General features: G+C 71.8%; 49 protein-coding genes (1 of these 49 running past the window's edge). 22 read left to right on the top strand and 27 right to left on the bottom strand.

Translation table 11 applies throughout. The features are described from left to right. Positions 1-1,033, bottom strand: the 5' portion of a protein-coding gene (locus AB0F72_RS21635; RefSeq protein WP_360434081.1) for an SPFH domain-containing protein. Its footprint begins 23 nt before the window's first position; 1,033 of the gene's 1,056 nt are visible here — the first part of the coding sequence; its start codon is at positions 1,031-1,033; its stop codon lies beyond the left edge, outside the window. A 62-nt stretch (positions 1,034-1,095) separates the two neighbouring features. On the opposite strand from AB0F72_RS21635, the gene AB0F72_RS21630 reads away from it, so the two are divergent. Continuing rightward, positions 1,096-1,770, top strand: a complete 675-nt coding sequence (locus AB0F72_RS21630) for an NUDIX domain-containing protein (RefSeq protein ID WP_360434078.1) — start codon at positions 1,096-1,098, stop codon at positions 1,768-1,770. 237 nt (positions 1,771-2,007) lie between these two features. Here AB0F72_RS21630 and AB0F72_RS21625 read toward each other — a convergent pair whose 3' ends face one another. Then, complete coding sequence (locus tag AB0F72_RS21625; protein WP_360434075.1) at positions 2,008-3,621, bottom strand: ATP-binding protein; 1,614 nt, start codon at positions 3,619-3,621, stop codon at positions 2,008-2,010. A gap of 13 nt (positions 3,622-3,634) precedes the next feature. Then, a complete protein-coding gene (locus AB0F72_RS21620) occupies positions 3,635-4,819 on the bottom strand; it encodes a GAF domain-containing protein (RefSeq protein ID WP_360434072.1) in 1,185 nt (394 codons plus the stop codon). A 194-nt stretch (positions 4,820-5,013) separates the two neighbouring features. Between AB0F72_RS21620 and AB0F72_RS21615 the strand changes: the two genes are divergently transcribed. Next, positions 5,014-6,366: a hypothetical protein gene (locus tag AB0F72_RS21615; RefSeq protein ID WP_360434069.1), complete on the top strand. Its 1,353-nt coding sequence runs from the start codon at positions 5,014-5,016 to the stop codon at positions 6,364-6,366. On the opposite strand, the gene AB0F72_RS21610 is transcribed toward AB0F72_RS21615, so the two are convergent. Continuing rightward, the gene (locus AB0F72_RS21610; RefSeq protein WP_360434066.1) at positions 6,345-6,638 is read right to left on the bottom strand and encodes a hypothetical protein; all 294 of its coding nucleotides are present in this window, start codon (positions 6,636-6,638) and stop codon (positions 6,345-6,347) included. The genes AB0F72_RS21615 and AB0F72_RS21610 overlap by 22 nt on opposite strands. Positions 6,639-6,725: 87 nt before the next feature. Here AB0F72_RS21610 and AB0F72_RS21605 point away from each other — a divergent pair, with 87 nt between their 5' ends. Beyond that, positions 6,726-7,217, top strand: a complete 492-nt coding sequence (locus tag AB0F72_RS21605; protein ID WP_360434063.1) for a GNAT family N-acetyltransferase — start codon at positions 6,726-6,728, stop codon at positions 7,215-7,217. On the opposite strand, the gene AB0F72_RS21600 is transcribed toward AB0F72_RS21605, so the two are convergent. Together AB0F72_RS21600 and AB0F72_RS21595 are read right to left on the bottom strand one after the other, a co-directional pair. Continuing rightward, a complete protein-coding gene (locus AB0F72_RS21600) occupies positions 7,195-9,141 on the bottom strand; it encodes a hypothetical protein (RefSeq protein ID WP_360434060.1) in 1,947 nt (648 codons plus the stop codon). The genes AB0F72_RS21605 and AB0F72_RS21600 overlap by 23 nt on opposite strands. Positions 9,142-9,226: 85 nt before the next feature. Further along, positions 9,227-9,886, bottom strand: a complete 660-nt coding sequence (locus tag AB0F72_RS21595; RefSeq protein WP_360434056.1) for an excalibur calcium-binding domain-containing protein — start codon at positions 9,884-9,886, stop codon at positions 9,227-9,229. Positions 9,887-10,046: 160 nt separating this feature from the next. Between AB0F72_RS21595 and AB0F72_RS21590 the strand changes: the two genes are divergently transcribed. Then, positions 10,047-10,193 carry a hypothetical protein gene (locus tag AB0F72_RS21590; RefSeq protein ID WP_360434053.1) on the top strand — a complete coding sequence of 49 codons (147 nt, stop codon included), beginning with the start codon at positions 10,047-10,049 and terminating at the stop codon, positions 10,191-10,193. Between the two features lie 702 nt (positions 10,194-10,895). Here AB0F72_RS21590 and AB0F72_RS21585 read toward each other — a convergent pair. Then, positions 10,896-11,270, bottom strand: coding sequence for a hypothetical protein (locus AB0F72_RS21585; protein WP_360434050.1), 375 nt, complete (start codon positions 11,268-11,270; stop codon positions 10,896-10,898). A gap of 138 nt (positions 11,271-11,408) precedes the next feature. Between AB0F72_RS21585 and AB0F72_RS21580 the strand changes: the two genes are divergently transcribed. Genes AB0F72_RS21580 through AB0F72_RS21570 form a run of 3 tightly spaced genes read left to right on the top strand, consistent with a single transcriptional unit; the run spans position 11,409 to position 14,597 of the window. Next, positions 11,409-11,888, top strand: coding sequence for a hypothetical protein (locus tag AB0F72_RS21580; RefSeq protein WP_360434047.1), 480 nt, complete (start codon positions 11,409-11,411; stop codon positions 11,886-11,888). Between the two features lie 8 nt (positions 11,889-11,896). After that, entirely contained in the window at positions 11,897-14,260 is a 2,364-nt protein-coding gene (gene fxsT / locus AB0F72_RS21575) for an FxSxx-COOH system tetratricopeptide repeat protein (RefSeq protein ID WP_360434044.1), read from the top strand. Beyond that, a complete protein-coding gene (locus tag AB0F72_RS21570) occupies positions 14,253-14,597 on the top strand; it encodes a hypothetical protein (RefSeq protein ID WP_360434041.1) in 345 nt (114 codons plus the stop codon). The genes fxsT (AB0F72_RS21575) and AB0F72_RS21570 overlap by 8 nt, the downstream gene beginning before the upstream one ends. A 16-nt stretch (positions 14,598-14,613) precedes the next feature. Here the strand turns inward: AB0F72_RS21570 and AB0F72_RS21565 are convergent, their stop codons facing one another. Continuing rightward, positions 14,614-16,689 carry a hypothetical protein gene (locus AB0F72_RS21565; protein WP_360434038.1) on the bottom strand — a complete coding sequence of 692 codons (2,076 nt, stop codon included), beginning with the start codon at positions 16,687-16,689 and terminating at the stop codon, positions 14,614-14,616. Beyond that, a complete protein-coding gene (locus AB0F72_RS21560) occupies positions 16,686-17,027 on the bottom strand; it encodes a hypothetical protein (RefSeq protein WP_360434035.1) in 342 nt (113 codons plus the stop codon). The genes AB0F72_RS21565 and AB0F72_RS21560 overlap by 4 nt, the downstream gene beginning before the upstream one ends. A 200-nt stretch (positions 17,028-17,227) precedes the next feature. Between AB0F72_RS21560 and AB0F72_RS21555 the strand changes: the two genes are divergently transcribed. Then, complete coding sequence (locus tag AB0F72_RS21555; protein WP_360434032.1) at positions 17,228-17,569, top strand: DoxX family protein; 342 nt, start codon at positions 17,228-17,230, stop codon at positions 17,567-17,569. Here AB0F72_RS21555 and AB0F72_RS21550 read toward each other — a convergent pair. Then, positions 17,537-17,956 (bottom strand): VOC family protein, encoded by a 420-nt coding sequence (locus tag AB0F72_RS21550; RefSeq protein WP_360434029.1) that lies wholly within the window; start codon positions 17,954-17,956, stop codon positions 17,537-17,539. The two genes, AB0F72_RS21555 and AB0F72_RS21550, sit on opposite strands and share 33 nt — an antisense overlap. 63 nt (positions 17,957-18,019) lie before the next feature. Here AB0F72_RS21550 and AB0F72_RS21545 point away from each other — a divergent pair, with 63 nt between their 5' ends. Beyond that, on the top strand, positions 18,020-18,967 hold the full coding sequence (locus AB0F72_RS21545) for a WYL domain-containing protein (protein WP_360434026.1): 948 nt from the start codon (positions 18,020-18,022) through the stop codon (positions 18,965-18,967). On the opposite strand, the gene AB0F72_RS21540 is transcribed toward AB0F72_RS21545, so the two are convergent. Next, positions 18,945-20,015 (bottom strand): pyridoxal phosphate-dependent aminotransferase, encoded by a 1,071-nt coding sequence (locus AB0F72_RS21540; protein ID WP_360434023.1) that lies wholly within the window; start codon positions 20,013-20,015, stop codon positions 18,945-18,947. The two genes, AB0F72_RS21545 and AB0F72_RS21540, sit on opposite strands and share 23 nt — an antisense overlap. Positions 20,016-20,078: 63 nt before the next feature. Here AB0F72_RS21540 and AB0F72_RS21535 point away from each other — a divergent pair, with 63 nt between their 5' ends. Beyond that, on the top strand, positions 20,079-21,467 hold the full coding sequence (locus tag AB0F72_RS21535; protein WP_360434020.1) for a PLP-dependent aminotransferase family protein: 1,389 nt from the start codon (positions 20,079-20,081) through the stop codon (positions 21,465-21,467). 433 nt (positions 21,468-21,900) lie between these two features. Here the strand turns inward: AB0F72_RS21535 and AB0F72_RS21530 are convergent, their stop codons facing one another. Continuing rightward, positions 21,901-22,335, bottom strand: coding sequence for an Lrp/AsnC family transcriptional regulator (locus AB0F72_RS21530; protein ID WP_360434017.1), 435 nt, complete (start codon positions 22,333-22,335; stop codon positions 21,901-21,903). A 139-nt stretch (positions 22,336-22,474) separates the two neighbouring features. Between AB0F72_RS21530 and AB0F72_RS21525 the strand changes: the two genes are divergently transcribed. The 4 genes from AB0F72_RS21525 (at position 22,475) to AB0F72_RS21510 (ending at position 27,451) form a co-directional block, all read left to right on the top strand. Then, the gene (locus AB0F72_RS21525; protein WP_360434014.1) at positions 22,475-23,566 is read left to right on the top strand and encodes a thiamine pyrophosphate-dependent enzyme; all 1,092 of its coding nucleotides are present in this window, start codon (positions 22,475-22,477) and stop codon (positions 23,564-23,566) included. After that, positions 23,563-24,549, top strand: a complete 987-nt coding sequence (locus AB0F72_RS21520) for an alpha-ketoacid dehydrogenase subunit beta (RefSeq protein WP_360434011.1) — start codon at positions 23,563-23,565, stop codon at positions 24,547-24,549. Before AB0F72_RS21525 ends, AB0F72_RS21520 begins: the two co-directional genes overlap by 4 nt. Beyond that, the gene (locus AB0F72_RS21515) at positions 24,546-25,727 is read left to right on the top strand and encodes a dihydrolipoamide acetyltransferase family protein (RefSeq protein ID WP_360434008.1); all 1,182 of its coding nucleotides are present in this window, start codon (positions 24,546-24,548) and stop codon (positions 25,725-25,727) included. Before AB0F72_RS21520 ends, AB0F72_RS21515 begins: the two co-directional genes overlap by 4 nt. Positions 25,728-25,858: 131 nt before the next feature. After that, complete coding sequence (locus AB0F72_RS21510) at positions 25,859-27,451, top strand: methyl-accepting chemotaxis protein (protein ID WP_360434005.1); 1,593 nt, start codon at positions 25,859-25,861, stop codon at positions 27,449-27,451. A gap of 55 nt (positions 27,452-27,506) precedes the next feature. Here AB0F72_RS21510 and AB0F72_RS21505 read toward each other — a convergent pair whose 3' ends face one another. Further along, a complete protein-coding gene (locus AB0F72_RS21505) occupies positions 27,507-28,493 on the bottom strand; it encodes a malate dehydrogenase (RefSeq protein ID WP_360434002.1) in 987 nt (328 codons plus the stop codon). 297 nt (positions 28,494-28,790) lie between these two features. Here AB0F72_RS21505 and AB0F72_RS21500 point away from each other — a divergent pair, with 297 nt between their 5' ends. Next, positions 28,791-29,840: an LD-carboxypeptidase gene (locus AB0F72_RS21500; protein WP_360433999.1), complete on the top strand. Its 1,050-nt coding sequence runs from the start codon at positions 28,791-28,793 to the stop codon at positions 29,838-29,840. On the opposite strand, the gene AB0F72_RS21495 is transcribed toward AB0F72_RS21500, so the two are convergent. The 5 genes from AB0F72_RS21495 to AB0F72_RS21475 all read right to left on the bottom strand — a co-directional run bounded on the left by AB0F72_RS21495 (position 29,755) and on the right by AB0F72_RS21475 (position 36,168). Next, positions 29,755-30,777 (bottom strand): lipase, encoded by a 1,023-nt coding sequence (locus AB0F72_RS21495; protein WP_360433996.1) that lies wholly within the window; start codon positions 30,775-30,777, stop codon positions 29,755-29,757. The two genes, AB0F72_RS21500 and AB0F72_RS21495, sit on opposite strands and share 86 nt — an antisense overlap. A 151-nt stretch (positions 30,778-30,928) precedes the next feature. Then, positions 30,929-33,400, bottom strand: a complete 2,472-nt coding sequence (locus AB0F72_RS21490; protein ID WP_360433993.1) for an FtsX-like permease family protein — start codon at positions 33,398-33,400, stop codon at positions 30,929-30,931. Next, complete coding sequence (locus AB0F72_RS21485; protein ID WP_360433990.1) at positions 33,397-34,200, bottom strand: ABC transporter ATP-binding protein; 804 nt, start codon at positions 34,198-34,200, stop codon at positions 33,397-33,399. The genes AB0F72_RS21490 and AB0F72_RS21485 overlap by 4 nt, the downstream gene beginning before the upstream one ends. A 97-nt stretch (positions 34,201-34,297) precedes the next feature. After that, positions 34,298-34,951, bottom strand: coding sequence for a response regulator transcription factor (locus AB0F72_RS21480; RefSeq protein ID WP_360433988.1), 654 nt, complete (start codon positions 34,949-34,951; stop codon positions 34,298-34,300). Continuing rightward, a complete protein-coding gene (locus AB0F72_RS21475; protein WP_360433986.1) occupies positions 34,939-36,168 on the bottom strand; it encodes a sensor domain-containing protein in 1,230 nt (409 codons plus the stop codon). Before AB0F72_RS21475 ends, AB0F72_RS21480 begins: the two co-directional genes overlap by 13 nt. A gap of 91 nt (positions 36,169-36,259) precedes the next feature. Between AB0F72_RS21475 and AB0F72_RS21470 the strand changes: the two genes are divergently transcribed. Continuing rightward, positions 36,260-36,472, top strand: a complete 213-nt coding sequence (locus tag AB0F72_RS21470; RefSeq protein ID WP_360433983.1) for a hypothetical protein — start codon at positions 36,260-36,262, stop codon at positions 36,470-36,472. Here the strand turns inward: AB0F72_RS21470 and AB0F72_RS21465 are convergent. The 3 genes from AB0F72_RS21465 to AB0F72_RS21455 form a co-directional block, all read right to left on the bottom strand. Further along, complete coding sequence (locus AB0F72_RS21465; RefSeq protein ID WP_360433980.1) at positions 36,457-37,287, bottom strand: hypothetical protein; 831 nt, start codon at positions 37,285-37,287, stop codon at positions 36,457-36,459. The two genes, AB0F72_RS21470 and AB0F72_RS21465, sit on opposite strands and share 16 nt — an antisense overlap. A 377-nt stretch (positions 37,288-37,664) precedes the next feature. Continuing rightward, on the bottom strand, positions 37,665-38,351 hold the full coding sequence (locus AB0F72_RS21460; protein ID WP_360433977.1) for a hypothetical protein: 687 nt from the start codon (positions 38,349-38,351) through the stop codon (positions 37,665-37,667). Between the two features lie 28 nt (positions 38,352-38,379). Beyond that, positions 38,380-38,853 carry a DinB family protein gene (locus tag AB0F72_RS21455; RefSeq protein WP_360433974.1) on the bottom strand — a complete coding sequence of 158 codons (474 nt, stop codon included), beginning with the start codon at positions 38,851-38,853 and terminating at the stop codon, positions 38,380-38,382. A 95-nt stretch (positions 38,854-38,948) separates the two neighbouring features. Here AB0F72_RS21455 and AB0F72_RS21450 point away from each other — a divergent pair, with 95 nt between their 5' ends. Beyond that, entirely contained in the window at positions 38,949-39,665 is a 717-nt protein-coding gene (locus tag AB0F72_RS21450) for an alpha/beta hydrolase-fold protein (RefSeq protein WP_360434404.1), read from the top strand. A gap of 120 nt (positions 39,666-39,785) precedes the next feature. On the opposite strand, the gene AB0F72_RS21445 is transcribed toward AB0F72_RS21450, so the two are convergent. After that, a complete protein-coding gene (locus AB0F72_RS21445) occupies positions 39,786-41,171 on the bottom strand; it encodes a PLP-dependent aminotransferase family protein (RefSeq protein WP_360433971.1) in 1,386 nt (461 codons plus the stop codon). Between AB0F72_RS21445 and AB0F72_RS21440 the strand changes: the two genes are divergently transcribed. After that, positions 41,170-42,264 (top strand): DMT family transporter, encoded by a 1,095-nt coding sequence (locus AB0F72_RS21440; protein ID WP_360433968.1) that lies wholly within the window; start codon positions 41,170-41,172, stop codon positions 42,262-42,264. The two genes, AB0F72_RS21445 and AB0F72_RS21440, sit on opposite strands and share 2 nt — an antisense overlap. On the opposite strand, the gene AB0F72_RS21435 is transcribed toward AB0F72_RS21440, so the two are convergent. Beyond that, a complete protein-coding gene (locus tag AB0F72_RS21435; protein ID WP_360433965.1) occupies positions 42,230-42,607 on the bottom strand; it encodes a DUF2750 domain-containing protein in 378 nt (125 codons plus the stop codon). The genes AB0F72_RS21440 and AB0F72_RS21435 overlap by 35 nt on opposite strands. A 132-nt stretch (positions 42,608-42,739) precedes the next feature. Continuing rightward, the gene (locus AB0F72_RS21430) at positions 42,740-43,354 is read right to left on the bottom strand and encodes a cysteine hydrolase family protein (protein WP_360433962.1); all 615 of its coding nucleotides are present in this window, start codon (positions 43,352-43,354) and stop codon (positions 42,740-42,742) included. 58 nt (positions 43,355-43,412) lie between these two features. Between AB0F72_RS21430 and AB0F72_RS21425 the strand changes: the two genes are divergently transcribed. Next, positions 43,413-44,498: a helix-turn-helix domain-containing protein gene (locus AB0F72_RS21425; RefSeq protein WP_360433959.1), complete on the top strand. Its 1,086-nt coding sequence runs from the start codon at positions 43,413-43,415 to the stop codon at positions 44,496-44,498. 99 nt (positions 44,499-44,597) lie between these two features. Beyond that, positions 44,598-45,374, top strand: a complete 777-nt coding sequence (locus AB0F72_RS21420; RefSeq protein ID WP_360433956.1) for an NPP1 family protein — start codon at positions 44,598-44,600, stop codon at positions 45,372-45,374. 12 nt (positions 45,375-45,386) lie between these two features. Here AB0F72_RS21420 and AB0F72_RS21415 read toward each other — a convergent pair whose 3' ends face one another. Beyond that, positions 45,387-48,029 (bottom strand): tetratricopeptide repeat protein, encoded by a 2,643-nt coding sequence (locus tag AB0F72_RS21415; protein ID WP_360433953.1) that lies wholly within the window; start codon positions 48,027-48,029, stop codon positions 45,387-45,389. Between the two features lie 458 nt (positions 48,030-48,487). Next, positions 48,488-49,510 (bottom strand): glycoside hydrolase family 11 protein, encoded by a 1,023-nt coding sequence (locus tag AB0F72_RS21410; RefSeq protein ID WP_360433950.1) that lies wholly within the window; start codon positions 49,508-49,510, stop codon positions 48,488-48,490. Between the two features lie 319 nt (positions 49,511-49,829). Here AB0F72_RS21410 and AB0F72_RS21405 point away from each other — a divergent pair, with 319 nt between their 5' ends. Then, positions 49,830-52,298, top strand: coding sequence for an Ig-like domain-containing protein (locus tag AB0F72_RS21405; protein ID WP_360433948.1), 2,469 nt, complete (start codon positions 49,830-49,832; stop codon positions 52,296-52,298). Between the two features lie 22 nt (positions 52,299-52,320). Next, positions 52,321-54,030 carry a sigma-70 family RNA polymerase sigma factor gene (locus AB0F72_RS21400; protein ID WP_360433945.1) on the top strand — a complete coding sequence of 570 codons (1,710 nt, stop codon included), beginning with the start codon at positions 52,321-52,323 and terminating at the stop codon, positions 54,028-54,030. A 309-nt stretch (positions 54,031-54,339) separates the two neighbouring features. Here the strand turns inward: AB0F72_RS21400 and fxsT (AB0F72_RS21395) are convergent, their stop codons facing one another. Continuing rightward, the gene (fxsT, locus tag AB0F72_RS21395; protein WP_360433942.1) at positions 54,340-55,914 is read right to left on the bottom strand and encodes an FxSxx-COOH system tetratricopeptide repeat protein; all 1,575 of its coding nucleotides are present in this window, start codon (positions 55,912-55,914) and stop codon (positions 54,340-54,342) included. Positions 55,915-56,168: the final 254 nt, after the last annotated feature.

Raw genomic sequence — 56,168 nt, 5'->3', positions numbered from 1 at the left:
TGCTGAGCAGGTCCGGGGTGACAGTGAGCTCGCCGATCGCGGGCACGTGGGCGGCCAGCTCCTTGAGGGCGAGCGCCTGCAGGACGGCCGGCGGCAGATCACGGTACGCGGCCAGGCGCGCGGTTTCGGCCTCCGCCTCGGCCAGTCCGACGGCTCGGGCTCCGGCGGCGCGGGCCTCGTCCCGTACCCTCGCTGCCTCGGCCTCGGAGGCCGACTCGCGCCGCATCCGCTCCGCCGCCGCGATGCTCGCGACCTCCTCCCGGTCCGCCGCGGACCGGGCCGCGACCAGCTTCGTCTCGGCGTCCAGCTCGGCCTCGCGCCGGGTGTTCGCGCCGTGCTGCTCGACCAGCTCCTGCTCACGCCGGGCCAGCTCGATCTTGCTCTGCAGCTCGTTCTCGGCGATCGACTGCTCCTGCTGCACGGCGTGCGCCCGGCGCGCGTAGGTGGCCCGGTCGGCGTCCTGCTGCACCTGCTCGCGGGTCGGCGTCTGCAGGGCCCGTTCCAGATCGGGCTCCGGGCGGATCGCCACCACCCGGGCACTGACCACCGACACGCCGGTCTCGGTGAGCCGCGGGTCGGCCGCGAGGGCGTCCGCGACCGACTGCCGGATCCGGGCGACGCCGGTGGTCAGAGCCTCGGCCAGCGGCAGCCGGGCCAGCAGGTCGAGGGCCGGTTGCTGGGCCAGCTCGGCGAGCAGCCCCGCCACCTGGTCCAGGGGCTGACCCCGCCAGATTCCCTTGTACGGGTCGATGGAGAAGTCCAGCCGTGCCGCGGCGGCGGCCGGGTCGCTCACCCGGTAGGTCACCGTCGCCTGGACTGTCACGTCGGCGAAGTCCTCGGTCCGCGCGTGGAACAGCAGCGGCAGCTCCCGGTCGTCCACCGGAACCTCGGAGAGCGCGGCGGTCAGCGGCCGGTACCAGAACGACAGCCCGGTGCCGGCCCGTTTCGCGGTGCCCCGGACGGTGTGACTGACCCAGGTGGTCGGCGCCGCCCGGAGGTGCCGCAGGTGCAGTCGGCGTGTCACGTCAGCCATGTCTGTTGCCTTTCCTCGTTCTCGTCAATCTGACGATAATCATGCACGCTATTATCGTCAACATGACGCTTAATATGGCGGCCATCACAGTTGATCTCGTACTGCTGACCATCCGGCAGGGCGCGCTGCAGGTGTTGCTGATCCGCCGGGGCATACCGCCGTACCAGGGAAGATGGGCTCTTCCCGGCGGGTTCGTGCTGGACGGCGAGGACCTGGACGCGGCCGCCGTGCGGGAGCTGCGGGAGGAGACCGGGCTCGACCCGCAGGCCGGTCATCTGGAGCAACTCGCCACATACGGGACGCCGGGGCGGGATCCGCGCGGCCGGGTCGTGACCGTCGCGTACCTCGCGCTGCTGCCCGACCTGCCCGCGCCGACCGCCGGCAGCGACGCGTCCGGGGCGGAGTGGCGGCCGTGCGACGTTCGGGACCTAGCCTTCGACCACGACCGGATCCTCGCGGACGGGCTGGAACGGGCCCGGGCGAAGCTGGAGTACACGCCGCTGGCGACAGCGTTCTGCCCGCCGGAGTTCACGGTGGCTCAGTTGCGGGCGGTCTACGAGACCGTGTGGCAGACGACGCTCGATCCCCGCAACTTCCATCGCAAGGTCACGTCGGCGGAGGGTTTCGTGGAGCCGACCGGGAACACCGTGATCCGGGATCGGGGGCGGCCGGCTCAGCTGTATCGGCGGGGGCCGGCGGCGTTGCTGCACCCCCCGCTGCTGCGCCCGTCCCGCTGACCGCCGGCCGAGCCGTAGCTCAGGCAGGCAAACGGGCCCGGAGCCTGCGCCAGCTACGGCTCACACACGCCAGCCGTAGCCCAGACAGGCAAAACGGCTCCGGAACCTGCGCCGGCTACGGCTCGCGAACCCGAGCCGTAGCCCAGACAGGCAACACGGGCCGGGAACCTGCGCCAGCTACGGCTCCCACACGCCCCACCCACGCCAGCCGTAGCACAAGCAGGCAAAACGGTACCTTCAATCGGGGAGTGAGAAGATCACGCAGGTCCCGCCGCCGGGGTTTTCCTCGACCCGGATGGTGCCGCCGTGGCGGTCGACGATGCGCAGGCAGCTCGACAGGCCGATGCCGTGGCCGCCGGCGGGGGTGTCGTCGAGGCGGGTGAACATGTCGAAGACGCGGCGGCGCTGGTCAGGTGGGATGCCTATGCCGTTGTCGGCGACCGTTATCGACCAGGCTTCGGGTGTGCGGGCGGCGGTCACCGTGACGCGGCAGGGGCGGGCCGGATCGCGGTATTTGATCGCGTTGGCGATCAAGTTCTGCAGGAGCTGGCGGGCCAGCACCGGGTCGCAGGAGACCTCGGGCAGCGGGGCCGGGACGGTGACCTCGGCCGATGCCTCCTCGACGGCTGACTGGAGGTCGGCCAGGACGTCCTCGGTGATCCGGCCCAGATCGGCCGGGACGCGGTGGATCGGGGCGCTGCCGGCTTGGGCGTATTGAAGCAGGGAACCGATCAGGTCGCGCATCCGGTTCACCGCCCGGCAGCAGGCGTCCACCCAGGCACGGTGGTCGCCGGTCACCTCGTCCCCGAGGAGTTCCAGGTAACCGCGGACCGCGGAGAGCGGCGCCACCAGGTCGTGGCTGACCGCGCCGGCGAAGTTCGTCAGCTCGGCGTTGGAGCGGCGCAGCTCCTCGTTCGCGGCGGCGAGCTCGCGCCGGGCCGCCTCGATCGCGCGCTGCTGGGCGCGGTCGCTCGTCACGTCGGTCATCGCGACGACCGCGCCCATCGGGGTGCCGTCCGGGGAGACCAGCGCGCGGCCGCTCACCGTGACGTGCATCGGGTCGGCGGCGGGGCGCTTGATGATCAGTTCGGCGTTCTCGACGGTGCCCTCGCGCAGGGCGCGCAGCAGCGGGATCTGCGCGGGTGGCAGCGGGGTGACGCCGTCGGTGGCGTAGAGCTGGTAGCGGCTGGCGAACTCGCGCGGGTCCAGCGTCGGGTCGGCGTCGCGGCCGTGCCATTCGCGGGCGGCCCGGTTGAAGACGGTGAGCCGGCCGGACTGGTCCGCGGCGACCACCGCCACGTCGATCGTCTCCAGCAGCGTGTCGGTCCACCGCTGCCGGGCCTCGGCGACCACGGCCAGCTCCCGGTTGGTCCGGGCCTGCCGGCGGCGTTCGAAGAGGGCGAGGACCACGCTCGCCAGATCCCGCAGACGGGCGGTCTGGACGGCGTCGAGCGTGCCCGGCTGATCGTGGAAGACGCAGAGCGAGCCCAGCGCGTAGCCGTCCGGTGTGACGATCGGCGCCGAGCCGTAGAGCCGGACGCCGCCGTGGACGCCGGTCACCCACGGGTTGCTCCGGTAGATCGGGTCCCGGCTGGCGTCCGGGGTGTACATGAACTCGCCGGCCTCGAACCGGATCGCGCACATCGACTCCGAACGCGGCGAGTCCGCGCCGCGGAAGCCGACGGTGGTGAGCTGGCACTGCCGGTGGTCGTCGATCAGGTTCAGAGTCGCGGTCGGCACCCTCGCGATCGCCGCGGCGACCCGGACCACCGCCTCCAGCTCGTCGTCGGCGGGTGCGTCGAGCAGGTGGTACTCGTGCAACGCCGCCAGCCGCCGCTGCTCGCGTTCCACGTCCACCCCTGACCTATCGGCAGTCCTGCGGCGGATCTGACCGGGCCGCGCCGAGCAGGGACCGGATCAGGTCCCGCATCTCCTCGACGGCCCGGCTCGCGGCCGCCACGTGTCCGGCCGCCGGTCCGGTCACCTCGTCGGCGAGCAGTTCCAGGTAGCCGCCGACCGCGGCGAGCGGAGCGACCAGGTCGTGGCTGACCCCGGCGGCGAAGTTCGTCAGGTCGGTGTTCGAGCGCCGCAACTCGGCGTTGGCGGTGGCGAGCCGGGACCGGGCCTCCTCGACGAGCCGTTTGCGGGCCGCCTCGGCGGTGACGTCGTGCAGCGCCACCACCGCGCCGCTGATCGACCCGTCGGGAGCGTGCAGGGCACGGGCGTTCGCCCGGACCCGGACGGTTCCGTTCCTGGTCCCCCGCAGGATCATCTCCTTGCCGATGACCGGGCCACCGCCGGTGAGTGCCACGATCAGCGGCGTCTCGTCGTCGGCCACCGGGGTACAGCCGTCCGGTTCGTAGATCTGATAGCGCTCGGCGACGCCGACCGGGGCCGCGTTCAGATCCACATCCGGGTCGTGACTGTCCCGGGCCGCCCGGTTGAAGAGGGTCGACCGGTACTCGGTGTCGAGCGCGATCACCGCCACGTTGATGCCGTCGAGCAGCGCCTCCGCCCACTGTTTGCGGGCTTCGGTGGCGGCCGCGAACTCGGCGGTCAGCCGGGTCTGCCGGCGTCCCTCGAAGAATGCGACGATCACCCCGGCGAGGTCCCGCAGCCGGGCCATCTGCTCGGCGGTGAGCTCGTGCGGCTCGGTGTCGAAGACGCAGAGGGTCCCGAGGACGAACCCCTCCGGCGTGATCAGCGGCGCGTTCGCGTAGAGCCGGACCAGCCCCAGCTCACCGGTCACCCACGGGTTGTCCCGGTAGTCCGGGTCGAGGCGGGCGTCCGGCAGATGCACCGGGCGGCCGGTGTGCAGCCGGACCCCGCACATCGAGTCGCGCCGGTCGCAGTCACGGCCGCGGAAACCGACGGTGACGAGCTGGACCTGGCGGTGCTCGTCGATCAGGTTGAGGGCGGCGGCAGGCACGCCGGCCACGGCCGCGGCGACCCGCACCACGGCCCGCAACTCCTCGTGCGGCGGGGTGTCCAGCAGCCTGTACTCGTGCAGCCCGGCGAGCCGGCTCGTCTCCCGCTCCACCCCGTTCATCCGTCCAGTATCGGCACTTTCTCAGTAGCCTGCGTCGCTCCGCGCAAAGCCGGCGGATCCGGGGGTGACCGCTTCCCGGGGCGACCTTCTCCGGGTGGCTGCTCGGGTGTTCCTAGGGATGGTTCATGGACACCTTCATTGACTTCGGATCAGGCCGGGTCTACCGCTGAAGGTCACACCTCTGGGAGGTTCTCATGTCGCTCGAGCTCGACCGCAGACTCGCCGAGACCGGCACCCGGTTCCGGATCTTCCCGCAGCCCCGATTCCTCACCAAGGCCGACGGCTCACCACTGTTCGCCGAGCCGGAGACCATCGTTGTCGCCCCGTCGCCGGGCGCCATCGAAAGAGGACCCGCCGACGACCGGATGTTCGTCGTCGACGCGATCGGCAAGCTCCCCTACAACCAGTTCGTCCGGCCGCCGTTCACCGGTGAGCGCCAGCCGCCGGTGGAACCCGGGCCGGACGGCCATTTCGACCACCTCGACCCGGACAGCCGGGAGTTCTCCGCCGCCACCATGTACGCCACCGTCCGCCGGGTCCTCGACATCTGGGAGGACTACTTCGGCCGGCCGATCCGCTGGCACTTCGAATCCGACTTCGCCCGCCTCGAGCTGATCCCCCTGATCGAATGGAACAACGCCCAGTCCGGGTACGGGTTCCTCGAGTTCGGTTTCGGCCGGACACCCAACGGCACGATCGACCACACCCGGCCGTTCTGCGAGAACTTCGACGTGCTGTGCCACGAGTTCGGCCACAGCGTGATCTTCGCCGAGGTCGGCGTGCCGGCCAGCCCGCTCGACGAGGGCATCGATTACGGCGGCATGCACGAGTCCTCCGGCGACCTGGCCGCGATCGTCGCGTCGCTGCACTTCCACTCGGTCGTCGACATGCTGCTCGAGAACACCAAGGGCAACCTGCTCACCATCAACGGGCTGGACCGGGTCGGCGAGCTCTCCGACAGCCGGCAGATCCGGATCGCCTTCAACGCGATGCGGATGTCCGACGTCGGCAACGAGCCGCACGACCGGTCGCTGCCGCTCACCGGCGCCATCTTCGACACCATGGTCGAGGTCTTCCAGCAGGACCTGGTCGACAAGAAGCTGATCAGCGACGACCTGCGGAACCGCTCGACGAACCTGCCCGGCACCGCCCACGACCTGGACCGGATCCAGGCCGACTTCACCGCCGCGTACACCGGGAACGAGGCCGCCTTCAAGCAGTCACTGCTGCTGGCCCGCGACTATCTGGGCCGGCTGCTCGCGACCACCTGGGCGGCCCTCTCCCCCGACTTCCTCACCTACCACACCATGCTGCGGACGCTGCTCGACGCGGATCGCGCCCTCACCGGCGGCGTCAACGCCGCGATCATCCGGTCCTGTTTCGCCTGGCGCGAGATCGCCCCGGTGCCGACGTCGATGCTGCTGCGCCAGCACACCCTCGCGTCCTGCGGCCTGGACGCCGCGCCGGCGGCGGTCGCCGGCGCCGGTTACGCCCCGATGATCCCGGCGCCGCGCGCGGTCGACGATTACCAGAACCTGCGCCGGTAGTGACCGTGGTGACGGTAGTGCCCGTGGTGCCGATAGTGGCCGTGGTGGCCGTAGCCCGGCTGCCCATAGCCCTGGTGCCCATAGCCCGGCTGCCCATAGCCCGGCTGCCCGTAGCCCGGGTGGTAGCCGTGGCCCTGGCTGCGGGCGATGCGGTGGTTCACCTCGCGCAGCAGACCGTCGAAGGCCGGATTGTGCCGTTTCTGCGACGCGCGGTGCAGCTTGGACGCCACCATCGAGAGCACGAACCGCTTCATCATTCCCACTGCGATCATCTCCTTGCTCCGCTGGGGGGACCATCAACGGTACGGGGTGTTGTCGAGCTTTGAGCTGTACATTCGCTGTGCTTATACAGTTGCTCGATGACCATCCGTCCCGCTGTTCCGGACGATGCCGACGGGCTCGCCGAGGTGCACGTGCGGACGTGGCAGTCGGCGTACCGGGGGCTGATCCCGCAGGCGTACCTGGACGGGCTGTCGGTCGCCGACCGGGCGCGTCAGTGGCGGGAGTGGCTGGGGCGGATCTCGCCACCGCGAGCGGTTCTGGTCCTGGAACCCGGCGTGTCCGGGTTCATCACGGTGGGCGCCGGGGACGAGGACGAGGCCGGTCATGTGTACGCGCTCTACGTGTTGCCGGAGAGGCAGGGGCTCGGTGGTGGGCGGGCGTTGATGGCGGCCGGGCTGGCGGAGCTGGTCGCCGCGGGGTTCTCGGTGGCGACGCTCTGGGTGCTTGACTCCAATCTGGCGGCGCGGCGGTTCTACGAGGCGGGCGGCTGGCACCCTGACGGGGCGACTCTGGTGGACGAGAGCCGGGGCTTCCCGATCACCGAGGTCAGGTATCGGCGGGCGCTGTAGCGCAGCGGCCGGTGGGCACGCCGGCGATCCGCTCGCGGGCGTCGAGGGTGGCGGCGAGCAGCATCTCGTCCGCGCGCATCTCGGCGTCCATGTCGCCGATGCTGAAGCCGGCTCGCCGCCGGGACGCGGTGAACCGGTCCAGCCGGTCGACCATCGGCAGCGCGTGCGGCCCCATCGCGGTGAGGACCCGCAGCGCCTCGGGTCCGAGCATGTCGTCGGACAGGTAACCCTCGAGGACCTCCAGTAGTTCGGCCGCTGCCGGTGGGCCTTCGTGGAGCCACACGGCGCCGGCCGACTCCGCCTGCCCGAAGCCGGGACGCTGGAACAGGCTCCGCAGCTGCCGGTGCTGGCGTGCGGTGAGCCCGCCGTGCCCGGCGAGCCAGGTCAGCAGCTTCGACGCGAGGCGGCCGTGGCGAAGCTGCTCCGGACGGCCGGCGAGGTACCGGTCGGCCACCGCCCGGTCCGACGTGATCCGGAGCAGGGCGAGCGTCGCGCCCTGCGTCGAGTACTGCCGCAGCAGCGGAACCGCGGCTTCGGCGGCGGGACCGATCCGCCCGAGGACTCCGAACACGCAGTCCGGCGTGTCCTTCTCGAGCGCCCTGATCATGGCCATGAGCTCCGGCAACGCGGCGACCGCGGCCGAGCCGAACGCGGCCAGCACGCGCATCGGCAGGGCCGCCGCACACGGATCCGGCTGCTCCGCCAGGATCTGCCGGGCGGCGGCCACCGGCGCCCGCGGGTCGGCGCCGGCGCGTGCGACCGCCCGGAACGCCTCGGCCAGACGGGGCTCGTCACTGCCGGCGAGCGAACCGCCGGCGAGCGAACCGCCGGCGAGCGAACCGCCGGCGAGCGAACCGCCGGCGGGCGAACTGCCGGCGAGCATGAGGCGTACCAGATGCGGCACCGCGCGGTGGTCGCCGGCGCTGCCGAGTGCGACGGCGGCCGGCGCGCCGAGCTCCGGGTCGTCCAGCGTCGCGGCGAGGTCGTCGGCGGCCAGCCGGGACGCGGTCACGGACGCGGCCAGCGCGCGCAGGGCCGACGACCGTACCCCGGAAGGGTTTTCCTTCAGTAAATCGGTCAACACGGGCGTGAGCCGGGCGGGCGCGGCACGCCACTGCCGCATCGCCTCGACTGCCATGCGTACGCCTTCGCGCCTCACCTGCGGATTCGCGGCCGGATCCGTGAGCCGCCGCACCCAGGCGTAGCAGTCCTCTTCCCGATCGAAACCGGTCAGCACCCGCGCCCATCGCTCCCCCGCGGTCAGCCGCAGACAGGACCCTGGCGCGTCGAGAACGCCCGCCGAGGCATCGAGATCGGCCCGGACCGCCGCGTCCAGCCCGGCCCACGCTGCCGGGTCGTCCCGGTCGAAGAGCGCGACGTTCGCCAGGAGCCGGATGGCCGGCACAGGATCCGACCGCAGGCGGTTCAGGTCTGGTCGATGGCGCGGGGCCGAGGCCCAGGTCATGGCGTCCACCAGGGCGATCCGGGCGACCGGATCGGAGCAGGCGTGCAGCGCCGCCGTGGCCCGGTCCGGGTCGGCGGTGGACACCAACAGCGTCGCCGCGGTCCGCCGCACCTGCGGGTCCGCAGCGGCGAGAGCCGCCGCAGCGGCGTCCGCCACCGAGGGCGGGCCGGATTTCTGGGAGAACAGCTGCGCGAGCAGCTCGAAGACCGTCCGCCGGACCGGGGTACGGTCGTCGGCCGCGAAGGTCAGCAAGTGACGCGTCACCGATCCGTCACGATCGGCTCGCACCTCGGCGAAGACCCGTGACCGCACGTCGTTGCCGGGGATCAGCACTTCACCCGAGAGAACGGCCGCGGCCAGCCATCCCCCGTCGTTCAGCGGCGGCACCGCCGCCGGGCCGTTCACCGTGTGTGGCGCGGGGCGCCCTTTCCGTTCGTCATGATCCCGATCCTCGCCCACGGGCCTCCCGGCGCGCAATGTGACTCTCGTCCACCGATCGAGCCATCTCGAAGGTTCGAACGCGGCGTTGTCGACCAGTAGCCCGCTACTCGCAGGCGACGCCGTCTCCGTCGCGGTCGAGGTGGCGGCCGTAGCCGGGGTCTCCGCGGTGGATCGGCGCGGCGCCGGCGTTGCGAACCGCCGTGCAGTTCTTGTAGTAGACCGTGTCCGGCTCTTCGGTCGTCGGCTTCGGCTTCGGCTTCTTTGTCGTGGGCTTCGGCGTGGGCTTCTTCGTCGCCGGTTTCTTGGTCGTGGGCTTCGGCGCCGGCTTTTTTGTCGCGGCTTTCGTCGTCGTCGCGGGCTTCTTCGTCGTCGGCTCGGGGTTCGGGCTCGTCGTCGTCGGCCTGGGTTGCGGCGAACTCCCGGCCTTCGACGGTTCCCGGGTGGGGCTCGGCGACGTGCTTGTGGCAGCCGGCTCGGCCTCCGGATCGCTCGTGGCCGGCACGGCCCCGGGTTCGCTGGTGGTGGAGGCGTTCTTCTGCTCGGGGCCGTCGACCAGGGCGCCGAGAGCGGTGAACCCGCCGCAGCACAGGACGAGGACGCCCGCGGTGATGCCGCCGATGAGTTTCCACGAGGGACGCTTCTTCGCGGGCGGCTGGACGGCGGTGGGCTGTTGCCAGCCGGGCTGCCATCCCGGCTGCTGGCCGGGCTGCTGGCCGGGCTGCTGGGGCGGGAACGGCGGCGGGTTCGGAGGCTGGTAGGTCACCGCACCACCCTGCAGGCTCCGCTGATCATCGTCGATTCCACGATCGGGTGGCGCGGCTCCCCGTTCCGGCAGTTCGGAGGTGGATGTTCATCCATGCTCGACTTGCTCCCCTCCCGTCGGCTGCTGTGAACGGGCGTTCCGGGCGGGTTCCACTGCGGAGGTGGACGCGCTCGCCGCCGACGCCGCGGGGCACGGCTGGACGCTGATGTTCGCGGACCGGCATCCACATGCCGGCGAGCCCGGGACGTATGCCGCGTATCTGGAGAACGCGGCCGGCTTCGAGGTGGACCTCGTAGCGGACGTTTGATCGAGCCTTTCCGTGGCCGTCGCTGCGGTTTGGAAGTCGATCATTTCCAGGGCTCATACTTGGTATGAGCGCATTTTGTTGGCCGGTTCCCGGTGGGCCGAGGAACACTGGGTTCATGGCGCAGCTTTCCCTATTTCCCGTGAGGCATTTGCGGGTTCCTGCTGCGCGCCGCAATTACTCGCCGGAGGCGGAGAGATTCCGGCGTGAGCATCAGCGGCATCGCGCGTGGGGCCTGGTTCAGCGGCACGGTCGGCGGTTGCGTCAACTGCGCGATCAAGCGGATCCTCCGGTGGTTTCCGCGCTCGAACCACCACCAGCACAAGCCCGGACATCGCCACGCCCGGCCCGGACGCCGGCCGCGGCCGCGGTGACGGCTGGGGTTCCGGCGCCGGGCAGCGCGGGGATGGTGGCCGCAGGTCAGGGCGTGGCCGGCGCTGACACGGCCGAACATGCCGAAACCGCGGGCCGAGCCGAAACCGCGGGCCGAGCCGAAACGGCGGGCCGAGCCGAGACAGCGGCGGTACCGGCACGGATAAGCGGATCAGACCAGCCGACAGTGACATCCGAATTCTTGGCAGGCATTGCGGCGCTCTACACGGATAACCGGCCCTGGAAAGGGGGCGCCTCAAGAATTGGCAGGGCTCCTCCTGAAAGGCACAGATTCGGCGCCGGCCTTCGCCCGCGGAAACGCGCTCCCGGTGCTCAGGAAATCGCGGCCCGGACCCGGCTGCTCAGCAGTTCGTACTGCTGGCGGCACCGGCCCGGGGCGCCTTCCGGGCGCTGCAGGACCTGGCCGCCGGTCACCGTCTCGGTGGCGTAGAACTGCTCGATCGTCAGGTCGACCTCGCGGCCGTCCGGGAGACGGTTCCACCAGTGGTGGCCCACCTTGCGGCCGGCCTCGAAGACCTCGCCGAGGATCAACTCTCCGCCGAGCAGGTCGTGCAGCACCAGGGCGGTCACGCCGCACTGTCCACGCGCCGGGTTGTCCGGACGCCAGTGCGGCAGGTCGTGCGGGTCGCATGTGTCGGCGCCCCAGGCCGCGCGCACGATCGGTTTCAGCATTTCCGGTGTCAGCATGCCCGGCAGGTTAGGGCCTCGACCCGCTCGAGAGTCCAACACACCGCTCGGGTCTTGAGGATCGCAGCGTGAGGTGATGGGCTGTTCACCCCATCGCCGAACCTGCCGGGCTGCGAGGTAGATGTTGACCAATCCCTCATGGTGGGCCCTGCCCGGGTGTGCACGATGACGGCCGGCAACGTGGGCGGCGGCAAACCGGACCCGTCCCATCCGGTCTCGGTGAAGCTGCAGAAATGGCTGCTCTTCAGCCTCTGCCTCGCCAGCCTCGGCGTCGGCACCGACCTGGTGGCAGCCGCGTTGAACGCTGAGCGGTTCACGCCCGTCGGCATCCTCGGTAAGGGCGAGTTGTACATGGTGAGCATTGGAATGTTGTTCAGCGCGGCGGGCGAGTTGCTCTACGACCGAACCCGGCTGGAGTCCTCGGGTGCCTGGCAGGTGAGCGTGGCGTTCGTGACGCTGATCGCCGCGACCCTGATCGCTGCGATCTATGGATACGCGAAGGCGGGTCATTCGCAGGAGGCAAGCATCGCGCTCTATTCCGTGGTCTCCATCGGCCTGTCCCTCTGCTGGGGCTTGCTCGTGGTGGTGCTCGCCGGGCTGAGCGGCCGGCCACAATGATCCGGAACGTGGACGCCGTCGCCATCTCGATCGCCTCGCTGACCATTCTGGTCGGGATGGTGGTGACGCTGCTGCTCTTCCGACGCCGATTTCCCGCGATGCGGGGGTCGGTCATCCCGGTGGATTCCGCGTCGGAGGCGTTGCCGCGCATCTGGAACGTGCCACATCGGCCAGTGGTGTTCGTCGGCCGTGAGGCGGAGCTCGACGACCTCTCGCGCAGGATGCGGGCCGCGCAGTCCACCGTCGTGGTCCAAGCGGTGCACGGTCTCGGCGGGGTCGGCAAGACCACGCTGGCGATCGAGTACGCCAACCGGGCCGCCTACGCCTACGACATCGTCTGGTGGATCGACGCCGAGGACAGCGACCGGGTGCCGGAGCAGCTGGCTCGGCTCGCCGTCGTCGCCGGATGGACCGCTGCGGACACCGACGTGACAGGAGCGGCCGAGGCCGCTCTCCGGCAGCTCGGCACGACCGGGCGATGGCTGATCATCTTCGACAACGCGATCCGTCCGGATCACCTGCGTCCCTGGCTGCCGCAGGGCCCCGGCCACATTCTGATCACCTCCCGCGATCCGGGCTGGGGACAGGTGGCCGAGGGCGTTCGCGTCCACCAGTTCACCCGCGCCGAGTCGATGTCACTGCTGCGCGCCACATTGCCGGATCTCGGCGGGGTCGACGCCGAGGCTCTGGCCGCAGCGCTCGGCGACCTGCCGCTGGCTCTCGCGCAGGCGGCCGCGTTCCTCGAAGTCACCGGGATGTCGCCGTCCGCCTACATCCGGGAACTGGAGCGCGACCCGTCCGGGATTCTCTCCGACCCGGCGCCCGGCCAGCTGGGATCCTCTCTGGCAGCAGCCGTGACAATGGCTGAGCGGCGGGTCGCCGAGATCGACCTGGTCGCCGCACAGGCACTGCGCATCGTGGCGTTCCTCGCGCCCGAGCCGTTCCCGGCCGACGGTTTCCTGCTCGCGGCCGAGGCGGGTGTCCTGCCCGAACCGCTGGCTTCGGCAGCTCGCTCCGCGCACGGCCTGCGGCGTGCGTTGTCGACCGCCGTACGGTTCGGTCTCGCGCAGCTCAACGCCGACGGGTTGTTGATGCACCGTCTCACCCAGGCGATCCTGCGGGAGCGGCTGACCGCCGAGCACGGGCACCTGCGCCATACCGCGGCACTTGTGGTCGCGGCGGCACTACCCCCGGAGACGGACTCACCGGCGTATTGGCCACGATGGATGGTGCTGCTGCCGCACCTGCTCGCGGTCGACACCGCCGACGAGGACGACGCGGTACGCCTCGCTCGCCTCCGCTCGGTGCGGTACCTCCTGGTTCGCGGTGACGCCGCGACGGCGGAACATCTCAATGCGGGCCTTCTGCGTCGGTGGCGAATCACGCTCGGCGAGGATCACCCGGACACGCTCCTCGCGGCTCACCTGCTCGCCGACGCCTGTCGTGACCTCGGCCGATACGAAAATGCCCGCCTGCTCGACCAAGACACGTTCGAACGCCGCCGCGCCGTCTTCGGCGCGGACTCTCCGCCGACCCTCGCCTCGGCGAACAGTCTCGCCGTCGACCTGTTCCTGCTCGGCCGTCCGGAGCAGGCCCGCGTGCTCGACGAACAGATCGTCGCGGGGATGCGCCGATTGATGGGTGACGACCACCCGGACACCCTGGTGTCGGTCGGCAACCTGGCGCGTGACCTGTCGGCCCTCGGCCGCTACGAGGAGGCACGAGCGCTCGACGAGGACGTCCTCGCCCGCCGCCGGCGGGTGCTCGGCGAGGAGCACCCGGACACCCTGATGTCTGCCAGCAACGTGGCTCGGGTGCTGTCCGTTCTCGGCGAGCACCGCAGCGCTCGGGAGGTCGACGAGGAGATCCTGGCCATCCGGCGGCGGGTCCTCGGCGAGGACCACCCGGACACCCTCGTCTCGGCTGCCAACCTCGGTGTCGACCTGCAGATCCTCGGTGACCACGAGGCGGCGCGCTCTCTCCTTCAGGAGGTGCTGCTCCGCCGGCGCCGAGTCCTCGGCGAGCAGCATCCCGACACTCTCGCCACGATGAGCGATCTCGCCGTCGTACTCGGTGCCCTGGGCGACCACCAGCAAGCCGTGCGCTACACGGAATCCGCCCTGGCGACCCGTCGGAACCTGCTCGGCGACGAGCATCCTGACACACTCGCCGCCGCGAACAACCATGCCGCGGCGTTGCGTGCCACGGGTGCCATCGAACAGGCCCGGCGGCTGGACGAGAGCACCCTCGAACGGCGTCGCCGCGTCCTCGGCGAAAGCCATCCCGATACGCTGGCGTCAGCGGGGAATCTCGCCATCGACTTGCAGCTGAGCGCCGGGCAACGCCCGGCGGAGGGGACCCCCGATGACTGATCGCGCAGCGTCCGGCCCGGTCTGGGAGAACAGCGGCGTCGTCAACATCTTCCAGGGACAGGTTCACGCGAGCGGAGTCGTGTTCGGCGGGACACACCGAATTTCCGACGACGTGCTGGACCTGATCAGCGTTCTCCGGGAACGGGTCACCGCACTGCCCGCTGGCGAACACCTGGTGGACGATCTGGACGCCCTCGCCACCGAGCTGCGACGGCGGGAGCCGGACCGGGGCCACGTCCACGAGATTCTGGGTCGGCTCACCGCCGAGACACGCGACGAAGGGACGCTGACGGCAGCCGTCGCCGACCTGGCCTCGAGGATCGCCGCGCGCCTCTGAGGGCCGGCGTTCGATCTCAGCCGCTGTACGGCAGCTGGGAGTAGGTGACCGGGGACGGCATGGGTGGTTGCTGGCGGGGCAGGCGGCGGTGGAGGCGCTGGCGTTCCAGGGCGATCCACTCCCGGCCCTCGGCCGCGACCGCCTCCAGGATGTGGGTGGCGCTGGTGACGCCGGCGGCGTCCGACGCCAGCCTGGCCAGGTGGTCGGCGCTCTCGCGGTAGTCGTCGATGGGCTCGTCGGCGAAGTCGTCGAGGAGGACGCGGATGCGTTCGCCGTTGTTCAAGGAGAGCTGGAATGCCTGGCGCGAGACCAGCTTCTGGTCGTCGACGCGGAGGCCTACCTCGGTGACCCGGACCGAGCCGATCGCGTCGTAGCGGAACGTGGTGCGCCGCTCGCCGGAGAACGCGCCGGTCATGAAGTCGAGGCGGGTCTGCACCTGGCGGACGCCGCCCTCGGTGAGCAGGAACAGCAGGACCGTGTAGGCCGAATGCCGGAACGGGCCGCCCACGTCGCGGGCGCGGCGGCTGCGCGGGGCGGCCTCGGTGAGGGTCAGGTGGGTGAGGAGGTCACGGTTGGAGAGACGGTAGTCGGCCATCACGCCGCGCTTCCAGTGCGCCAGGTCCAGGGCCAGCCAGTTGCCCATCTCCACGTCGGTGGGACGGTCCGCGAGCCAGGCTACCCACCTGTCGTAGGCGAGACATTCGGCCTGGTAACGCTCCTGGAACTCGGCGGCGTCGAGGGCGATCCGGCGGCGTTCGCCGTAGAGGGCCAGGCCGCCGCGATGGGCGAGGCGGGCGCCGAACCAGAGCAGCGGAGCGGCCACCACCAGGGCGCACGCGGTCATCGCGGTCGCCGAGAGCAGGACGATGAGCCCGGCGCCGGCGAGCGCGGCGAGGCCGCCGAGGAACGCCGGGGACATGGCGGCGGGACGGTACTGGCGGCGGAAGTCGTCCAGACTGCCGTCGCGCCAGCGCCCTGCGATGCCTTCGGCGTGGTGCGCGGCCAGCCACCGGATCGCTTCGGGACGGATGCCGCGTACGCCGTACAAGTCAATCAGGTCTCCCTGCAGCGCCGTGCGCAAGCCGGTGGTGTCGCGCCAGAAGGCGTCGCGCATCTGGTGCTCGCGGGGTTGCTGGGCGGTGAAGGCCGTGTCGACGATGGCGCTGATCGCATCGGCGAAGCCGGCGCTCAGCGAGCCGCCGCCGGGTCCGGTGTAGGCGGGCCGCCGACCGGTCTGGAACTCGTCCTCCTTCGCGGCGAGCCGGCTGCGCAGGAACGCGCGGTCCAGACCGTGCCGGACCACCGCGTAACCACCGGCCACCAGCAGCACGAACACCGTCACCGCGGCGACGACGCTGCGGGTGCCGGCGGCCTGCACCAGCGTCACCGCGCCGACGAGCAGCAGCGCGCCGCCGCCGGCCAGCGGCAACCAGGTGGACTCGGCCGGCGCCGGACACGCGATCTTGGCGATCGGCTCGGCCGGGTCGGGCTCGAAGAATTTGGGTACGCGCACCGCACGGTCCCCACTCATCCGGGCACGGCGCACGTGGTCGGCGTTGAGGTCCTCGATGTGGTCCTGGGCGACCCCGGAGAGCGTGAGCGTCAGGTGCCGCTCGATCTCCTGGCGGTCGTCGTCGGGCAGCGTGGCGTAGGCCTGCAACGCCCGGCCGAGGGCCGGCGCCGCGGGCTGGCCGTCCGGACCGACCACGAGCAGCGCGTTCACCAGCATCCGGATGGTCTCCACGCAGCGCCACCAGCGGCCGCTCGGATGCCGCTCGGACATCGCGAACGCCTGCTCCAGCTGGTGCATCTCGTTGCCGCTCAAGCTGGTCAGGGACCGGCCGCTGAGCACCGACAGCACCCAGTGGTAGGCGACCTCGGCGGAGCTGAGCCGATCCTCGAAGACCAGCGCGGAGATCCGGCGTTCCGCCTCCCGCGGCGAGCCGCCGCGCAGGTAGTTCACCGCCACCTGCAGTCTCTCGGAGGGGCCGGCGGCCGGCGCGGTGTGGTAGATGGTGGCGTTGCCGTGCAGCACGCCGATCTGCGCGCCGATGTGCAGGTCGCCGTCGGCCTCGTTGGCGTACATGCTCACGCCGGCCACCCTTCGACGGCGGCGATGACCGAACCGGCGAGCGCGCCGAAACCGGCGACCCCCTCCAGCATTCCGCTGAGCCGTCGCAGGGCGCGGACCGCACGGTTCCGGTCGGTGCTCGCCAGGGCGGTCCGGGCCGCCTCGATCTCGTGCTCGGCCTCCTCGCGCACGTCGCGGTCCAGGCCGGCGTCGCGCAGCGCGGCGCGCAGCCGGTCGAGTTCCGCGTCGAGCGGGCCGGCGGCTCCGGCCGTGATCGCGCCGGTCGTGATCGTTCCGGCGTTCTGGGCGACCTGCAGCCCGATGTGCACGTTCCCGCCCGCGGCGTTCTGGAAGTACATGTCCGTCTCTTTCCGGCACCGCGACCCGTCGTCGCGCTCGGCCGGTAGTCTGTCCGCGCCCCGGGGCACGGCCAGCCAGTCGAACGGCCGACACCCTTACGAGAACGCCGCTGAGCTGGGCGGATGTCCGGGACGCCGGCCACGGTTTCCCTCGATCGAGGGAGCTGTCACATTCCGGCGGGCCGGTTCGTCCACTGTGCATGGACACCGCTGCGGTCACGATGACCGTCGTCACCGCGCTGCTCACCGGCAGCGCCGCCGTCTTCTATCTGATCGGTCACGAGTACCCGAAGACGCAGGCCGACATGAAGGGCATCCCGCGCCGGTTCGTCAGGGTGCTGGGGCTGTTGCTGGCGGCCGGCACGGCCGGGCTGCTGGCCGGGCTGGCCGTGCCGTGGCTGGGCCGGCTCGCCGCCGCCGGTCTCATCCTGTACTTCGTCGGCGCGATCGTCGCGCACCTGCGGGTCGGGTCGCGCAACGTCATCGGGGCGGTGGTGTTCCTGGCGGCGTCAGTGACCACCCTGGCCCTGTCGCTCGGCTAGGACGTCGGCGTAGTGCTGGTTGCGCATGACGCCGAGGATGTTGCCGAACGGGTCGAGCACCGACGCGGTGACGTATCCGGCGCCGCGCTCGACCGGCTTGTCGTGCGGCGCGGCGCCGAGCGCGAGCAGCCGGCGGTAGGCCGCCTCGACGTCGTCGACCGCCCAGTAGATGATCGCGCCGGTTGCCTCGCCGGTGTGCCGGTGCGGCGCGTACGCGCTGTTCAGCACGCCGAACTCGTGCTGGTAGTCGCCGACCCGCCATTCCAGGTAGGCGCCGTCCCGGACGAAGTACGGCTCCTGCTCGAACACCGAGGTGTACCAGGCGCGGGCCGCGTCCAGGTCGTCGGCGAAGAAGGTGACGGTGGTGAATCCGCGAAGCGTTGTCATGGGATCGATGCTGCCGGTTGAAGTGCTCACCTTCTGAGCACTTTTTCGGCGAGACTGAGCGGCATGCGTGCTGATCGTCTCGTCGCGGCTCTCCTGCTGATGCAGGCACGGGGCCGGGTCACCGCCGCCGAGCTGGCCGCCGAGCTGGAGGTCTCGGTCGCCACCGCGCGGCGGGACCTGGAGGCGCTGTCGGCGGCCGGCATCCCGGTCTATCCGCAGCCCGGCCGGCACGGCGGCTGGCAGCTGATCGGCGGCGCGCGCACCGATCTGAGCGGCCTGTCCGCACCGGAGGCACGAGCGTTGTTCCTGCTCGCCGGGCCCGCCGCGGACTCCTCCGACGAGCTCAAGGCCGCCCTGCGCAAGCTGCTGCGGGCGCTGCCTGAGACGTACCGCGACGAGGCCCGGGCGGCCACCGGCGCGACGCTGCGGGATCCGGCCGGCTGGGGTGAACGCGGCCGGTACGTCCCCGGCGACGTGCGGATCCTGCAGGAGACGGTGGTGCGCCGCCGGGCGATCCGGTTCCGCTACCGGGACGCGACGCGCGAGGCCGACCCGTGGGGCGTGATCGACAAGGACGGCGTCTGGTACCTGCTGGCCGGCACCGATCGGGGCCGCCGCACCTTCCGGGTCGACCGGCTCAGCGATCTCACGGTGCTCGATCGGCCGTTCGAGCGTCCCAGCGATTTCGCCCTGGACCGGGCGTGGACCGAGGTGGTCGGCGCGATCGAGGAACGCCGCTCCCGGACCTGGGCCACCGTGCTGATCCCGGAGCGTTTCCTCTGGGTGCTGCAGGACCAGTTCGGGCTCCACTGCCATCCGGGCGAGGTGCTCGCCGACGGCCGGGTGCGGGCCCGGGTCGGCGCGCCCACACCCCGTGACATCGCGCGCACGCTCTCCGGGTGGGGCGCGGCCGTGGAGGTGGAGGATCCCGATGCGGTACGGGCGGAGCTGTCCCGCATCGGTGCGGAGCTGGTGGCCCTCTACCGCGTCACGGCTTCAGCGCCCGGCTGAGACGATCGAGCGCGGCGCTGAAGTCGTCGGCGGAGAGGTGCCCGAACCCGAGCCGGAACACGCTGTCCTCCTCACCGAACCAGGAGCCCGGCGCGACACGTACCTCAAGGTCGTGAAGTCGCTGGTAGAAACCCTGATCCTCGACTCTGAGGCAGCACAGCGGGCCGCCGTCCGGCACCACCATCGGCACCTCGTTCGCGGCGGCCCACTCGCGCAGCGTCGCCAGCTGCTCGGCCAGGAACTTCGCCCTCGGCGCGAGGATCTCGCCGGCCCGGGACAGCACCCGGGCCGCCAGGAACTCGTCAACACCGGAACACGCGATCGTGGTGTGGAACTTGGCGTCGCGCAACTGCTCGTACAGATCAGGATCGGTCACCGTGAGCCAGCCGACGCGCAGGCCAGGCGCGCCGTGCGCCTTGGAGACCGAGCCGCAGGTGACGATCCCCGCGCCGGCCGGCGGCGGAACGCTCGCGTCCCCGTAGGTCGAGAAGCGATACGTCTCATCGACCAGGATGACCGCCTGCGGCGCGCGTTCCCGCACGGCGTCGACCAGTTCCCGCAGCTCACCCGGGGTCAGATTCACGCCCGACGGATTCTGCGGCGAAGCCAGCGACACCAATCTGGTACGGGGCCCGAGCGCCGCCGTGATCCCCGGGAGCGGCAGCTGGTACCCGTCGTCGAACGACGCCCGCACCACGCGGATCTCGGCTCCCAGCGCCTCCGGGACCGCCCGTGCCGGCGGGAAGCACGGCGTGACCAGGAGGACCTCGTCACCGGGGCGGATCAGGGCCTGGGCCAGAAGGAACATCCCGTCGACCGCGCCGGCGGTCACCAGCACCTGGTCGGCGGTCACTCCGGACCCGGCGGCGATCAACTCGCGCAGGCGGGCGTCACCGCGCGTGGTGCCGTATCCCAGCGGCACCGCGGCGAGCTCCTCCGGGCTGGCGAGCTGACCGACGCTGACCGGCGGGCAGGTGCTCTCGGCCAGGTCGTAGCGGGCGTGGTCGTCGATCAGCGAGGTCATCGGGCTGGCAGCGAAGACGGTCATGTCCCCATCGTCGGCTTCGGGGGCGTTCCCCGGCAGAGCCAATGCCGCTAGATTGGTTTGCTGATGGAGCCAATCGGGTTGGTGGAGCGTCTCGGCCGCTGGTCGTCCGGGCGCGGCGCGCTGTACCTGCTGCTCGCCGCCCGGATCCGCACGCTGATCGACGACGGCGAGCTGCCGCCGGGCACGCTGCTGCCGCCCGACCGGGTCCTGGCGACAGCGCTGTCGGTCGGCCGCAGCACTGTCGTCGCCGCGTACGACCTGCTCGCCGCGGAGGGCCGGATCGTGCGGCGGCAGGGCAGCGGCACCCGGGTGGCCGGCCCGGACGCCGGCGCCCCGCGCCCCACCACCGAGGCGCCCGGCTTCCTGCACCTGCTCGAACCCCGCGACGGCGTGATCATGCTGGCCTGCGCGGCGCCGGACGCGCCGCCGCCGGAACTGGTCGACGCGTACGCCCGGATCCTCCCCGACCTGGCCGGGATCGCCGGCGACATCGGGTACCACCCGATCGGGCACCCGGTGCTGCGGCAGGCCATCGCTGACCGATATCGGTCGCGCGGGCTGCCGACCTCGCCGGATCAGATCCTGGTCACCACCGGCGGGCAGCAGGCGCTCACGCTGCTGGCCCGGACCCTGGTCCGGCCCGGGGACCGGGTGCTGGTGCAGGCGCCGACGTATTTCGGGGCCCTCGAGGCGTTCCGGGCGGAGGGGGCGGTACCGGTGACGTCGTCGATGGCCGGGGTTGCCGCCGTCTACGGGATCACCGCTTTCCGCAACCCGACCGGCGAGGTGGTGCCGGAGCCCGCGCGCCGGCGGACGGCCCGGTCGGCGGCGGCGGCCGGGGTGCCGCTGATCGACGACGAGGTGCTGTGCGACCTGGGGTTTCCCGGCGTGGAGGCGCCGCCGATGGCGGTTCACTCGGCCGACGTGATCACCGTCGGGTCGCTGAGCAAAGTGGTCTGGGGCGGGCTGCGGGTCGGCTGGGTGCGGGCCTCCGCCGGGATGGTGGCGCGGCTCGCCCGGATGCGTACCGTGATGGATCTGGGCGGGAACGTCCCCGCGCAACTCGCCGCCGCGGCCCTGCTTCCGGCGCTGGACGCGCTGGTGGCGCGGTCGGCGGTGCGGCGGAAGGCTCAGCACGATCACTTGCGGTCAGAGCTGGGGCGGCTGCTGCCGTCGTGGGAGGTTCCGGCGGTGCCCGGCGGGCAGACCCTGTGGGTGCGGCTGCCGTCCGGGGACGGCGGGTCGTTCACGCAGGTGGCGCTGCGGCACGGGGTGGCGGTGCTGCCGGGGGCCGGGCTGGACGCCGGGGGTGGCAGCGGGGATCGGTTGCGGGTGCAGTTCATGGCTTCGGCGGAGGAGCTGGGGGAGGCGGTGCGGAGGCTGGCGGGGGCCTGGGAGGAGTATGAGGCGAGGCCCAGCCGGGAGCCGTTCCCGCCGGTGATGGCCGTTTGAACGACACTGACAACCAGCCGGGCCGCCCTCACCGGCGCTCACCTCGCGTAGTTCGCGCAGTTCGCGCAGTTCGCGCTCGAGCTCGTCGCGCAGGCGCGGACCAGCGCTCCCCCACGCGCCCTGGGCCGGCGGAGCGTACGCCAGAGCGGCTATCCAAGCTTGATCACATGCCTGGGCTACGGCCGGGCGACGCCAGCCGTAGGCCAGAGCGGCTATCCAAGCTTGATCACATGCCTGAGCTACGGCCGGGCGACGCCAGCCGTAGACCAGAGCGGCTATCCGGGCTTGATCACATGTGTGAGCTACGGCCGGGACGGCGCGTTCCAAGATCGGGGGATGCCACCTCGTGACAGCCGTGTAGGCCGAATATCTGCTGGTAGCGGAGTTTTCTTGATCAGCCAGCAGGGACAGCGCTGAGGGCCAGCCGGAGCACCTACCCGCCCGGCACCGACTCCTCGAACAACAGCAGCGTCCGGGTGCTGACCACACCCTGCATCCCCTGGATCTCGTCGAGCACCAGGTGCCGCAGCTCGCTGTTGTCCGCCACCCGGACCAGCAGGATCACGTCGAAGTCACCGCCGACCAGTCCGATGTGCACGACCCCGGGCAGCAGGCGCAACCGGGCGAGCACCTCCCGCCAGTTGGCCTGCTGCAGATTGAGCGTCACATAGGCGGCAGTGGTCAGGCCGGCCGCGACCGGGTCGACGTCGGCGTGGAAGCCGCGGATCACGCCGTCCTGCTGCAGGCGGGCGACGCGGGCATAGGCGTTGGCGCGCGAGATGTGCAGCGTCTCGGCGAGCGTACGCATGGACATCCGCCCATCGGTCGCGAGTTCCGCGAGGATGCGCCGGTCGGTGTCGTCGAGCACGGTGCCACCTGTCTCGCGGGGCGGCGCGGAGCACGCCAGATCTTGGACGATTGGACGCGGGGAACCCCCCCAATTTAAACAATATCTCGGGTTCGGCGGAGATATGGTGTTCAATTGGCTGCCAAATCAGAATCCGTGCATGACACGTGACGCAGCCCACCTGCTGCCGTCCACGGAGCCGGTGACGCTCATCGACCCGGACGGCCACCCCGTTCCGCACGTCGGCCTCGACATGCCCGACCCCCAGGCACTCGTCCACGCGTACGCCGCACTGATCGCCGCCCGCCGCTTCAACGACCAGGCGAACGCCCTGGTCCGGCAGGGCCGCCTCGCGGTCTACCCCTCTTCGCACGGTCAGGAGGCCTGCCAGGTCGCCTGTGTTCAGGTTCTCGGCGACGACGACTGGCTGTTCCCCACCTACCGGGACAGCGCGGCGATCGTGGCGCGCGGCGTCGACCCGGTGCAGGCGCTGACGCTGCTGCGCGGCGACTGGCACAGCGGTTACGACCCGCTCGCCACCCGGGTGGCGCCGCAGGCCACGCCGCTCGCCACCCACCTGCTGCACGCGGTCGGGGTGGCGCACGCGGCCCGGCTGCGCGGCGAGCCGACCGTGGCGATGGCGCTCTGCGGCGACGGCGCGACGAGCGAGGGTGACTTCCACGAGGCACTCAACTTCGCCGCGGTGTTCCGTACCCCGGCGGTGTTCTTCATCCAGAACAACGAATACGCGATCTCCGTGCCGCTGTCGCGGCAGACTGCCGCGCCGTCGCTCGCGCACAAGGGCATCGGGTACGGGGTCCAGGGCGAACGCGTTGACGGGAACGACGTGGCGGCGCTGCTGAGGGTCCTCGGCACGGCCGTGGAGCGCGCCCGGTCCGGGGCGGGTCCGCAGCTCGTGGAGGCGCACACCTACCGGGTGCAGGCGCACACGAACGCCGACGATCCCGGCCGGTACCGTTCCGCCGACGAGGTGACGCCCTGGCTGAGCCGCGATCCGATCACCCGGCTCACCACGTACCTCGATGATCGGAATCTGATCGGCGCGGCGGAGAAGACCGCGTTCGCGGCGCGGGCCGAGGATCTCGCCGAGCGGATGCGCGCCGGCCTGAACGCGGAGACGGTCGCCGACTACCGGGACCTGTTCACGCACGTCTATGCCGAGCCCACTGCCCAGCTGCTCGAACAGCAGGCGATGGTGGCCGACGAGCTGTCCCGGGAGGTGGCTCGATGAGCACCGAGAAACTGACCATGGCGCACGCGCTGAACCGGGCGTTGCGCGACGCGATGCGCGCCGACGAGACGGTGGTGATGTTCGGCGAGGACGTCGGCCCGCTCGGCGGCGTCTTCCGGATCACCGACGGGCTGACCGCGGAGTTCGGCGAGCAGCGCTGCTTCGACACCCCGCTCGCCGAGTCCGGCATCCTCGGGATGGCGATCGGGATGGCGATGAACGGCATGCGCCCGGTCGTGGAGATGCAGTTCGACGCGTTCGCCTACCCCGCGTTCGAGCAGCTGGTGAGCCACGCCGCGAAGATGCGCAACCGGACCCGCGGCCGGGTCGGCGTGCCGATCGTGATCCGGGTGCCGTACGCGGGCGGGATCGGCGGGGTGGAGCACCACTGTGACTCGTCGGAGGCGTACTACGCGCACACGCCGGGCCTGCACGTGGTCGCGCCGTCCGACCCGGCCGACGCCTACGGGCTGCTGCGCCGGGCCATCGAGTCCCCGGACCCGGTCGTCTTCCTGGAGCCGAAGAAGCTGTACTTCTCCCGCGCCGAAGCCGACCTGACCACCGCCGTGCCGCCGATCGGCCGGGCCGTGGTGCGCCGCCCGGGAACCGACGCCACGCTGATCGCGTACGGCCCGGCGGTTCCGGTCGCGCTGGAGGCGGCCGAGGCAGCCGCGCAGGAGGGCCGCAGCCTGCAGGTGGTGGACCTGCGCTCGATCGTCCCGTTCGACGACGCGACGGTGTGCGAGGCGGTCCGGTCCACCGGCCGGGCCGTGGTGATCGCCGAGGCGGCCGGGTTCGCCAGCGTGTCGTCCGAGGTGGTGGCCCGGGTGACCGAGCGCTGCTTCCACTCGCTGCACGCCCCGATCCGGCGGGTCACCGGCTTCGACATCCCGTTCCCGCCGCCGAAGCTGGAACACGTCCACCTCCCGTCGGTGGACCGCGTCCTCGACGCCGTCGACGAGCTGCAGTGGGAGTACGCGTGAACACGTTCACCCTGCCCGACCTCGGCGAGGGCCTGACCGAGGCGGAGATCGTGCGCTGGCTGGTCGCCGAGGGCGACGTGATCGAGGTCGATCAGCCGGTGGTCGAGGTGGAGACCGCGAAGGCGATGGTCGAGGTGCCGTCCCCGCACGCCGGCCGGGTCACGACCCGGCACGCCGCCGAGGGCACGACGCTCGCCGTCGGCGCGCCCCTGATCACGGTGGCCGCGCCGGCCGAGGAATCCGGTTCCGGCAACGTCCTGATCGGGTACGGGACGACGCCCGGCCCGGGAGCGACCCGGCATCGCCGCCCGAAGGGCCGCACGTCGTCTGCCGCTTCTTCCGCGCCGGCGGGCCGGTCCGCTCGGGTGGTGTCGCCGCTGGTCCGGCGGCTGGCGCGGGAGAGCGGCGTGGATCTGTCCGCGCTGCGCGGCACCGGGCCGGGCGGCGTGATCACCCGCCAGGACGTGGAGGCCGCCGCGCGGCCGGTCGCTCCGGTCCCCGCCGCCGCGGGCGCCGCGGGCGAGCGCCGCATCCCGCTCAGCGGGTTCCGCAAGGCCGCGTCGGCGGTGCTCAGCCGCAGCCGGACCGAGATTCCCGAGGCGACCGTCTGGGTGGACGTCGACGCCACCGCCCTGTGGGACCTGCGGCAGCGCACCGAACCCGGCCTGCTCGCCTACGTGGCCCGGTTCGTCGTGGCCGGGCTGCGCAGATACCCCGTCCTCAACGCCCGCCTCGACACCGAACGCCAGGAGATCGTCGAACTCGACGAGATCAACCTGGGGATCGCGGTCCAGTCCGACCGCGGCCTGGTCGTCCCGGCGGTGGCGGGCGCCCAGGCGATGACGACCGGCATGCTCGACGCGGCGATCCGGGACGTGACGGCCCGCGCCCGCCGGGGCGAGTCGACCGCGCCGGGCACGTTCACGCTCAACAACTACGGCGCGTTCCGCGTCGACGGCAGCGCCCCGATCATCAACCATCCCCAGGTGGCCATGCTCGGCCTGGGCCGGATCATCGATCGCCCGTGGGTGGTGGACGGGGCGTTGACCGTACGAAAGATCGCGCAGTTGTCCTTCGTCTTTGATCACCGGGTGTGTGATGGCGGGACGGCTGCCGGTTTCCTGCGCACCGTGGCCGATGCGATGGAGGATCCGGCGTCGGCGCTGGCCGGGCTCTGACCTGCGGCCCTGCCCTCGGGGAGTCCCCCGGGGGCCAGGGCGGCCCGGCCGTCTCATCGCCTCCTGTCCGGTGCCGATCAGACCTATGGCGGGCAGGGACCACCTCGACGATCGGCCGGGATACGGGACACATGAGCAACATGACGATCGGGCGGCGGCTGGGCGCCGGATTTCTCGTGGTCGTCCTCACCATGGTGGCGCTCGTCGTCGTCGGCGTGGTGCAGGTCAACCGGATCAACGACAAGCTGACGGTGATCAACGACGTCAACGCGGTGAAGCAGCGCTACGCGATCAACTTCCGGGGCAGCGTCCATGACCGGGCGATCGCGGTCCGCGACGTCGTCATCGCGACCTCGACCACGGAGCTGAACAACGAGGTCGCCCTGATCGACGAGCTCGCGGCCACCTACGCCGACTACGACACGAAGATGAACGAGATCTTCACCGACGAGTCCAAGGTCAACGACGCGGAGAAGGCGGCCCTCGCCGAGATCAACGCGGTCCAGGAGACCACGCTGCCGCTGATCGACGAGATCATCGCGCTCAAGCGCGCCGGCTCGCAGAGCCAGGCGGTCACGCTGCTGGGCGAGGAGGTCGAGCCGGCGTTCCTGGAATGGCTACGGGTGATCAACGTCTTCATCGACCTCGAGGAGTCGATGAACAGCGCCGAGTCGACCAGCGCCCGCAGCATCGCCGACAACTTCCGGCTGCTGATGTACCTGCTGCTCGCCGCGGCCGTCGCGCTCGCCGCCCTGATCGCCTGGCGGGTCACCCGCAGCATCACCGGCCCGCTCGGTGACGCCGCCGAGGTCCTCGCCGGCGTGGCGGAGGGCAATCTGACCCGGCGTCTCGAGGTCCGGTCCGGCGACGAGGTCGGGCAGATGAGCCGCTCGATGAACACCGCCCTCGACTCGATCAGCACCGCGATGAACCGGATGGCGGCCGGCGCCACCACCCTGGACACCGCCGGTGACCGCCTCCGCCGGGTCTCCGCGCAGCTCGCCCAGGGCGCCCGGGAGTCGTCCTCGCAGGCGGACGTCGTCGCCGCCTCCGCCGACGAGGTGTCCCGCAACGTGAACACCGTCGCCGCCGGCGCGGAGGAGATGGGCGCCTCGATCCGCGAGATCTCGCACAGCGCCAACGAGGCAGCCACCGTGGCCAGCAAGGCCGTCACGGCGGTGAAGACGACCACCGCCTCGGTGTCCCGGCTCGGCGCCTCCAGCCGGGAGATCGGCGACGTCGTCAAGACGATCACCAGCATCGCCGAGCAGACCAACCTGCTCGCCCTCAACGCGACCATCGAGGCGGCCCGGGCCGGCGAGCTCGGCAAGGGCTTCGCCGTCGTGGCCGGCGAGGTCAAGGACCTGGCTCAGGAGACGGCCCGGGCCACCGAGGACATCTCCCGGCGGGTGCAGGCCATCCAGGCCGACACGGCCGGGGCGGTCTCCGCCATCCAGGAGGTCTCCGAGGTCATCGAGCAGATCAACCAGTACCAGACGACGATCGCCTCGGCCGTGGAGGAGCAGACCGCCACCACGCAGGAGATGAACCGCAGCGTCGCGGTGGCCGCCGAGGGGTCCGGTCAGATCGCCGCGAACATCGGCAACGTCGCGACGGTCGCCCGGGACACCACCACCCTGGTCCAGGAGTCGGAGCAGGCGGTCGGCGAACTGACCCAGGTCACCGCCGAGTTGCGGACGCTCGTGGCGGCCTTCCGCTTCTGACCGGGCGCACACCCGACGGCCGGCTCAGGGGTGAGCCGGCCGTTTCCGGCGACGGTCAGATGAGGCCGAGCTTGCGGACGGCCTCGCGCTCCTCGACCAGCTCGGCCACCGAGGCGTCGATGCGGGTACGGGAGAAATCGTCGATCTCCAGGCCCTGGACGATCTCGAACCGGCCGCCCTTCGCGGTGACCGGGAACGACGAGATCAGGCCCTCCGGCACGCCGTAGGAGCCGTCCGAGACGACAGCGGCCGACGTCCAGTCGCCCTCGGCGGTGCCGTTCACCCACGTGTAGACGTGGTCGATCGCGGCCGACGCGGCGGACGCGGCCGACGACGCGCCACGGACCTCGATGATCTCGGCGCCGCGCTTGGCGACCCGCGGGATGAACTCGTCGGCGAGCCACGCCTGGTCGTTGATGGCGTCGCGGACGCTCGAGCCGTTGACCGTGGCGTGCGAGACGTCCGGGTACTGCGTCGCGGAGTGGTTGCCCCAGATGGTGACCTTCTTGAGGGCCTCGACCGAGACGCCGAGCTTGCCGGCGAGCTGCGCCAGCGCGCGGTTGTGGTCGAGGCGGGTCATCGCGGTGAACCGGTCGGCCGGCACGTCCGGGGCGTGCTGCTGGGCGATCAGGGCGTTCGTGTTGGCCGGGTTGCCGACCACGAGAACCTTGATGTCCGAGGCGGCGCCGGAGTTGATCGCCTCACCCTGCGGCTTGAAGATGCCACCGTTGGCCTCGAGCAGGTCGCCGCGCTCCATGCCCTTGGTGCGGGGCCGGGCGCCAACGAGCAGGGCCACGTTGGTGCCCTCGAACGCCTGCTTCGGGTTGTCGAACACGTCCACACCGGCGAGCGCCGGGAACGCGCCGTCCTCCAGCTCCAGGGCGGTGCCCTCGGCGGCGCGGGTGGCGGCCGGGATCTCCAGGAGCCGCAGCTTCACCTTCTTGTCCGCCCCGAGCAGCTGCCCGGAGGCGATCCGGAACAGCAACGCGTACCCGATCTGCCCCGCAGCGCCAGTGACGGTTACGTTGATCGGCTCGGCCATGAGCATCTCCCTGTTAACAGTGTGGGTACGCGATTGTGATCCACACACCTTATAAGGCGTTCAGCGGACGCAGGCCATGATAAGTACCTCACTAACCAGCCGCGCGCAGGAGCTACCATCACCCGTCCGTGTAGCCCGCCGGGCGGCCGTGATGGCCGGTCGAGGGGCCGTGATCGCCCGCCGGGTCTTCTTGCCGGCCCGGCCGTGATCGCCCGCCGGGTCTTCTTGCCGACCCGGCCGTGGACGCGTGCCGGATCGGTGTGCGGCCCCGCTCACCCGGACACTACGCTGCCCGGCATGAGACCGGAGCCGCTGCGGCCCGGCGACCTGGTCGCTCTCGTGTCGCCGGCCGGCCCGGTGCGCCCGGAACAGGCCGAGGGCGCCGCCCGGGTCCTTCGCGGCTGGGGGCTACGGACCCGGTTCGGGACTCATGCGCGGGGACGGCGTGGCTTTCTCGCCGGGACCGACGACGAACGGCTCGCCGATCTCGACGCCGCTCTGCGGGATCCCGAGGTGCGCGGTGTGGTCTGCCTGCGCGGCGGTTACGGCACCCAGCGGATCGCGGACCGGATCGACTTCGCCGCCGTGCGGGCCGACCCGAAGCTGGTCATGGGTTTCTCCGACATCACGGCGCTGCACGCGGCGCTCTGGTGCGAGACCGGCCTGGCGACCGTGCACGGCCCGACCGGCGCGAGCCTGCCGGCTTCGGCCGCGGATGTGCGCCGGGCCCTGATGACCAGCGAGCCGGTCACGCTGACGGGCGAGAGCCCGGCCGGCGCGGCGTCCGGTGGTCAGCCCGGCGGGGCGGCGTCCGGTGATCAGCCCAGCGGGGCGGCGTCCGGTGATCAGCCGGGCCGCGTGGCGTCCGGTGATCAGCCCAGCGGGGCGGCTTCCGGTGATCGGCCGGGCCGGGTGGCGTCCGGTGTTCTGCTCGGCGGGAATCTGACCATGCTTGCCACCAACGTCGGAACACCGCACCAGCTCGACCTTCGCGGGGCGATCCTGCTGCTGGAGGAGACCGGCGAGGCGCCCTATCGGGTCGACCGCATGCTGGTGCAGCTGGAGCGTTCCGGAAGCCTCGACGGGCTGGCCGGGCTCGTGCTCGGCCGGTTCCTGCCGGAGGAGCCCCGCGAGGTCATCGCCGACCACGTCGAGCGGCTCGGCGTACCCGTGCTGCGCGGCCTGGAGGTGGGCCACGACGGGCCGCAAGCCGCTGTCGGCCTCGGCGTGCCGGCGCACCTGGACGCCGAGGCCGGCACCCTCACCGTGCAGTCGGCGTGCAGGCCCGCTGATCCCGGGAGGCGTAGCAGCGCAGCGGCGGCTCCGCCGTCAACTGCTGGGCGGTGACCATCGCGTTGGCGCTCTGCACCAGCGCGGCCGCCGCCCGGGTGGGGAAGGTCGCCGGATCGACCGCCGGCATCAGCGGCGGACCGCACCTGCCTGCGCCGATCCGAGCGGGCTGCGCGGGGCCCGGGTGGGTGAGCGCGTCCATGCCGATCAGGTACGCGGCGTTGTCGTAGGCGAGCCCGAAGTGCTCGACGGTCTCACCCGGGCAGATCCGGTTGACTTCGATGTTGCTGACGTTGGCGCCGGCCGGCAGAACCGACGAGCTGTACGGCACGACGATCTCGTCCAGGTGCGTCATGATCTGCGTGTAGTCGATGCCCGGCCAGGTCTGCGGCCCGTCGTTGAGCGCCGCGAGGAACCGTGACCCAGTCCGCTGCTGCCACCGCGCCGCCGGGCACTCCCCCGCCGCCTCGCACTGGGCGACGAACGTGTTCGTCCCGTGGTTCGGCGGCGCGAGCGCGACGTACTCGTCCACCATCGTCCGCGTGTCCGGCCAGTACTTCAGCGCCCACCGCCCGATCAGCCCGCCCTGGCTGTGCCCGACCAGCGCGATCGGCGACTGGGCGGCATCGTGCAGGGTGCGGATCGCCTGCACCACATGCTCGGCGGCGACCTGGACGTCCCCGCTGGCGTCCTCCGGCAGGTCGATCCCGCAGTACGCCCGCTTCTCGATGGCGAACGCCCGAGCCCAGTTCCAGGAGAAGTTCGCCCGGAAGTTCGACCCGGTCCCGTGGATGAGCAGCACCGGCGCCCGCCCGGCGCGAGCGCTGGCGGCCGCGTCCCCGACACAGTGCAGCGCCAGTTTCGTGACGGCGAGCGGAGGCCCGGGCTCCCGGCTGGGCATGGCGAACGCCGCGCCCACCCCGGTGACGAGGACGGCAGCGGCGCCCAGCAGAAGGGCGCGAACGCCGAACGGACGAGATCGTTGCTGACGCATGGCGCGGGTGCTCCTCGTGGCTGTGACCTACCAGCGAGGGGAACGATCAGCACCGTACGCAGTGACGCCGTCTCCTCCCCCGTCACCGCCCCGAGCCACCACCCGCCCTGGTGGGCCGTCGGCTCACCGGGCGCCCCCGCCGACGCGCCGGTCACTCCTTGATCCCGATGTGCTCGACCGGCGGGGTCCGCAGCAGCCCGGCGATCGGCAGCACCGTCGTCGCCAGCGCCAGGACCGCGGCTCCACCGAGGACGGTCAGCCCGCCGAGGGCCGGAACATATGGCACCGGGTCACCGGTCAGCGCTCGCACCACACTGCTCAGGGTGAGCGCGGCGATCGACGCGCCGAGGACGACCGCGGTTCCCAGCAGGCCGGCCTGCTCCGCGTTGACCATCCGTTTGATCTGGCGCTTGGTCACCCCCGCCAGGCGCAGCATGGCGAGCTCGCGGCGGCGGGCGAGAGCCGTCATGACCATCGTGTTGGCGGCGGCGACGACGGCGTATCCCACCATCACGGCGATCAGGAGCCGGTTCAGCCAGGCGCTGAGGGCGAGATCGCGGGCGAGCCCGCCGGTCAGGTCGGCGGTGTCGACGACGGCGCTGCCGGGATGCGCCACGGCGACGTCGCGCACCGCCGCGTCCACCGACGCAGAGACCGGAGCACTGATCAGGACCTCGTCGCTGAGCCCGCCGACCTGTGACAGTGGCAGCACCACGTCGCCGAAGCCCAGTCCGCGCTGGTAGATCGCCACGATCCGGACCTGCGCCGGCCGGCCGTCGCCGAGCCGCATCTCGACCTCGTCGCCGAGGTCCCAGCCGAACAGGGACGCCTGCGTGCGCGACACCGCGGCGGTCCCGTCCCTCAACTCGCCGACACTGCCCTCGATGACACCGAGGTCGAGGGTCTCACCCAGGAGCGCGGGATCCACGGCCCGCGCGGCGATCGTCTCCGCGTCGCCCATCAGCGGGACGATGACCCACGTGTGCCGGGTCGGCGTGACCGCCCGTACCGAAGGAATCGCTCGGAGCTCGGCCACCGCGGAGCTGGACAGGCCCGCCGGAGCGACCACCGCTCGCGACGCGAGCAGACCCGCACGGCTCTCGGCGACCGCCTGGCGTTCCAGGTTGTTCTGCAGGAACCACACCGATCCGCCGAAGCCGACCGCCAGCACCAGCGACGTCAGGACCGTTGCCGTGCCGCGCGCGTTGGCCCGCAGGTTGGCAGCCGCCAGGTAGCCACTGGTGCCGAAGACCGCGCGCAACGGCGAGTCGAGCAGCCGGGCCGCCACCCGGTTGATCCAGGGGGCCAGCAGCGCGACCGCCAGCACGAACAGGTAGAGCATGCCGAGCGCGGCCCCCATCGCGGCCTGCCCGCCGGCGCCGACCGCGGCAACCGCCGCCGAGCCCGCAGCGACGAGCGCGACCACGCCGCTGATCAGGCGTTTCCGCCCCGGATCGGCCGGCTCGATCGCCGCCTCGCCCAGCGCCTCGGCCGGCCTGATGCCGGCGACGCGGCGGGCGGCGAAGAATCCCGCGGTGACCGCCGTCCCGAGGACGATCAGCAACGCGGCAGGTGCGGCGGCGGCGCCCGGCAGCATCGGGAAGCTGGAGGGCAGGAAGCCGCGGCCGGTGAGCTCGCCGGTCAGCCAGCGGGCGGCGGCGAGGCCGGCCGGCACGCCGATCGCTCCGGCGACGACGCTGACCATGGCCGACTCCATCATGATCATGCGACGCACCTGACCGGGGGTGGCGGCGACGGCTCGCACGAGTGCCAGGTCGCGGCGGCGGTGGCGCACGGAGAGACCGACCGTGGCGGCGACCACGAAGACGATCAGCAACACCACGTAACCGCCGAACGAACCACCGATCTGGATCAGCAGGCCGGCGGCGGCCCGGTCGGCTGAACGCTCGGCCACGCCGCTGTCGCTGCCGGTCAGGACTCGTGCGTCGCCGGCGAGGGTGGCGATCTGGGACTGCAGCGCGGTGAGGTCGGCGCCCGGTTCGGCGTCGACGCCGATGGCGGTGACTTCGCCGCGCCTTGGCGACAGGGCCGCGGCCTCCGCGTCGGTGAAGAAGACGGTGGCGGGTGCGCTCCCGGTCGCGAGACCAGTGATCAGATACGGACGACGCTCACCGCTGATCAGCAGGTCGACGCGGTCACCGGGCTGCGCGCCGCCGGCGGCCGCCTGGTCGAGCACGATCTCGCCGCGGTGCTGGGGAGCGGCGCCGGTCGTCAGCCGGTAGGGGGTCAGGGCCGCGCTGGACCAGCCGCGGCCGGACATCCGCCCGTCGACCGGAATGCCCTCGTCGACGGCGACCTCGGCGACGCTCGGCAGCTCGCGGATCCGGGCGGCGAGCGCGGCCGGCACGGTTCCGCCCTCGGGGAGGACGGCCGTGCTCCGGTAGACCTCCCCGTCGAACTCCTTCGTGGCGAACGTGGTGTCGGGGCGAGCCACGACCAGGTCGGCGGCGGCGTAGCGCGCGGGCGCCGGGTGGTACCGCAGCCCGGACTCGACGAGAACGCCCATCGTGGTCAGGATCAGCGCGCCGAGAGTGAGTGCGATCAGGGTGGCCACCGAGGAACCGGGGCGGTGGCGCAGCATCCGTGCCGCCAGCGTGATCATCGGAGTCCTCCCGCCGTCACTGCGCTCGGGCCCACCGTGCTCGGGCCCACGGCACTCGAGCCCACCGTGGTCGGACGGCGGCCCAGGGTGGCCAGGTGCTCGGCGATCCGCTCGGCGCCCGGCTGGGGCATGTCGTGCACGATCCGGCCGTCGGCCAGGACCATCACCCGGTCCGCGTAGGAGGCGGCGACCGGGTCGTGGGTGACCATGATGACGGTCTGCCGGTGCTCGTCGACGACCCCGCGCAGCAGGGTGAGCACCTCGGCGGCCGTGCCGGTGTCGAGCGCGCCGGTCGGCTCGTCGCAGAAGATCACCTCGGGCCGCGAAGCGAGGGCCCGCGCGATCGCGACCCGTTGCTGCTGCCCGCCGGAGAGGGCGGAGGGCCGGTGCCGCAGCCGATCACCGAGTCCGACCCGCTCGATCACCTGGCTGAGCCAGGCACGGTCGGGGCGGGTGCCGGCCAGCCGCAGCGGCAGGACGATGTTCTCCTCCACGGTCAGCGCGCCGATCAGGTTGAAGGCCTGGAAGACGAAGCCGATCCGCCCCCGGCGCAGTTTCGTCAGCTGGGTCTCGGAGAGTCTCGACAGCTCGGTGCCGCCGATCCACACACTGCCGGCGGTGGGCCGGTCCAGCCCGGCGGCTGCCTGCAGCAGGGTGCTCTTGCCGGAGCCGGACGGTCCCATGATCGCGGTGAAGGTGCCGGCGGCGAAGTCGGCGTCGACCCCGGCGAGGGCTCTGACCGGCTCCCCGTCGCTGGCCGGATAGATGCGGGTCAAGCCCTGAACGCGAACCGCGGACATCTGTCTGCCTCTCCCTGTGCTGTCGTCACGGAGAAGCTTCGCCGAATACGCCGGGCGGGAAAATGAAGCTGCCTGGTCAATGGTGGTACAGCAGGCGCTACTTTTCCGCGGCGTCGAGGTAGCGCAGAACGGCGGTGACCCGGCGGTCGGCGCGATCGTCGGGGGCGAGGCCCAGCTTGGCGAAGATCCGGCGGATGTGCTTGTGCACGGCGCCTTCGGTGACGAAGAGCTTCTCGGCGATCGCCGCGTTGCCGAGGCCCTCGGCCATCAGCGCGAGCACCTCGTGTTCACGCGGGCTGAGCCGCTCCAGCGTGCTGTCCGGGCGGGGCCGGGTGAGCAACTGGCCGATCACCTCGGGGTCGATCGCCGTGCCGCCGCCGGCGACCCGGTGCAGGGCGTCCAGGAACTCCTCGACCCGGCCCACCCGCTCCTTGAGCAGGTATCCCAGCCGCGCCGAGCCGGAGGCGAGCAGGTCCGCGGCGAAGGCCCGCTCGACGTATGCGGAGAGCACCAGCACGGCCAGCTCCGGTTGCCGCCGCCGGGCCTCGACGGCGGCCACGATCCCCTCGTCGGTGTGCGTGGGCGGCATCCGCACGTCGACGATCGCGACGTCCGGCCGGTGCTCGCCGACGGCGGACAGGAACGGGCCCGGCGCGTCGGTCGCGGCGACCACGTCCAACCCCTCGGCGCGCAGCAGCAAGGTGAGTCCCTCACGCAGCAGCGGGTCGTCCTCAGCGATCACGATCCGCACGGCAGCTCCACGTTCAGCGTCGTCGGCCCGCCCGGCGGGCTGGCCATCTCGAAGCGGCCATCGTAGGCCGCGACCCGACGCCGGATGCCACTCAGCCCGGAGCCGCCGCTCTCCGTCGCGCCGCCCCGCCCGTCGTCGGTGATCCGCACGTGCAGCCGGTCGCCCACCCGCCGTACGGTGACGGCGGCCGCGGCCGCGCCGCTGTGCTTGACCACGTTGGTGAGCGCCTCGGCGACCACGAAGTACGTGGTCGCCTCGACCGATGCGGCGCACCGTCCCGGCACGTCGACCTCGACCCGGCACGGCACGGCGCAGGCAGTGGCGAGCCCGCCGAGCGCGCCGGCCAGGCCGCGGTCGTCGAGCACCGGCGGAAGGATGCCGCGCACCACCGCGCGTAGCTCCGCGAGGGCCTGCTCGGTGGCGTCCTGCGCCCGGTCGAGGATGCCGGCGACAGCGGCCGGGTTGCGCTCCCCCGCGCGCCGGGCGGCCCCGATCAGCACGGTCAGCGCGACCAGCCGGTTCTGCGTACCGTCGTGCAGCGCACGCTCGATACGGCGCAGCTCGGCGGCGTGCGCGTCGAGGGCCGCGGCGCGGGTGGCGGTCAGCTCGGCCACCCGCAGCGACAGGTCGACGTCGCCGTCCGGGGCCAGCAGCCGTCGACCGGGGAGCGCCAGCAGCCGGGCGATGCCGGGGATCACGGCGACGGCGACGGCGACGAGAAACAGGCCAATGACCAGTACGCCGAGGGCGTCGCCGAGGCCGTCGATCCGCCAGAAGACGAGGCCGGGCCCGCCGTCCTCGGGCTCGAACGCCCGATACCAGAGCGGGAAGGTGATGTTCTGGATCGCGTGGACCGGCAGCGTGATCCCGACGACGCCGAGAAGGAACCCGGCCGTGCCGTGCCGTGCCACCCAGGCGAGTTCCCTGCGGACGGCCGGGTCACGCAGGCGCTCGCGGGTGGTCGCCGGCAGCGGCGGCGGGCCGAGCACCTCGGGACCCCAGCGGCTCAGCCGGCGGCGTTCCCGGTCGGCCACCGCGCGGGTGAGCGTGAAGACGGTCGGCGTGAGGACGAGCCCGATGCCGGCGAGGCAGGTGACAGCCACCACGACCAGCCAGAGGAAGGCGCCGAGGGCCAGCACCGACGTGCCGAGCCCGCCGAGGACGTGCTCCAGGGCGTTGCCGGCGGCACGCAGCCTCCGGGCCAGATGATGGCGCATCCGTCGAACGATAGTGAGTACAGCCAGCTGTACCGCAGAAGACCAGCTGGCGGGATCGCCCGCGGTGGCCCCCGGGCATAGCGTCGGAGCCATGGCTGATCCGTACCGAATCGCAGATCCTTCTCCCGCCGAGCCCCGCCCCAACCGGGGCGTCCTCCGCCCGGCACTGTGGCTGCTGCTGATCCTCAGCGCGGCGGCGAACGCCGTCACCTCCAGCATGAACGTTGTCGTCGGAGCCGTCTTCGGGCTGGTCGCGATCACCTGTGCGACAGTGCTGGCGGTCCACCACTACCGAAGCCGATGACCGGACTCCGCCACCGCCTCCTCGGCTTCGAGAACAGCCGAGGTGATCGCCGCCTCGTCCCGGCCCCAATCGTCGGTGATGACGGCAAGCATCCACCAGCACGCCATGTAGACGTCACGGCCCGTGAGGCCGTCCATCGGCGGCTTCTCCCGCATCGCGGTCCGGGCCAGGTATTCGACCTTGAGGAAGTCCGGCTCGCTGCCGCCCGGGTGGGCCCGTGCCACGAGCTGGTCGATCTCCCGGACATCCGGGTCCGGATACAAATACCGGTTGATCATGATCGCGAAAGTCGAGCGCACCACCCGGAGCAGGTCGATGTTGGCGAGGTCGTCCAGGTCCGCCTCCTGCGCGCTGTCCCGCAGCAGCACCGCCCGGACATGCCGGCCGGTCAGCGTGGCGGGCTCGCCGCGCAAAAACTCGTCACCGGCATCACGCGGGGGGCGGATATCCTCCGGCCGGGACGGCAGCCAGTCCTTGTCAGCGAGGTAACGGCGGCCGACAAGCTGGTAACGGCGATAGTCCAGGTCGGAGACCTTGATGTCGCCGGGCTTCAGGCGGAGGTCGGCCGGCCGGGCGCCCACCATGTGTTCCGCCTCCGCGAGCAACGCGGTGACGTCGGAGTCCTCGAACTCCAGGTCGTCCAGAAGGGCGAGAAGCGCGGCAAAGAGGATCTCGCCGAAGTCCTCGACCAGGAGCGACTCGACCAGCTGGCCATCACCCATGCCGAATCGCAGGATGCCGTCGACGTGCCGGATCAGGAAGTTCTCGGCGCCGGGGGCCGACTTCACCATCTTCCATGCGAACCGGGTGGTCATCCGCCGGTCCACGCTAGGCGGGAACCGCCGCCGCGCCGCGAGCACGAATGCGGCAGTGTGCAGCTCGACCGGCCAGTCGCCACCAAGCTCCCTACGAGCGATCCGTTTCGATACCCGGTGATCCCCGCGGACGGCAGCGTGCAGCATCCGCGCCTCAGCGGAGCGAAGTGCGTCCCCCGTGGACATCCCGGTCTCCCCTCACGGTATCGCCGTCCACTCTAGAGATCGGGGACAACATGAAACAGCCGCTGGGCGCACGGACGTCACGACGGGAAGCGGTGAATGACGTCGCCCGGCAGGCGGTGATCGACATCGGCACTGTTTACCCGGCCGCGGATGGGGTCACTGTGGGTTGCATCGCCGCAGATCGTGATCCATCACGCCGGGTTCGGGCGCCCTCGCCACCACTGGCTGAGGCGATACGCCAGGGCTCGCGACCCGTGGATCGACCCCGTCGGGCGCAGGTCCGGGGTGGAGTTCCGGATCGGGTCGAACGCAAGCTCCTCGTCGGTCGACGATGGCAGCAGCGGGCCGAACGAGACCCGGCCGAACGGCTGGTCGTCGGCGAAGAGCACCAGTTGGGCATGGCCGGTCAGCGCGGCCGCCGTAACCGTGTCGAGAGTGCCGCCCAGTGGCGGGGCCGAGCGCAGCGGGGCGGCAGCGAGATAGATCTTGCGGTCGGTGCCGGTGCGGTAAGCGGTGATCGTCCCGTAGTGGGCGTCGAAGCGGCGGCGCGGCATCGGCAGATGGCGGGTCAGCCGACCGGTTCCGGCGGTGGAGAGCAACAGATCCGTGTCACGCCCGGGGATGCGGATCGCCAGGCCGAGCACGTCCGGCCGGCTGCCCCGGCTGCCGAGGCCTTTCGACACCCGGACGGTCACCGGGTAATCGCCGGGCTTGTCGAGCAGGTCGGATCCGGTCGAGGCGGGGAGGCCCCAGACCTCGAGCCGGCCGGCGAACGAGCGGCCGGCCGGGTGCAGGGATCGCTGATGCCGGGACCGCTGGGCGCGGACCCCTACCAACAGGACCACCGCCGCGGCCGCAACCAGAGGAGAGTTCTTCACGGCACCTCGGTACCCGTGAGCTCACGATCTACTCGGCCGCCAGGATCTGCTCCCGCAGGATGTCGGCGTGCCCACAGTGTTGCGCGAGCTCCCGGAGCACGTGCAGATAGACCCAGCGCAGCGGCAGCGGCCCGCGCCGGTTGCCCGGCAGCAGATCGTCGAGGTCGAGGTTGCGGGCGGCGCGCCGGGAGTCGTCACAGGCTTCGAGGTACGTGTCCCGCACGCTCTCGATCGTGTCGGATGCGACCAGGATGAACGACTCGTCCGGTGTCTCCGGGATCCCGATGTCGGCTCGGGAGCGGCCGGTGACGGCCTCGTCGAACCACACCCTCTCCACCATCGTGGCGTGCTTGACCAGGCCGAGCAGCGTGGTTTTCGACGGCACCAGCCGCCGGCGGGCCTGCTCCTCGGTGAGGCCGTCGAGGCTGTCGGCGAGGGCGCGGCGGTGTTCGTCGACGAAAGCCTCCATCTGCTCACGCAGTGGCTGATGAATGACGGACATCCGGACAGCATGTCAGCCGTTGGTCAGATGTGCGACGACGAACCCTCCTGACGGCCGGATCGCTGCTGGTGACCGGACCCCTGCTGACGACCGCGCTGAATGGCTGCACGTGGATCCGGCCGGACCGTGAACCGGTCCTGCCCTCGTCGCCGGCCGGTGACGAACGTCTCGAGCAGCGATTCTCGGCCGCACGCGGCCGGATCGTGGACTTCTGGACGGCCGTTCCGGCGGGTCACGGCGACGGGCGCGGGTTGCCGGTGTGCCTGGTGCTGCACGGCGGCGCGAAACGCCCGGCGGATTTCTCCGCGCTCGGTCTGGGCCGATTCCTGACCGATGCGGTACGCCGCGGCGCGCCACCGTTCGTGCTGGCCGGCGCCAGCGGTGACCGTCTGGCGTGGCGGCCACGCGGCGGCGACGACCCGCAGTGGATGGTCCGGCAGGAGATGCCGGCGTGGTGCGCGGAACGTGGCTTCGACACCGGCCGGCTCGCCGCGTGGGGCTGGTCGATGGGTGGTTCGGGGTCGTTGCTGCTGGCGTCGACGTTCCCCGGTTTCGTCCGTTCGGTGGCGGCGTTCTCTCCCGCGGTCACGCCGGGGGACGTGGTCTTCGACGGCTTGGACCGGGTCGGCCGGACTCCTGTCGGGTTGTGGTGCGGGAAGGGAGACGATCTGTACGAGAACGTGCGTGAGCTGTGGGCGACGTTGCCGGTCCCCCCACGGGCCGGCGGGTTCGGACCGGGTGAGCACAACTTCGGATATTGGTCCACGCTGATCCCGGAGGCGTTCGACTTCCTGGCCGAGAGCCTCCGCTGACCGGCGCCCGCTGCCTGGCGGAAAGCCTCCACTGACCAGCGCCCGCTGCCTGGCGGAAAGCCTCCACTGACCGGCACCCACTTCCCGGGCAGGGGCAGGCCTGGCGAGCGGGCGGGACCGTCAGAACGCGCGCGCCAACCGGCGGACGGCCTCGTCCATCAGCTCCGGTGGGCTGGCGGCGAACGTCAGCCGCAGATACGGGCCTGACGGCTCGGCGGCGAACCACGGACGGCCCGGGAAGACGATCACCCCGTGGGCGGCCGCGGCGGCGGCCAGGGCGGTGTCGTCGACCCCGCCGGGCAGGGGCGCCCACAGGTGCAGGCCACCCCGGGGGACGCGGGGCGGGACCAGGTCGGGGAGGTGACGGGACAGCGCCGACAGCAGGGCGTCGCGGCGGGCGCGGAGTGCGGTGCGCAGGGTGCTGCGGTGCCGGGTCCAGGCCGGGGAGGAGACGAACTCGCAGGTGGCCTGCTGCAGCGGGCCGGAGACGAAGAAGTCGTCGAGCAGGCGGGCCGCACGCAGGCGGGCGCCCGCCGGTCCGCGGGCGCCGATGGCAGCGACACGCAGGCCGGGGGCGGCCGGCTTGGTGAGGGAACGGAGGTAGACGACGTGGCCGTCCGGGTCGTCGGCAGCGAGGGGCGGTGGCGGCGCCGTCTCCATCGTCAGGTCGCGGGCGTAGTCGTCCTCGATGAGGAAGGCGGCGGCGGCGCGTACCGTCTCGGCGATCGCGGCCCGGCGGGGCGCCGCCAGGCTAGCGCCCGTCGGATTCGCGTAGAGGGGCTGGCAGTAGAAGAGCCTTGCCTGAGTACGCGCGAACGCCGCGGCCAGCTGATCGGGGCGCACACCGTCCTCGTCGGCCGGGACCGGCACCACGCGCAGGCCGGCCGCCCGGGCCGCGGCGAGGGCGCCCAGATAGGTGGGCGACTCCACCAGCACGGTGTCGCCGGGCACGGTCAACGCGCGCAGCGCCGTGGACAGCGCCGCCTGACCGCCGGGGCAGATCACCATGTCCTCGGCGCGCAGGCCACCGCCGGCCTCGCGGGCGAACCAGGCGCGCAGGTCCTCCCGGCCCTCGGCCGGCCCGCGTTGCCAGGACGCCGGCTGGCGGGCCGCCCGGGCCAGCGCGGCGCCGAGCGCGGCGGCCGGCTGCAGGTCGGTGTCGAGGTAACCGCTACTGAGGGAGATGGCACCAGATGGCGGTAACGCCAGTAACGCTTGCATCTCGTGTTCGCCGGAGCGGGCCGGGCCGAGGGCGACCGTCTGCCAGGACAGGTCGGGGGTGCGGGACCGCTCCGGGCGGGCGGCCACGAACGTGCCGCGGCCGTTTCGCGTCTCGACCAGGCCTTCCACCACCAGTTGGCGGATGGCGGCGGCGACCGTGACCGGGGACGCCTGGTGCCGGGCGGTCAGCTCGCGCACCGACGCGAGCCGGGCGCCGGGCGGCGAGACGGCCACCACTCGCCGAAGATCTTGGATAACACGATCAGCTGCGTTACCGTACTCCATGAGAGCACAGAGTAGCGCTACTGAGGAAAAGACGGTAACGGCGGGGTTGCTCCTCGGGGCACTCGGGGTCCTGGCGTTCAGCCTGTCCCTGCCGTTCACCCGGGTCGCGGTGGCCGATCTCGACCCCTGGTTCGTCGCCTTCGGCCGCGCGGTCGGCGCTGCCGCGCTGGCCTGGGGCTATCTCCGGCTAACCGGGGCCGTGACACCGACGCCCCGGCAGTGGCGCCGCCTCGTCGTCGTCGCGCTCGGCGTCGTCGTCGGCTTCCCGCTCTTCACCTCGCTGGCGCTCACCACGTCCACGTCGGCGCACGGCGCAGTCGTGATCACCATGCTGCCGGCGATGACCGCCGTCTTCGCGGTGCTGCGCGCCGGCGAGCGGCCGCCGGCCCTGTTCTGGCTGGCCAGCCTCGGCGGGCTCGCGGTGGTGCTGACGTTCCTGGTCGCCAGTGGCACGGTGCACGGCGCGCTCTCGCCGGCCGACCTGTTCCTGCTCGCCGCGGTGATCCTTTGCGGACTCGGGTACGCCGAGGGTGGCGCGTTGTCCCGGGAGCTGGGCGGTGCCCGTACCATCTGCTGGGCTTTGATCGTGGCGCTTCCGGTGACCGTTCCGGTGACCGTGATCGCCGCCCTGGCCGCTCCCCCGCATGCCGGCGTGGCCGGCTGGGCCGCGTTCGGCTACCTCACGGTGATCTCGATGTTCCTCGGGTTCTTCGCGTGGTACGCCGGGCTGGCCCGCGGCGGCATCGCCAAGGTCGGTCAGATCCAGCTGATCCAGCCGCTGGTCACGCTCGCTTGGTCCGCGCTGCTGCTCGGCGAGGCGGTCAGCCCCGGATCCCTGGTGGCGGCGATCGTGGTGCTCGGCTGCGTGGTGGCCACCCAACGAGCCCGCACGCGGCCCGCGGCGAACCAGCGAGACCCGCAAAACCAGCAAGACCAGCTGGACGAGCAAGACCAGCTGGACCAGCAAGACCAGCTGGACCAGCAAGACGGGCTGGACCAGCAAGACGGGCTGGACCAGCGCGAGGACCGCGACGAGGACGACCAGCGAATCCCCGCGGTCACCTCATCCGGGCGCGGAACTCCTCGACGGTGAGCACGGCGGCGCCGCGCTCCTCGACCGGGAAGACCGAGATGTCGGCGTCGTCCTCCGCGAGCTGCGGCAGCCACTCCGTGAGGAACACCTTCACCGGGATCTTCATGGGGCGCTCGCCGTCGACCTCGCCATCGTGCTCCAGCCGGGCCACCGCCGCGTGCGGCCAGATCGGCAGCATCGTGCGACGTTTCGCGTCCTCGGTGAACAGCACCTCGTCCTCGTCACCCCAGACCCACAGCACGCCCCGGTCGGCCAGCACGTCGAACGTGTGAGCCGCCCGGGCCGGGCCGTCGAGTCGGCGAAGGCGGTCGGCCTCGGCGCGCGAGATGTCGTCGGGTGCCATGCGAGCTCCTCGGTGATCGTGTGCGGAGCCGGACAGCCAGAACCCCGGCACCACGCTACCCGACGCCCCCGGCACGATTGCGGCGAGCGCGGCCACGACCGTCCAAGATCAAAGCATCCAGCGGCGACAGGCTCAGCGTCCCGCCGTGGCCGACACCACCAGGTTGCTCCCGGGCAGGGCCGTGCCGGCGTCGACCGCGGCCGTCCACGCGGCGGTGTCGGCGACGGCGGCGAAGTTCGAGTGCAGCAGCGCCATCAGGGTCTCGTGGACCTGCTGCGCGGTGACGCTGCCCGCCTCGTTGGACAGGTTGATCGCCCCGGTGGCGTCGCTGAGCACCTCGACGGCGAACCCGAGCGGCTCGGCCGCGGCGGCGGACGCCAGCACGCAGTTGTTGGTCATGAAGCCGACGAACGTGACGGTGTCGACGCCCTGGTCGCGCAACCGGGCCTCCAGCCCGGTCCCGGCGAAGACGCTCGAGTAGTTCTTGACGACCGGCTCGCCGCCCAGCGCGGCGACGGCCTCGTGCAGCTGCCAGCCGGGCGAGCCGGCCGCGAAGACCGGCGAGCCCTCCGGCGCCTCGTGCCGCACGACGACGACCGGGATGCCCGCGCGGCGGGCGGTCTCGGCCGCTTCCAGGATGCGGGCCAGGCTCTTGTCACGGGACGGGTACTCGATGCGCAGCGGCCCGTCGAAGTACTCGTTCTGCACGTCAATGATCACCAGGGCGCGGTTCGGCGTTGTTGTCATGCCACCACTCTGCGACGGCATCGGGCGGTACCGTGAGTGGCAGAGAAGCCGCCTACCGATGGAATCGAGACAAGCTGTGCGGATCGCGATCCACGCCTTCGCCGGGATGAGCATGTTCCATCTCGCGACGCCGCTGCTCGTCTTCAACGAGGCCGCCAAGCACGGAAACGAGGCCATCGGGCACGCAAACGAGGCCATCAAGCACGCAGACGAGGCCATCGAGCACGGAAACGAGGCTGCCAAGCACGCGAACGAGGCCATCCAGCACGGAAACGAGGCCGCCGAGCCCGGACCCGGCCCCGGCTGGCACACCGTCGTGTGGAGCACCGGAGGCGAGCCGGTCACCACCGCCGAGGGCGTCGCGCTGAGCCTGCTCGCCGGCGCCGAGGCCGTCGACGACGCGGACATCCTGGTCATCCCGTCCTGGCCGGATCACCTGCCCGCCCCCGGCGAGGAGTTCACCGAGCTGATCCGGGCGGCGCACGCACGGGGCACCGTCGTGGTCGGGCTCTGCCTCGGGGCGTACCCGGTGGTGGCCAGCGGCATCCTGCTCGGGCGCACCGCCGCCACCCACTGGGCGGCCACCCGCCGGCTCGCCGACGACCACCCGTCGGTGACCGTCGATCCGTCGGCGCTCTACATCGACCACGGCGACGTGCTCACCTCGGCCGGCACCGCGTCCGGGCTGGACGCCTGCCTGCACCTGGTCCGCCGGCGGCTCGGCGCGGCCGCCGCGGCCTCCGTCGCCCGGCGCCTGGTCATCGCCCCGCACCGGGAGGGCGACCAGGCGCAGTACATCGAAACCCCGGTGCCGGCCGCCGACGACACCGACCCGATCGGCCGGGCCACCTCCTGGGCCCTGGCGAACCTGCGCCGCCCATTACACGTCGAGCAGCTCGCCGAGCAGGCCCGGATGAGCCCGCGCAACTTCTCCCGGCACTTCCGCCGCGCCACCGGGACGACACCGGCGCACTGGCTGCTCTCCCGGCGACTGGACCGCGCCCGCACCCTGCTGGAGACGACCGCGCTGCCGGTCGAGCAGGTCGCCGCGGAGTGCGGTTTCGCGAGCGTGGTGACGTTCCGGCAGCGGTTCGCCGCGGCCTACGCGACGACGCCGAGTTCGTACCGTCGGCGCTTCGCCTGATCTTCCCTTCGCGTCTATTGACCGTTTCCTATTCTTCGAGTGAGGATCGCTGCGAGCCGCCAGCCCCGATGGCGTGATGACACGAAGGGTCGACGACTTATGCGTCGCAGCCGCCCCCTTGCCCGGATCGGGGCCACCACCGGCCTCGCCGTCCTCCTCCTCGCGGCCTCGGCCACCCCGGCCTTCGCCGCGCCGCCGCCGAACCTCCCGCAGAACGCGGGCGGGTACGAGCAGTCGTTCTCCCCGGCCTACGACTACGACACCGACGGCTGCTACGCGACGCCGGCGATCGGCCCGGACGGCACGCTCAACGGCGGGCTCAAGACCACCGGCGCGGTCAACGGCAGCTGCCGCGACCAGTCCGATCTGGACAACTCACAGACCTATGCCCGGTCGAAGTGCGACAGCGGCTGGTGCGCGATCGTCTACGCCAGTTACTTCGAGAAGGATCAGGCCGTCGCCGGCAGCGGGCTCGGCGGACACCGGCACGACTGGGAACACGTCGTCTCCTGGGTCAACCAGGCCTCCAACCAGGTCGAATACGTGAGCACGACGCAGCACGGCTCGCAGAAGACCTACACCCGGTCGCAGGTGCGCTTCGACGGCAGCCACCCCGAGGTCGTCTACCACAAGGACGGCGCGTCCACGCACTTCTTCCGGCTCGCCTCCGCGGGCGACGAGCCGCCGGAGAACCACTACCACAACTGGCGTTACCCGCCGCTCGTCGGCTGGAACGGCTGGCCCAGCGCCGAGCTGCGCACCAGGCTGATGACGGCCGACTTCGGCGCGGCCACCATCAAGATCAAGGACGGCTCGTTCGAAAGCCTGCTCAGCGCGGCCAAGCCGGCCGCGATCCCCTTCAATCCGTACGCGTGACGGGCGCGTCGATCACGTCGGCTCGGCGATCAGATCGGCGGTGACCCCCGCGGCCTCCAGCCGGTCCAGGTTCTGCCGAGAGCGCCGGGTGTCCGGGTGGTCCGGGCCGAGCAGCCTGCGGCGCACTTCGAGGGTACGGGTGACCAGGTCCCGTGCCTGGTCCAGCTCTCCCTGCGCGGCGCGGATCAGGGCCAGGTTGTTCATCGAGTTGAGGGTGTGCGGGTGGTCCGGGCCGAGCAGCCGCCGCCGTACCCCCAAGGTCTCCTCGGCCATCCGGGCGGCGTCCGTCAGGTGGCCACGGGCGGCCAGGACGATCGCGAGGTTGTTCTGCGAGTGCAGGCAGTACGGGTGCTCCGGCCCGAGGATCCGCTGCCGCACCGCGAGCGTCTCCCGGTGCAGTGCTTCCGCCTCGGCCCACCGTCCCTGAGCGGCGAGCACCAGCGCCAGGTTGTTCATCGTGATCAGCGTGTGCGGGTGCTCCGGCCCGGAGACCCGGCGGCGCGCGGCGAGGGTCTGCTCGTGCAGCTCCCGAGCCGCGTCCAGGTCACCCTGCCGCGCCAGCACGAACGCCAGGTTGTTGACCGACATCAGGGTGTCCGGATGGTGCTCGCCGAGCAGGTCACGGCGTACCGCAAGGGTTTGCTCGTGAAGGTGGCGTGCCAGATCCAGATCGCCCATGTCGCTCACCACGATCGCCAGGTTGTTGGCCGATTCGAGGACCACGGGATGCTTGTCGCCGAGCACCGCGCGGCGCATCTCCAGACTGTGCTCGTGGAGTTCCCGGGCCCGGGCGAACCGGCCCTGCTCGGCGAGCACCAGCGCGAGATTGCCCATCGAGATCAGCGTGTCCGGATGCTCCGGGCCGACCACGCGCTGCCGGATCCGCAGGGTCCGCTCGTGCAGCGCCCGCGCGTCGTCCAGGCGGCCCAGCCGGGCCCAGGCGAAGGCCACGTTGTTCATCGAGATCAGCGTGTCGCGGTGCTCGGGGCCGAGGGCGCGCAGCCGGGCCGCGCTCACCTCCTCGTGCGCGGCCGCGCCGTCGGCGAGCCTGCCCACCTCGACGAGCACCCGGGCCCGGTCGTTGCGGGCGGTCAGCGTGTCCGGATGGCCGGCGCCGCGCACCTCGGTCAGTTCGGTGATGGCCGCCTCGAGCATGTCGGTGGCGAGCGCGAACTCGGCACGGTGCAGCAGGTAGGCGCCGATCCGGTGGCGCAGCGCGGCGGTCGGACCGGCCACGATGCCGTCCGCGTGCCGCAGGACGCGCAGGGCGTGCGGCAGCGCCACCACCCACCGGTCCCAGCCCGCCGCGTCGGCCGGGTCGGCGGGCAGCGCGGCGCCGATCACCTCCGCGCTGAGCAGGATCCACCGCTCGCGGCCGCCGGCGTGGTCGGTGCCGGCGAGCGGGAGCCAGCTCTGCATGGCCCGGTTGAGCGTCCCGCCGCGGTCGTCCTCGGAGAGCTGGTCGCGGGTGACGTCCTGGACCACCGGGTGGATCCGGAGCATCCAGCCCTCCCGCTGCACCAGGGAGAGCGTGACGAGCACCGTGATGGCCCGGTCGAGGTCGAGCCGCTTCGCCGCCGTGGCGCCGAGCGGCGACGGCAGCAGCTCCGGGTGCGAGTCGTAGAGCCAGCGCGGGATGCCGGTGCTCGACGCCAGGAACGAGCAGAGTCGCAACAGCTGGATCGCCGCCCGGTCGCGATGGGCGGCCTGCCGGATGGCGAGCGCCAGGGTGGCCCCGGCGGTGAGCCGGTCGTCCGGCAGCCCCATCCGCAGCAGGTGGTCGTGGTCCTCCCGGTACCGGGGCAGGTAGTCGGCGAGGGTGACGACCGCGCTCGTGCAGTACGCCGCCGCCTGCTCCAGTGCCAGCGGCAGCCCGCCGAGCTCCGCGGCCAGCTCGGCGGCGGCGTCCCGGTCGGCGCTGCCGGTCCGCTCCACCAGGAAGCGCACGGCCGTCGCGTCGTCGAACGTCGGCACCTCGATGACCGTGCCGAGCCGCTGCTGGTTGGGGTCCCGTGAGGTCATCAGCACATGGCCGACCCCGGCCGGGACCAGCCCGGTCAGGTCGCGCTCCTCGGTGACGTTGTCGAAGACGAGCAGCCAGCGCCCCCGGCTCTCGAGGCTGCGCAACGCCTTGCGGGCGGCTTCCTCCTGGTCCTCGTCGCCGACGCGGAGCCGGTCCGCCAGCTGCGCGAGCGAGGCGATCATCGCGACCCGGGTGTCCGCCGGCACCCACCAGCCGATCTCGAACTCCTGCCGGTGCCGTGCCGCGTATCGCGCGGCGATCTGCGTCTTGCCGACGCCCGCCATGCCGGTGAGGACGACCGGACCGTCGTTCTTCGCCACGAACCGCGCGATGTCGTCCAGGATCGACTCACGCTCGCGGAACGTGGGCAGCGGCTGCGGCATGTTCCACGTCGTGTCGGCGACGCCGGTCTCAGCCGGCGTCTCGGTCGTGTCGATCACCGGCCGCTTCGACCGGCGCAGCTCGGCGATCACGACCGGGACGGCGAGGGCGGCGGCGAGCGGCCAGGCCAGCCAGAGCCAGGGGCGCCAGTCGTCGGGCAGGGCGCCGGTCGCCACGTTGACCGCGGCGGGGAGAAGGACGGCAGCGGTGAGGATGACGATCAGGGTGGGCGGTGAGGTCCGGGTTCGCATCGTTGGACCGATTATCGAGACCGTGGAGATCGACAGCAATCGGGTCTTTCTTCGCGCTTGCATCAGCCGGCGACTAATGGGCAGTCAATTCTCGGTGGCTGCCGTGAGCCGCACCGCACACGTGACGATGGGTCACCGCGACGGTGGAGCGTTCGCGCTTCGCGTCATCCTGTGGGGCATGGGGCGTCCGCGACTTTCCGGAAAGCGCCGGCTTTACCCCGGATGGCGGCACGCGGGGTGACGATCGTGGCCGGTCGCCCGCCTGCTCGACCAGAACCCGGGCGCCGGGGCGCTGTCCGCGATCCTGAACGCCCTGCTCGCCCTGTTCAGCCGGCCCTGACCCCGATGACCGGCCCAGCGACGGTGCACCCGTTCCCGCGACGGGACCGGGTGCACCGCACCGGCCAACGCGTAGGTGCCGGCCAACGCGTAGGTGCCGGCCAACGCGCCGGCGCCGGCTAACTGGTCCGGCAGGTGACCGTCGGCCAGGTCCAGTTGCCGTTCGCCATGATCGTCACGCCGAAGTTGTTGCCGTTGCCGTTCGGCCGGGCGGTGACGCTCCCGCTCGTACCCGTCACGCTGGCGTTCCAGCTGTTCTGGATGCTCTGGCCGCCGTTCAGGTTGAGCGTGACGGTCCAGCTGCTGGTGCCGCTGACCGCGACGTTGAGGTTGAACCGGTCACCGAACTGCTGCCCCGCGGAGAGCACCGCGGTGCAGTTGCTGCCGGGGTTGCCGGGGGTCGGGCTGGTCGGGTTCGTCGGGCCGGTGCCCTCGCGGACGGTGATGTCCGAGCTGCCGCTGCTCTGGTAACCCTCGGTCGCCATCACCTGGTAGCTGTGGTTGGTGCCCAGGTTCAGGCCGGCCCGCGCCCAGGCGTCGAAGTGGTTCGCGGTGGTGATCGTGCCGCTGGAGCGCTTCTGCTGGCGGACGCTCCAGTACTGGTAGAACGTCTGGATGCCGTCGATCGAGGGCTGGTTGACCCGTTGGCTGCGCAGGATGTCGTAGGTGCCGCCGTCGGTGGTGACGGTGCCCAGCCGCTGCGCGCCGCTGCTCGGGTTGTAGCTGCCGAAGTTCTCGACGACGTAGTACTCGATCAGCGGGTTGCGGGTCCATCCGTACAGGGCCAGGTAGGTGTTGTTGTTGCCCGGGTTGTAGGTGCCCGAGTAGGTCACCGTCCGGCGCGTGCCGGTGGCCCAGCCCTTGCCGCCGACCCAGTTGTTCGTGCTGTTGTTCCAGCGGCTGGTGTACCGCCCGTCGGCGAGCAGCGTCATGCTCGCGTCGCCGCTGTCCTTCCAGAACGAGAAGTAGTAGCCGTTGTGGGTGCCGGTGGTGTTGGAGCTGACGGTCCGGTCCGCCTCGGCGTGCGCGACGCCGGTGAAAGCCAGGCCGGCGAGCGCCATCACGGCGGCGCAGGCGGCCGCGGTGAACAGGCGGATGCGGTTGCGCCGCCCGGGTTTGCGGTGGGCGAGTTCTGGGGTCATGTGAGCGGTTCCTCCCTGACGGGGATGGGCTGGCGGGGAATCAGCCATCGAGGCCGGTCATTGCGCGATCGTGGCCCGGCGCGCGTCATCCTGTCAACAACTTCCGGACATCTTTCGGAAATATCGAAGTTGATCTTCGCTCGGCGACGACGTCGAAAGCCGTGGCCAGCAGCTGCTCTTCGAGCGGGATGCCACCGGCGGAATGAGCACCACAGCGGAGGCTCCGAAACAATCGGAAAGCCGCCTCCGAAACTTTCGGCGGTCTCGGCGACGGATATCCGACAACCTCGATACGGGTACGGTGTGTCACCTTGTCGTCATGCTCCGTCGAGTTCGGACAGTCGCCGTCGCCCTCCTGCCTCTCGCCGCGCTCGTGCCGGCCACACCGGCCCGGGCCGCCGTCACGCCCGTCGCCGCGATCAACTTCCAGCCGGCCAGCTCCGCCGCGCCGGCCGCGCTGACCGCCACCGCGAGTGACCGGCAGGTGGCGCTGACCTGGACCGGCAGCTCCGGCGGTTTCCAGATCGTGCGTAACGGCGCCGTCCTGGCCAGCACCGACAAGACGTCCTATCTGGACACCGGCGTGGCCAACGGCACGGCCTACAGCTACCAGATCCGGGACGCGCAAGGTCAGTCGAACACGGTCACGGCCACCCCGGCGGCCTTCACGCGGAAGGTCAATTTCTCGGATCCGGCGACGGCTCCACCGGCCGGATACGTGCGGGACTCCGGGGAGGCGTACACCGGGAATCGCGGATACGGGTGGGTGGACCTCGGCGGGCGTACCCCCGTGGATCTGACCGGAAACGGCCGCAACCGGAATCCCGCAGCCGGACAGAACGACGTCCGTCTCGCCACGCTGATGCACGCGCAGCTTCCGGCCGGCTCGGCCGGGACGCCGACGCCGGGCGCGTGGGAGGCCGCGGTGCCGGCCGGCCTCTACACGGTGACCGTCACCGTGGGTGACGCGGGAACGGCACTGAACAGCGTGCACTGGGCGAACGTCGAGGACCAGAACGCGATCGCGGCCTTCGTGCCGACGGCCGCCGCGCGGCACGCCACCGCGACCCGGACGGTTCGCGTCACCGACGGCAAGCTGACGCTGACGCCGTCCGGCGGGACCAACACCAAGTTCAACTACATCGACATCGTCTCGGTGCCCGCGTGGGGCAGCATTCCGGGGGTACGGGTGAGCACGCCCCCGAATCTGGCGACCGCCGTCCCCACCACGTCCAGTGTGGTCGAGGATCTGGTCCTGCCCGGCGGCGGAGTGGCCGCGTCGTCGCTGACAGCGTCGACGGTGACGCTGACCCGGCTCAGCGACGCGACGCCGGTCCCGGCCACCGTGATCACCAGTGGCGGCGGGGACGTCGTCAACCTCTCCCCCACGGCTCCGCTCGCCGCGAACACGGCCTACCGCTTCACGCTGACCAGCGGTGTGCGGGACGTGACCGGGCGGGCGTTCGCCCCGTACTCGATCGTCTTCACCACCGGCAGCGGCGGCGGGACCGGCGGGCCGATCGCGTTCGGCAAGACCGTCGGCGTGGCCACCGGCGCCGCGTTCACCACCGTGGTCACCGGCCCGGACGGGCGGCTCTGGGCGGGCACCCTGGACGGGCGGATCTTCCGCTTCCCGATCAACGCGAACGGCACGCTCGGCACTCCGGCGATCATCACCGCGGTACGGGACAACGCCGCCGCTCTCGGGCTGCCCGGCGCTCCCGCCCGTACCGTGATCGGAATGGCTTTCGCCCCGGGGTCGTCGGACCTGTGGGTGACCGACAACTATCAGTACGTCGGACCGCTGAACGTGCCCGACTGGTCGGGTCGCGTCGGCCGGCTCAGCGGACCCGGCTACAGCACCTACACGCCGGTGGTGACCGGTCTGCCGCGCTCGGTGAAGGACCACGAGACCAACTCGCTCGCGTTCGGGCCGGACGGCGCGGTCTACCTGAGCCAGGGCGCCAACAACGCCATGGGCGCCCCCGACTCCACCTGGGGAAACCGTCCGGAACAGCTGCTCAGCGCGGCGATCCTGCGGCTCGACCTCGCCCGGTTGCCGGCCACGCTGCCGCTGGACGTGCGGACGTCGGGCGGCGGCACCTACGACCCCTACGCCACCGGCGCGCCGCTCACCCCGTACGCCACCGGGGTGCGCAACGCCTACGACCTGGTCTGGCACCGCAACGGCCATCTCTACGCCCCGACCAACGGCTCCGCGGCCGGCGGCAACACCCCGGCGACCCCGGCGCCGCTGCCCGCCGCCTGTGCCCGGCGCGGCTACACCGGACCGGCGGTGCCCGCGCTGACCGGGGTGCCCACCGCCGAGACCGACTACGTCTTCGACGTGAAGCCCGGCCGCTACTACGGCCATCCCAACCCGGCGCGCTGCGAATGGGTCCTGGCCGGCGGGAACCCGACGTCCGCGGCCGACCCGTTCGAGGTGCCGGCCTACCCGGCGGGCACCCGGCCGGACCCCGGCTTCGACCTGGCCGGCACGTACGACGCCGGTCTGCACGCCTCCGCCAACGGGGTGATCGAGTATCGGGGCGCCGCGTTCGGTGGCGCCCTGGACGGCAAGCTCCTGGTGGTGCGCTACTCCGCCGGGCAGGACATCCAGACCTTCGACGTGGCGCCGTCGGGCGCGCTCAGCAACCGGGTCACCGGGCTGCCCGGCCTGACCGGTTTCAGCCAGCCGCTGGACGTCACCGAGGATCTGGCGACCGGCAACCTCTACGTGACCGAGCTCGGGGCGAACCGGATCACCCTTCTGACGCCGCGACCCTGACGTCGCTCTATATTTCTCGGGTATGCGAGCAGCCGGCTTGGTCCGGGCCGCTCAAGCCGGCGATCGCGGCGCCCTGGACGACCTCGTGTCGGCGCACCTGCCGATGGTCTACGCGATCGTGCGGCAAGGCCTGGACGATCACCCCGACGTCGACGACGTCGTGCAGGACATCATGCTGCGCGCGGTGCGGCAGCTCGGGTCGCTGCGGACGCCGGAGAGCTTCCGTTCCTGGCTCGCGGCGATCGCGGTACGCCAGGTCGGCACCGCCCAGCGGCGGGCGGACCGGTCGGCCGGGCTGACCGCGCCGCTCGACGAGGCCCTGCCGGTGGCGGACGCGGCCTTCGAGGGCGTCACCCAGCTGCGCGTGGAGTTGTCCGCGCAGCGCCGCCAGGCGCGGCGGGCCGGGCTCTGGCTCGATCCGGGCGACCGGGAGCTGCTGTCGCTGTGGTGGCTCGAGGTGGCCGGACGGCTGTCGCGTGCCGAGCTGGCCGGGGCCCTGGGGATCTCGGTGATTCACGCGGGTGTCCGGATTCAGCGGATGCGGGCGCAGCTCGATCTGGGCCGGACTCTCGAAGGGGCGCTGGACGTTCGTCCCCGGTGTTCGCGGCTGGACGCGGAGCTGGTGGGCTGGGACGGGGTGCGGAGCCCGCGATGGCGTAAGCGCCTGGGGCGGCACGTGCGCGGGTGTGCGGTCTGCGGGCGGGCTGCCGGTGAGCTGGTGGCGGTGGAGCGGCTGCTGCCGAGCGTGGTGCTGCTACCGGTGCCGGCCGGGGTGGCCGCGGCGATCCTGGCGCACGGCACTGGTGGTGGTGCGGCAGGGGGTGGGGCTGCGGCGTTGGCTGGCAGTGCCGGGGCATTGTCGGGCACTTCTGGGGCTGTGTCCGGCAACGCCGCGGCTCTGTCCGGCAACGCCGCGGCTCTGTCCGGCGGGGCCGCTGCGGCGGGTAAAGCCGGGGTGTTCGGGCAGCTCCTGCCGCTGGCGGCGGCCCATCCGGTGGTGGCCACTGTCGCGGCGGGAGCCCTGACGGTCGCCGCGACCGCCGGCGCGGTCGCGCTGAACCGGCCGCCGGGCGGCGACCCGGCGACCATCGCGATTCCGGCGCCGGCCACCACGCCGGGGAGGGGCACGTTCGCCTCAGCGGGCACCGGCTCCTCCGTGACGCCTCAGGCCGGCTCCTCCGGGACACCGGGTGCCGGCTTTTCCGTGACACCGGGTGCCGGCGCGCCCACGACGCCTGGCACCGCGTCCACATCGCCGGCCGGCGTGCCCGCGCCGTCCGGTGGTGGCGCGCTGCTGCGGCTCGGCGCCGTGTCACTGGAGTCGGCGAACTCGTCCGGACGCTACGCCACCGTCGCCGGGGACCTCGGTGTGCTCACCGCTGTCGGCCCCGGCAACACCGTCACGGCACGGCGGCAGGCGACGTTCGAGGTGGTCGCCGGGCTGGCCGACGCGGAGTGCTTCTCGTTCCGGGTGTCCGACGGACGCTACCTGCGCCACGCGTCGTGGCGGGTGCGCGCGGACGGGGCCGAGGACACGCCGCTGTTCCGGGGGGACGCCACGTTCTGCCCGCAGCCCGGCGAGATAGCCGGTTCCCTGCGCCTGGAGGCGTCGAATTATCCCGGCTGGTTCCTGCGGCACCGCGGCGACGAGCTGTGGGTGGACCAGTCCGACGGCTCCGCCCCGTTCCGTACCGACGGCTCTTTCCTGGCGCGCACGCCACTCGCCGAATGACGAAGAGCGCCTCGTCGATGGCCAGGGCTCGTTCCGCCAGAGGGCGCGCCTCACCGGGCCGCCCATACACCTGGAGATAGGTAGCGGCAGAGTTCAACAGACTCGCACAGTCCTGCGCAGTCTCCGCACCTTCGATGCCTGGAACCGAGCCATGCCCACTCTCGCTGACATACTCGGTAGCCGCCAACACATGAGGTAGAAGGACGTCCCACCGCGGCCATGCCTCAGGCGCACCCATGATCTCCTTCGGAGCGTCGGCCCTGAGCAGGCCCAAGGCCACCGCCACCGGATTGAAATCGGGCATGTCCATCAGGCGGTCATGTCCTGCCCGGCCGCCGGTTGCTCCTGATGATCCTCACCCGGCTTCGCGAAGACCGCCGCCGGGTACCGCAACCGCAACGCCCCCTGCACCAGCCGATGCAGCACCAACCCCTCCGGCTCACGCTTGGCCAGGGAGTAATCCACGATGATGGCCAGCACGTCGGTGAACTCCAGCGGATCGCCCACCTTCCCGGCCAGCGGCTCGGGAAGCCGATCCGGATGCCCGGTGAACAGATCGAGCGGAATCGGCACCGGCGCCAGATAGGCACAGATGGCGAGCAACTGCAGCGCCGCCGGCTCGTCCTCCGCGACCCGGTCGAAGCTCAGCGTCCACAGCGTCGCGACCGTGTCCGCGCGGGACGCGACCCGGCCCCGGCCGTACAGTTCCTGCGCCCGGGTCCGCAACAGGCTCAGATACTCCCCCGGCGGCAGCTGCGACCGGGTGATGTAGGCCGACGCCTGCTCCAAGGCCAGCGGCAGCCGCCCCAGCTCCTCCGCGATCTGCCCGGCCGCCTCATCCTCGATCTGCGGCACCCGCGCCCGCAGGATCTGCACCGCCTCCGCCTCGTCGACGACATCCAGGTCGTAGACCCCGCCGAGCGCGGCGAACCCGTCCCGGCGCGTCGTCACCAGCACATGCCCCGGCACCCCCGGCGGCAGCAGGGCCGGCGGCAGCCACACCCGGATATCGTCCACGGTGTCGGCATTATCAAAGATCAACAGCCATCCGGGTACGTCTCGAAGCCGCTCGTGAACCTCAAGCCGTACCGTGGTGGCGTCCTGCCCGGCCTCCATCCCGAGCGCGGCGGCGAGCCGGGCGAACTGGTCGGGGATCAGCGCCGGCTCCTCGGCCGCGATCCACCACACCAGGTCGTAATCGGTGGCGTGCCGGTGCGCGTACTCGTTGGCGAGCTGTGTCTTGCCGACGCCGCCCATGCCCCGCACCGAGGTCACGGTCATCGTCCCGGCCGTGGCGAGCTCCTCCGAAAGCGCCGTCAGAGCGGACGCGCGGCCGGTGAAGTTCGGGTTCCGGGCCGCCACGTTCCACACCTGCGGCAACGCTCCCGGGAACCGGGCGCCGTGCGGGATCGCCCGCTGCGACACCGGGAACGGCGGCTTCTCACCGGCCTTGGCCCGCCCGGCGACGGCCCGCGAGACCATCGCCCGCAGACGGCTCCGCGCCGTGGCCTCCGCGACGCCGAACACGTCGATCCCGACCACGGGCCCGAGCAGTCCCGGCCGCGCACAGTCCTCGACCCGGACCGTGAGCAGCTTCCGGCCGTCCCCCGACGGGTCGGTCCCCCACACCGCCTGCCACTCGGCCTGCCCGTACACCGACGTGAGGTAGGCCTCCGACAGCACCGCGATCATCCGGGCCGCGCGGGTGACGCCGTTCTGCATGCCCTGCACCCAACTGGTGCCCGGCACGAAGTCCCACGCCTGCACGAGCACCCGGTGCCCGCTCTCCTCCAGCTCCCACGCGATCCATTCAGCCCAGGAGCGATCAGCTTGCGTGTACGAGACGAAGAAGTCCCACTCCGTCGACGCGCCCTCGATCGTCACCTCACCAACAGTTCCACACGAGTCACCCTCGTCGATACGCCCAACGGGTGAAGCCGCTCCTGCCGGGATGGCCACGATCGATCACCGTCGGATCGACGCCAGTCCGTTCCGGGCGTCCACGACCACCGGGTGGTCGGGACCGAAGCAAGACTCCATGATGGCTAGACGTGGACTTCGCACATGGTTGTGGACTGCCGTTATAGCCATCGTGGTCGGGTGGGATCGATGTTGAGTAGGGCGAGGAGTTGGGCTTG

The organism is Actinoplanes sp. NPDC023936 (genome assembly GCF_040639325.1).
In the GTDB taxonomy this organism is placed as follows: domain Bacteria; phylum Actinomycetota; class Actinomycetes; order Mycobacteriales; family Micromonosporaceae; genus Actinoplanes.
Note: the sequence above shows the minus strand (reverse complement) of the source record. Positions and strands in the feature narration are given on the sequence as shown.

What these genes read in the sequence shown, in the direction of transcription:
- AB0F72_RS21630 (WP_360434078.1), top strand. Translation starts at nt 1,096, where the DNA reads ATGACGCTTAATATGGCGGCCATCACAGTTGATCTCGTACTGCTGACC.
- AB0F72_RS21620 (WP_360434072.1), bottom strand. Translation starts at nt 4,819, where the DNA reads ATGAACGGGGTGGAGCGGGAGACGAGCCGGCTCGCCGGGCTGCACGAG.
- AB0F72_RS21615 (WP_360434069.1), top strand. Translation starts at nt 5,014, where the DNA reads ATGTCGCTCGAGCTCGACCGCAGACTCGCCGAGACCGGCACCCGGTTC.
- AB0F72_RS21610 (WP_360434066.1), bottom strand. Translation starts at nt 6,638, where the DNA reads ATGATCGCAGTGGGAATGATGAAGCGGTTCGTGCTCTCGATGGTGGCG.
- AB0F72_RS21605 (WP_360434063.1), top strand. Translation starts at nt 6,726, where the DNA reads ATGACCATCCGTCCCGCTGTTCCGGACGATGCCGACGGGCTCGCCGAG.
- AB0F72_RS21585 (WP_360434050.1), bottom strand. Translation starts at nt 11,270, where the DNA reads ATGCTGACACCGGAAATGCTGAAACCGATCGTGCGCGCGGCCTGGGGC.
- AB0F72_RS21580 (WP_360434047.1), top strand. Translation starts at nt 11,409, where the DNA reads ATGGTGGGCCCTGCCCGGGTGTGCACGATGACGGCCGGCAACGTGGGC.
- AB0F72_RS21570 (WP_360434041.1), top strand. Translation starts at nt 14,253, where the DNA reads ATGACTGATCGCGCAGCGTCCGGCCCGGTCTGGGAGAACAGCGGCGTC.
- AB0F72_RS21560 (WP_360434035.1), bottom strand. Translation starts at nt 17,027, where the DNA reads ATGTACTTCCAGAACGCCGCGGGCGGGAACGTGCACATCGGGCTGCAG.
- AB0F72_RS21555 (WP_360434032.1), top strand. Translation starts at nt 17,228, where the DNA reads ATGGACACCGCTGCGGTCACGATGACCGTCGTCACCGCGCTGCTCACC.
- AB0F72_RS21550 (WP_360434029.1), bottom strand. Translation starts at nt 17,956, where the DNA reads ATGACAACGCTTCGCGGATTCACCACCGTCACCTTCTTCGCCGACGAC.
- AB0F72_RS21545 (WP_360434026.1), top strand. Translation starts at nt 18,020, where the DNA reads ATGCGTGCTGATCGTCTCGTCGCGGCTCTCCTGCTGATGCAGGCACGG.
- AB0F72_RS21540 (WP_360434023.1), bottom strand. Translation starts at nt 20,015, where the DNA reads ATGACCGTCTTCGCTGCCAGCCCGATGACCTCGCTGATCGACGACCAC.
- AB0F72_RS21535 (WP_360434020.1), top strand. Translation starts at nt 20,079, where the DNA reads ATGGAGCCAATCGGGTTGGTGGAGCGTCTCGGCCGCTGGTCGTCCGGG.
- AB0F72_RS21525 (WP_360434014.1), top strand. Translation starts at nt 22,475, where the DNA reads ATGACACGTGACGCAGCCCACCTGCTGCCGTCCACGGAGCCGGTGACG.
- AB0F72_RS21520 (WP_360434011.1), top strand. Translation starts at nt 23,563, where the DNA reads ATGAGCACCGAGAAACTGACCATGGCGCACGCGCTGAACCGGGCGTTG.
- AB0F72_RS21510 (WP_360434005.1), top strand. Translation starts at nt 25,859, where the DNA reads ATGAGCAACATGACGATCGGGCGGCGGCTGGGCGCCGGATTTCTCGTG.
- AB0F72_RS21505 (WP_360434002.1), bottom strand. Translation starts at nt 28,493, where the DNA reads ATGGCCGAGCCGATCAACGTAACCGTCACTGGCGCTGCGGGGCAGATC.
- AB0F72_RS21500 (WP_360433999.1), top strand. Translation starts at nt 28,791, where the DNA reads ATGAGACCGGAGCCGCTGCGGCCCGGCGACCTGGTCGCTCTCGTGTCG.
- AB0F72_RS21495 (WP_360433996.1), bottom strand. Translation starts at nt 30,777, where the DNA reads ATGCGTCAGCAACGATCTCGTCCGTTCGGCGTTCGCGCCCTTCTGCTG.
- AB0F72_RS21490 (WP_360433993.1), bottom strand. Translation starts at nt 33,400, where the DNA reads ATGATCACGCTGGCGGCACGGATGCTGCGCCACCGCCCCGGTTCCTCG.
- AB0F72_RS21485 (WP_360433990.1), bottom strand. Translation starts at nt 34,200, where the DNA reads ATGTCCGCGGTTCGCGTTCAGGGCTTGACCCGCATCTATCCGGCCAGC.
- AB0F72_RS21475 (WP_360433986.1), bottom strand. Translation starts at nt 36,168, where the DNA reads ATGCGCCATCATCTGGCCCGGAGGCTGCGTGCCGCCGGCAACGCCCTG.
- AB0F72_RS21470 (WP_360433983.1), top strand. Translation starts at nt 36,260, where the DNA reads ATGGCTGATCCGTACCGAATCGCAGATCCTTCTCCCGCCGAGCCCCGC.
- AB0F72_RS21465 (WP_360433980.1), bottom strand. Translation starts at nt 37,287, where the DNA reads ATGACCACCCGGTTCGCATGGAAGATGGTGAAGTCGGCCCCCGGCGCC.
- AB0F72_RS21455 (WP_360433974.1), bottom strand. Translation starts at nt 38,853, where the DNA reads ATGTCCGTCATTCATCAGCCACTGCGTGAGCAGATGGAGGCTTTCGTC.
- AB0F72_RS21440 (WP_360433968.1), top strand. Translation starts at nt 41,170, where the DNA reads ATGAGAGCACAGAGTAGCGCTACTGAGGAAAAGACGGTAACGGCGGGG.
- AB0F72_RS21445 (WP_360433971.1), bottom strand. Translation starts at nt 41,171, where the DNA reads ATGGAGTACGGTAACGCAGCTGATCGTGTTATCCAAGATCTTCGGCGA.
- AB0F72_RS21435 (WP_360433965.1), bottom strand. Translation starts at nt 42,607, where the DNA reads ATGGCACCCGACGACATCTCGCGCGCCGAGGCCGACCGCCTTCGCCGA.
- AB0F72_RS21430 (WP_360433962.1), bottom strand. Translation starts at nt 43,354, where the DNA reads ATGACAACAACGCCGAACCGCGCCCTGGTGATCATTGACGTGCAGAAC.
- AB0F72_RS21425 (WP_360433959.1), top strand. Translation starts at nt 43,413, where the DNA reads ATGGAATCGAGACAAGCTGTGCGGATCGCGATCCACGCCTTCGCCGGG.
- AB0F72_RS21420 (WP_360433956.1), top strand. Translation starts at nt 44,598, where the DNA reads ATGCGTCGCAGCCGCCCCCTTGCCCGGATCGGGGCCACCACCGGCCTC.
- AB0F72_RS21415 (WP_360433953.1), bottom strand. Translation starts at nt 48,029, where the DNA reads ATGCGAACCCGGACCTCACCGCCCACCCTGATCGTCATCCTCACCGCT.
- AB0F72_RS21410 (WP_360433950.1), bottom strand. Translation starts at nt 49,510, where the DNA reads ATGACCCCAGAACTCGCCCACCGCAAACCCGGGCGGCGCAACCGCATC.
- AB0F72_RS21405 (WP_360433948.1), top strand. Translation starts at nt 49,830, where the DNA reads ATGCTCCGTCGAGTTCGGACAGTCGCCGTCGCCCTCCTGCCTCTCGCC.
- AB0F72_RS21400 (WP_360433945.1), top strand. Translation starts at nt 52,321, where the DNA reads ATGCGAGCAGCCGGCTTGGTCCGGGCCGCTCAAGCCGGCGATCGCGGC.